The following is a 55,224-nucleotide window of genomic DNA, read 5'->3' on the forward strand; positions in this document are numbered from 1 at the left end:
ACAGGAACGCGGCGAAGGCGCCGCCCGCCACCAGGGCGCCGAGCAGATCGCCGCCCAGTCCGCCGATCACGCGGTCGGGCAGCAGCAGGACGGCGGCGTCCGCGTCGCCGGTGAGGGTCAGCTCGGGCGCGTAGAGGCGGCCGAGGGCGCCGTAGACGGGCGGCAGCAGGTAGAACGCGCCGATCAGACCGAGCACGGCGACGGTGGTGCGGCGGGCGGCGACGCCGTGCGGGCTGGTGTAGAAGCGGACGACGACGTGCGGCAGGCCCATGGTGCCGAGGAACGTGGCGAGGATCAGTCCGTACGTGGCGTACAGGGGGCGTTCGGTGCGGCTCTCGGCCCGGGACGGCGACAGCGCGTCGTCGGCGCCGCGGCGGGTCTCGGGTACGGGGGCGCCCTTGGCGAAGGTCAGCCGGGTGCCGCCGTCGATGCTGTGGGTGCCGGCGGGCAGACGGACCCGGGTGCCGTCGTGGGTGCGGCCGTCGACCGTGCCGGTGACGGTGACGGTGAGCGGCTTGTCGAGCTTCATCTCCAGGCTGTCCCCGACGCGGACGACGCGCTGTTCGCGGAAGGCCGCCGGTTCGTCGAAGGCGTCGCGGGGGGCGCCGTCGGCCTGCCAGGCGAGGATGAGGAAGAGGGCGGGGACGAGCAGGGCGGTGAGTTTGAGCCAGTACTGGAAGGCCTGCACGAAGGTGATGCTGCGCATGCCGCCGGCGGCGACCGTGGCGGTCACGACGACGGCGACGATCACTCCGCCGAGCGAGTCCGGTGCCCCGGTCAGCACCGTCAGGGTCAGCCCGGCGCCCTGGAGCTGCGGCAGCAGGTAGAGCCAGCCGACGCCGACGACGAAGCCGCCCGCGAGCCGCCGCACGGCCTGGGAGGCGAGCCTGGCCTCGGCGAAGTCGGGGAGCGTGTAGGCGCCGGAGCGGCGCAGCGGGGCGGCGACGAACAGGAGCAGCAGGAGGTATCCGGCGGTGTAGCCGACCGGGTACCAGAGCATGTCGGGGCCCTGGACGAGGACCAGTCCGGCGATGCCGAGGAAGGAGGCGGCGGACAGGTACTCGCCGCTGATGGCGGCGGCGTTGAGGCGGGGTCCGACGGTGCGGGAGGCGACGTAGAAGTCCGAGGTGGTGCGGGAGATGCGCAGACCGAAGGCGCCGACGAGGACGGTGGCGACGACGACGAGGGCGACGGCGGGGACGGCGTAGCCGGAGTTCATGGGACGCGCGCTCAGCGGTCCTCGACCAGGCGGACGAGGTCGCGTTCGTTGCGTTCGGCGCGCCGGACGTACCAGCGGGCGAGCAGGACGAGGGGGGCGTAGAGGCCGAAGCCGAGGATCAGCCACTCCAGGCGGCGTTCGCCCGGGACCGCCGCGAACACCACCGGCAGCGGGCCGACGAGGAGGACGAGGACCGCGAAGACGCCGAGGGCGGCGCGCAGCTGGGTGCGCATCAGGGAGCGCACGTAGGTGTGGCCCAGGGTGGTCTGTTCGTCGATCTCGGTGCGCGGCCGGTAGTAGCCGGAGGTGCGGCGCACGCGCCGGGGCGGGCCGGTGACGACGACGCGGCGTTCGGTGGGGTCCTGGGGCACGGTGCTTGTCCTAGCTCGTGGTGCGGCGCATCAGCAGGTCCCGCAGTTCCCGCGCGTGCCGCCGGCTGACCTGGAGTTCCTCGGCGCCGACGATGACGCTGACGGTGCCCGCGTCGAGGCGGAGCTCGCCGATGTGGCGCAGGGCGACGAGGTGGCGGCGGTGGATGCGGACGAAGCCGCGCGAGCGCCAGCGTTCCTCCAGGGTGGACAGCGGGATGCGGACGAGGTGGCTGCCCTTGTCGGTGTAGAGGCGGGCGTAGTCGCCCTGGGCCTCGACGTGGGTGATCTCGTCGACGGGGACGAAGCGGGTGACGCCGCCGAGTTCGACGGGCATGTGGTCGGGGTCGGGTTCGTGGACGGGGATGCGGGGGGCGGCGCCGCGTCGTTCGGCGGCCCGGCGCACGGCCTCGGCGAGGCGTTCCTTGCGGACGGGTTTGAGCACGTAGTCGACGGCCTTGAGGTCGAAGGCCTGTACGGCGAAGTCCTCGTGCGCGGTGACGAACACGACGAGCGGCGGCTGGGCGAAGCCGCTCAGCAGCCGGGCCAGGTCGAGGCCGTCGAGGCCGGGCATCTGGATGTCGAGGAAGACGACATCGATCGCCTCGGGGCCGTCGGGCCCGGACTCCAGGGCGCGGTTGATGCGGCGCAGCGCCTCGGTCGCGTCGCCGGCGCCCTCCGCGCTGCCGATGCGCGGATCGGAGTTGAGCAGGTACAGCAGCTCCTCCAGCGAGGGGCGTTCGTCGTCGACAGCGAGGGCGCGCAGCATGAACGTGGAGTGTAGGTGTTATTGGTACGTCTGGACACGGTCCGGCATGGGCGTTTTCGCTGGATACGGCGTCCGGGACGGTGCTCGATACAGTGCGGCCATGAACAGTGGACCCACGCCGTTCGACGAGCTCGACCGGAAGATCATCACCGCTCTGATGGCGAACGCCAGGACGAGCTTCGCCGAGATCGGCGCGTCCGTCGGACTGTCCTCGACGGCGGTGAAGCGCCGGGTGGACCGGTTGCGCGACACGGGTGTGATCACCGGGTTTACGGCCACGGTGGAGCCGTCGGCGCTGGGCTGGCGCACGGAGGCGTACGTCGAGGTGTACTGCGAGGGTGCGGCGCCGCCGCGGCGGCTGGCGGAGGTGGTGCGCAACCATCCGGAGATCACCGCGGCGATGACGGTGACGGGGGGCGCGGACGCGCTGCTGCACGTGCGGGCGCGGGACGTGGAGCACTTCGAGGAGGTGCTGGAGCGGATCCGCGCGGAGCCGTTCATCCGCAAGACGATCAGTGTGATGGTGCTGTCCCACCTCATTCCGGAGAGCCCGGAGGCGGGTGCCAGCCACCCGGCACCGGGCGAGTCGTCAGGCCACGCAGGAACCGTGCGCTGAGCGCAGAAATTGCGCAGCAATGCTGCGCGAACGCGCAGCCTTCCTTTCTTGTCGCCCGTCGGCCCCACTTTCTAGCGTGGTGGCCACCCTCACTCGACACCCCAGGAAGCGGAGGAACCCCTCTGTGCCCGAAACCCGTGTGCCGCGCCGGCGGCGCTTCCTCGTCTGCGAACCCAGACACTTCGCCGTGCAGTACGCGATCAACCCCTGGATGCATCCCGACGCCCCCGTGGACGTGGGCCGGGCCCAGGCCCAGTGGCGGACGCTGACCGACGTCTACCGCGACCACGGACACACCGTCGAGACCGTGGCGCCCGTCCCCGGACTCCCCGACATGGTCTTCGCCGCGAACGCCGCGGTCGTCGTCGGCGGCCGTGTCTTCGGCTCCCTCTTCCACGCGCCCGAGCGCCGCCCCGAGTCCGTGCCCTACGAGGCGTGGTTCAAGGCGGCGGGCTTCGACGTCTACCACCCCGAGTCCGTCTGCGAGGGCGAGGGCGACCTCGTCCCGGCCGGCCGCTGGATCCTGGCCGGCACGGGCTTCCGCACCACGCGCGAGGCCCATCGCGAGGTGCAGGAGTTCTTCGGGGTCCCGGTGATCGGCCTGACGCTGGTGGACCCGTACTTCTACCACCTGGACACCGCGCTGTTCGTCCTCGACGAGGGCGGCGACGGGTCGGACGGCAACATCGCGTACTACCCGGAGGCGTTCTCCCCGGGCAGCCGCGAGGTGCTCGCCCGGCTCTACCCGGACGCGGTGATCGCCACCCGCGAGGACGCGATGGCGTTCGGCCTCAACTCCGTGTCCGACGGGCGTCACGTCTTCGTCTCACCGGGGGCGACCGCCCTCATCGCCGAGCTCGCCGAGCGCGGTTACGTTCCCGTCCCCGTCGACCTGTCCGAGTTCCAGAAGGCAGGCGGCGGCATCAAGTGCTGCACCCAGGAGATCCGCTCATGACCGCTCCCGTCCGTACGCGTTCGTCCGCCGACCTGATCCGGGCCGAGGAGCCGGTCCTGGCGAACAACTACCACCCGCTGCCCGTGGTGGTGGCCAGCGCCGAGGGCGCCTGGGTGGAGGACGTCGAGGGCCGCCGCTACCTCGACATGCTGGCCGGCTACTCGGCGCTCAACTTCGGCCACCGCCACCCGGCGCTGGTCGGGGCCGCGCACCGCCAGCTCGACCGGCTGACGCTCACCTCGCGGGCGTTCCACAACGACCAGCTGGCCGGGTTCGCCGAGCGGCTCACGGCGCTGACCGGCACGGACATGGTGCTGCCCATGAACACCGGCGCCGAGGCCGTGGAGAGCGGCATCAAGGTGGCCCGCAAGTGGGCCTACGAGGTGAAGGGCGTCCCGGCCGACCGGGCGACGATCGTGGTGGCGGCGGACAACTTCCACGGCCGGACGACGACGATCGTCAGCTTCTCCACGGACGAGACGGCGCGGGCGGGCTTCGGCCCGTTCACGCCGGGCTTCCGGATCGTGCCGTACAACGACCTGGCCGCTCTGGAGGCGGCGATCGACGAGACCACGGCGGCCGTGCTCATCGAGCCCATCCAGGGCGAGGCGGGCGTGCTGATCCCGGACGACGGCTATCTGGCCGGGGTGCGGGAGGTGACCCGCCGGGCGGGGTGCCTGTTCATCGCGGACGAGATCCAGTCGGGGCTCGGCCGCACCGGCCGCACGCTGGCCGTCGAGCACGAGTCGGTCGTCCCGGACGTCGTGCTGCTCGGCAAGGCGCTGGGCGGCGGGATCGTGCCGGTGTCGGCGGTGGCCGGGCGCCGGGACGTGCTCGGGGTGCTGCGGCCGGGCGAGCACGGCTCGACGTTCGGCGGCAATCCGCTGGCGGCGGCCGTGGGCACGGCGGTGGTGGAACTGCTGGAGACCGGGGAGTTCCAGCGCCGGGCGGACGAGCTGGGCGTGCTGCTGCGCGACGGCCTGTCCGACCTGACCGGCAAGGGCGTCGTCGGCTTCCGCGCCCGGGGCCTGTGGGCGGGCGTCGACGTCGACCCGGCCCTCGGCACGGGCCGCGAGGTCAGCGAAGCCCTGATGCGCGAGGGAATCCTGGTCAAGGACACCCACGGCTCCACGATCCGCCTGGCCCCGCCGCTGACCATCACGGCGGAGGAGCTGGAGGGAGCTCTGGCAACGCTGGGCAAGGTACTGGCCCGGGGCTGACGCCGACCCCCGCGGAGGCGGTCGGGCCGGTCCGCGAGGGCCGAGGGCCCGCCAGGTGCCCATGGGTCGAGCCCGGAGCGGTGAACGCCGCCGCGCCGGGCTCGGCCTGCCGCGGTTTCCGTGAGGGCCCGGACGGCCCTGTTGAGGGTGGGCTCGGGCCCGCCGTTCGCCCCGTCGTTCCCGGTGGGCCCGGCCCCGTGTTCCGGTGATCCCGTTCCTCGTCGGTGCGGCCGTCCGTCCGGGCATCTCCCCCGACCTGCCCTGTCCAGCCCGGCCCTCTGGGGAGGTATGGGTCAAGATGGGCACAGTGGTGGTAGACCACTCTCCGCGACAGAGAGGTCGGCCGTGAGCACCTACGAGGAGCGCGACGTGGCCCGGCAGCGGTTCGACGTGGCCGATGCCGCTCCCCTGATGCTCGACGCCCAGGGCGTGGTGACGAGCTGGACCAGGAACGCCGAGGCGCTGCTGGCGTACCCCGCGTCCGAGGCGGTCGGCACCGGCCTGGCCGGCCTGCTGGCGGAGCCCGACGCCCGGCGGGTGCCGGACCTCGTCGAGCACTGCCGCAGGGACGGCGGCTGGGCCGGCCTGCTGACCGCGCGCCGCAAGGACGGCCGCCCGGTGAGGATCATGGCCCGGATCAGCTCGGCCCTGGGCGGCGGCGGCCGCTCGCGCTGGCTGGTGCTGATGTCGGAGCTGGCGGACGCCCCCGGCTGGGACATGAGCCGGACGATGCTGGAGCAGATGGTCACCGGTTCCCCGGTGGGGATCGCCATCGTCGACACGGATCTGCGCTTCGTGTGGTCCAACGCCGCCCTGGAGCAGTTCGGCGGCGGCCCGGCCAACAGCCGTCTCGGGCTGCGGCTCGCCGACATCCAGCCCGGCCTGGACTCCGAGTCGATCGAGGCGCAGATGCGGCGTGTGCTGACCACCGGTGAGCCGCTGGTGGGCTACGAGCACATCGGCCGGGTCAGGTCCGCCCCGTACCGCGAGACCGCGCACATGATGTCGTTCATCCGTCTGGAGGACGACGAGGGCCACCCGATGGGCGTGTACTACACGGTCGTCGACGTCACCGAACGACACCGCGCCCGCCAGCGGCTCGCCCTCCTCGACCGTGCCGGCCGGCGCATCGGCCGCAGCCTGGACATCAACCGGACCGCGCAGGAACTGGCCGACGTGGCCGTGCCGGAGCTCGCCGACTTCGTGGCCGTGGATCTGCTGGAGTCGGTGCTGCGCGGCGCCGAACTCGCGTCGGTGCCGGTCGCGGGCCCCGACGCCGTGCGGCTGCGGCGCGCGGGGCTGCGGCAGTCGGCGAACAGCGACGGCCCGTGGGCGGGCATCGGGACCGGCGCGGTGGCGTCCTACCCCGCGGGATCACCGCCGGCGCGCTGCCTGACCACGGGACTGTCCTGGCGCGAGGAACGCGTCGACCCGCTCACCGGCGACTGGACCGCGAGCGCCCCGGACGGCAGGCGGGCCGCGTTGCTGGAGCTGGGCCCGCTCAGCGTGATGATCGTGCCGCTGAGCGCCCGCGGCACGACCCTCGGCATCACGACCTTCTTCCGGTGCCGCCGCCAGGAACCCTTCGACCGGGAGGACCTGCAACTGGCCGAGGACCTCGTCTCGCGCGCCGCCGTCTGCGTCGACAACGCCCGCCGCTACAGCCGTGAGCGGGACGCCGCCCTCGTCCTGCAGCGCAGCCTGCTCCCGCACCGGCTGCCCGACCAGGACGCCGTCGAGGTCTCCGCCTACTACCGCCCGGCGGACGAGCTGACCGGCCTCGGCGGCGACTGGTACGACCTGGTCCCGCTGTCCGGCGCGCGCGTCGCCCTCGTCGTGGGCGAGGTGCCCGGGCACGGCATCGGCGCCGCCGCCGCGATGGGCCGGCTGCGGACCGCCGTGCGGACGCTCGCCGCGCTGGACCTGCCGCCCGAGGAGGTCCTCGCCCACCTGGACGACCTGGTGGCCCGGTCGGCGCACGAGGAGGGCATCGAGGTGTACTCCGCGGGCGGTGACAGCACCGCGGGCATCGGTTCCGGGTGTGTGTACGTCGTCTACGACCCGGTCGACGGACGGTGCGCGATGGCCGCCGCCGGACATCCCCCGCCGGTGCTCGTCGCGCCCGACGGCACGGTCACGCTGGTCGAGCTGCCGCAGGGGCCGCCGCTCGGCGCGGGCGGCCCGCCGTTCGAGTCGGTCGAGGTGGCCATCGAGGCGGGCAGCGCTCTCATCCTCTACACCGACGGGCTGCTGGCCCGCGGGGGCGCCTGGGCGGTCGACGCCGACCGGGCCCGGCTGCGCGAGGCCGTGGAGCGGTCGGACATCCCGCTCGAACTGTGCTGTCGGTCCCTGGTCGACGCGCTGGTGCCGACCCGCCCGCACGACGACGTGGCGCTGATGATGGCCCGCACCCGGCGGCTGGGCGACGGCCAGGTCGCGGCGTGGGAGCTGCCCGCGGACCCGGCGGTCGTGGCCGACGCCCGCCGCAGGGCCGCCCGGCAGCTCGCCCAATGGGACCTGGAGGAGCTGGTGTTCACGACGGAACTGGTCGTGAGCGAACTGGTCACCAACGCGATCCGGTACTCCGCGGGCCCCATCCGGCTGCGGCTGATCCGCGAACGCGCCCTGGTCTGCGAGGTCTTCGACGGCGGCGCCACCGCGCCCCATCTGCGGCACCCGCGCACCACCGACGAGGGCGGGCGCGGGCTGCTGCTGGTCTCGCAGGTCACCCAGCGCTGGGGCACCCGGTTCGTGCCCGACGGGAAGATCATCTGGGCGGAGCAGCCGCTGACGGACCCGCTGTCCTGACGCCGTGCCGAGTCACGCGGTCGGCCGGGCCCGGCCGGGTGCCTGCGCACGGGCCACGTTCAGCCGGTCCACGGCCCTGTCCGGCCCCGCCCGCGCACCGGCTTCGTCCATGGCGGCGGAAACGGAGATCCGCATCCGGGCGAGCCCTCTCAGATCGGCCCGAACGCGGCACGCGCGCGGCGGGCCGTTGCGCGGACCGGTTCCGGGCGACCGTGCCCGCGCCTAGACTGACCCACCAGGTTGTGCCGGTTGACCAGCCAGAACGCGGCGGTTGAGCCGATCGCCAAGTGAGGAGCGACCCCTTGTTCTACTACCTGCTCAAGTACGTGCTGCTGGGCCCGCTGCTGCGCCTGGTCTTCCGGCCGCGTATCGAGGGCCTGGAGAACGTGCCGGCGTCGGGGCCGGCGATCGTCGCGGGCAACCACCTGTCGTTCTCGGACCACTTCCTGATGCCGGCGATCCTCAAGCGGCGCATCACCTTCCTGGCCAAGGCCGAGTACTTCACCGGTCCCGGGATCAAGGGCAGGCTGACGGCAGCGTTCTTCCGCAGCGCGGGGCAGATTCCGGTGGACCGGTCGGGCAAGGACGCGGGGCAGGCCGCCATCCGCGAGGGCCTCGGGGTGCTGGGCAAGGACGAGTTGCTGGGCATCTACCCCGAGGGCACGCGCTCGCACGACGGCCGGCTCTACAAGGGCAAGGTGGGTGTCGCCGTGATGGCGCTGAAGGCCCGGGTGCCGGTGATTCCGTGCGCGATGATCGGCACGTTCGAGGCGCAGCCGCCCGGCAAGGTGGTGCCGCGCATCCACCCGGTGGTCATCCGCTTCGGCAAACCCCTGGACTTCTCCCGCTACGAGGGCATGGAGAGCGAGAAGGCCATCCTGCGCGCCGTCACCGACGAGATCATGTACGCCATCCTGTCGCTGTCCGAGCAGGAGTACGTCGACGAGTACGCGGCCGTCGTGAAGGAGCAGGAGGCCGCCGCGGAGAAGGCCGCGCAGGCCGAGAAGGGACGCAGGTTCCCGCGCATGCCGCTGAAGTGACCGCGACGGGCAGGGCAAAGGGGCGGCGGGGTGTGGTTCTCCCCGCCGCCCCTTCCCGTGCCGAAGGCGTCGGCTACGGCTTGGGCGTGGCGTGCGGCGCGCAGGTCACGTCGGCGCCGTCCACCTTGCCGGTGAGCAGATAGGTGTCCACCCGCTCGTTGACGCAGGGGTTGGTCAGGCTGGTGACGCCGTGGGAGCCCGCGTCCTTCTCGGTGATGAGGCGGGAGCCCTTGAAGCGCTTGTGCAGTTCGACGGCGCCCCCGTACGGGGTGGCGGCGTCGCGTTCGGCCTGCACGATGAGGACCGGCGGAAGTCCCTTGCCGGTCTTCACGTCCAGCGGGGTCTGCTGCCTGACCGGCCAGGTGGCGCACGGCAGGTTCATCCAGGCGTTGGCCCACGTCATGAACGGGTGGTCCTCGTGCAGCCGCGTGTTGTCACGGTCCCACCGCTGCCAGCTGGTGGGCCACTTGGCGTCGGCGCACTCGACGGCCGTGTAGACGGCGTTGCCGTTCTCCGCGGAGGCGTTGCCCGCGGTGTCGGACATGTCGGGGGCGGCGGCGTCGACGAGCGCCTGGGTGTCTCCGGCGACGTACTTGCTGAAGACGGTGGCGACCGGCACCCACGAGGAGTCGTAGTACGGGGCGCTCTGGAAGAAGGAGATGAGCTCGGCCGGGCCGACGACCCCGCCGATGGGGTTCTTCTTCGCGGTGGCCCGCAGTGCGAGCCACTTCTCCTGGACCTCGGCTCGGGTGTCGCCGAGGTGGAAGGCGGCGTCGTTGGCGGCGACCCAGTCCTGCCAGTCCTTCCAGCGGCCCTCGAACGCGACGTCCTGGTCGAGGTTGGCCTGGTACCAGATCTTCTCGCGGGACGGGTTGACGACGCTGTCGACGACCATGCGGCGCACGTGGCCCGGGAACAGGGTGCCGTAGACGGCGCCCAGGTAGGTGCCGTAGGAGACGCCCAGGAAGTTGAGCTTCTGCTCGCCGAGCGCGGCGCGGATGACGTCGAGGTCGCGCGCGGTGTTCGGCGTGGTCATGTGCGGCAGCATCTCGCCGCTGCGCTCGTAGCAGCCCTCGGCGTACTCGCGGGCCAGCTTGCGCTGGGCGAGCTTGTCGGCCTCGCTGTCGGGCACCGGGTCGGCCTTGGGCGCCTTGACGAACTCCTGCGGGTCGACGCAGGAGATGGGCGCCGACTTGCCGACGCCGCGCGGGTCGAAGCCGACGAAGTCGTAGGCCTTCGCCGTGTTGGCCCACACCGGGCTCTTGGTGGTGACCCGGCGCGGGAAGCGCAGGCCGGAGCCGCCGGGGCCGCCCGGGTTGTAGATGAGCGCGCCCTGGCGCTCCGCCTTGGTGCCGGTGTTGCCGATGCGGTCGACGGCGAGCTTGATCTGCTTGCCGTTCGGCTTGGCGTAGTCGAGCGGGACGGTGACCCAGCCGCACTGGATGGGCTTCTCCAGGCCCCAGTCGGCGGGGCAGTCCTGCCAGTCGATGCCGGTCTGCGCCGCGCGTGCCGCCGCGAGGGCGGCGCCGCGGGCCTCGCGGTCCTGGCCGTGGCCGGCGCCGGCCGGGCTCGCGCTCGCCGTGGGCGCCGTGACGGCGCCGGCCAGCAGTGTGGCGGTCACGAGCACACCGGCCGAACCGAGGGCGGTCGTCCGCCGGTTCAGTCTTCTCTTCCTCAAGTGGGTCCTCCCCGTACATTCTTTCGGTCAGTACGGGGGATCCTCGCGGTTGCGCGATCTCCGGGAACAGAGGTGGCGGGAGTTCTTTGCCAACCCGATAAACGGATCGAAAGGTCCGGTTGCCGGAAATCCCGAAGGTGAAGGCCCGTCAGTCCAGGGAATCCAGGGCCTCGTCCAGCAGCCGGCGCAGCAGCAGCGCGTCGGGCGCCACGGCCGTCACCAGCGCGGCGGGCCCGGCGAGCGGCACCACGGCGGCGCCCTCCCCGAGCACCCGGGCCGTGACCGGCCGCTCCGCGAACTCGGGCCGGGCCACGAGGAGTTGTCCGACGGCCCGGTGCCCGGCGAGCACGGCGGGACCGTCCCAGCCGCCCGGCGCGCCGGGTCCGCAGGCGAGTTCCTGGTCGAGCACGCACGTCCCGGCCACCCGGAGAACAAGACGGCTGCTGAGCCGTCCGGGTTCCTCCCGGGCCCGCCCCAGTACCTGTTCCTCGCGCAGCACCAGCCGGGCCGTCGCGGCCAGGTCGACACGGGTGGTGACGACGAGGTCACTGCCCTGCGCGGAAATCAGCGGCTCGGGCAGCCAGTGCAGTTCCCCCCGGTCGCCTACGGTGAGCCGGACGTCGTAGCGCGCCTCGCCCTTGGCCTGTCCCGGCAGCGCGATGGTGGCGGCGGCCGATCCCACCCGCAGCCGGGCCCGCTCGCCCACCTCGGCCCGCACGGCGAAGCGGTCACCGCCGAGCGGCCCGCTCATGGCGCCGACCAGCACGACCCGTGCCTCGTCGGCGTGCCCGCGAGTCCGCCGCGGCGCGAGGGGCCCGTCGCCCTCCAGCACCGGCAGGCAGGTGCCGCCCCGGCCGTCGTCCCGGGCGGCGATCCGTGCGACGGCACGCACCCCGGTCACGGTCACGCCCGCCACGCGGCGAGCCGTTCCCGGACCCAGGCGGCGACGTCCCGCACGCCCGTCCCGCCGCGCAGCGACTGGAAGACGACGGGCAGTCCGGCCCGCTGCGCCTTGGCGTCGGCGGCCATCCGCGCGAGGTCGGAGCCGACGTACGGCGCGAGGTCGGTCTTGTTGACGACGAGCAGGTCGGCGGTCGTCACGCCGGGCCCGCCCTTGCGCGGGATGTCGTCCCCGCCGGCGACGTCGATCACGAAGATCTGGGCGTCCACGAGCCCTTTGGAGAACGTCGCGGTGAGGTTGTCCCCGCCGGACTCCACGAGGATCAGGTCCAGCGGCCCGGCCTCGTCCTCCAGGTCCTCCACGGCTTCGAGGTTGGCGGAGATGTCGTCGCGGATGGCGGTGTGGGGGCAGGCGCCGGTCTCCACGGCGGTGATCCGCTCGGGCGGCAGCACGGCCTCGCGCAGCAGAAACTCGGCGTCCTCGCGCGTGTAGATGTCGTTGGTGACGACGGCGAGCGACAGTTCGTCCCGCAGCGCCCGGCACAACGCGGCGACGGTGGCGGTCTTCCCGGACCCGACGGGCCCTCCGAGGCCGACGCGGAGGGCACGCCGCGTCCCGTCGGGCCGACGGGCGTCGGCGCTCAGGGCGGCGGGGGCGTGGTGGGTGTGGTCGAGATGCATGAGTGACAACTCCATCCTTTTCAGCCCGTCCGGCACCGGCGGACCGGGCCGTCAGGCCGAAGGGGGCCGGGGGCAAGGGCCCCGGGGTCGGGTACGGGAAGGGGCGGCGGGGGCGACGTGGCGGGCGAGAAAGTCCTAGGACGCGAACAGCCTCACGGCCCACCCCGCATGGATCTCGGCCCCGATCTCCAGCAACGGGGCGGAAGCCGAGGGCAACGCGTCGACCCCCGCCGAGGCCGCTTCCCGGGCCGCCCGCACCGCCCGGTCGGCGACGAGATCCATCTCCGGCGCGAGCCGCGCCAGCACCCCCGTCGCGTCGAAGGGGTCAAGACTCAGCAGCCACACCGTCGCGGCGGCCGGCCCGCTCACACTCTCGTACGCCGCGCAGTACGCCGCGTCGACGGCCTCCAGCCCGGCCGCCCGCGCGGCGAGCCCGAGCACCACCGGCTGGTGCGCCCCCTTCGGGAACTCCCGCGCGAGGGCGTCGAGTTCGGCGGACGGCCAGGTCGCGCGAGCGGCCCGCGCGAGCTGCCGCCCGAGCCGGCGCGCGGCCCCCCGCCGCGCGGGCGCCGGCGTCCGTGCGGCCGCGGCCGCGTCCAGCGCCCCGGGGTCACCGCCGAGCGCCGCCGCGGCGGCCCGCGAGGCCGACACCAGCCCGGCCGTGTGCAGCCGCCCCCGGCAGAAGTCCGCCAGGCTCGCGGCCCCGGTCACCCGGCCGGCCTCGACGGCCGCCTCGGCGCCGCCCGAGTGCGCGTGCCCTCCGGCGGGGAAACGGCCGTCGGCCAGGACGAGAAGTGCTGCGCGTGACATGGGACCGCCGTCAGAAGAGGAAGTAGCGCTGGGCCATGGGCAGTTCGGCGGCCGGTGTCGCCTCGACGAGTTCCCCGTCGATGTGCACGGCGAAGCTGTCGGGGTCGACGCGCACGTCGGGCCGGGCGTCGTTCTCCCGCATGTCCGCCTTGGTGACCCGGCGCGTCGACTCGATGGCGACGAACCGCTTGCCGAGCCCGAGCCGTTCCGGAAGCCCGTCCTCGATCGCGAGCGGGGCGACGAAGTTGACCGAGTTGGCCGCCGGGGACCGCCCGATCGCCCCGTACATCGGCCGGGGCAGGATCGGCTGCGGCGTCGGGATGGACGCGTTGGCGTCGCCCATCTGCGCGTACGCGATCTGCCCGCCCTTGATGACGAGGTGCGGCTTGACGCCGAAGAACGCCGGTTCCCACAGCACGAGGTCGGCGAGCTTGCCGCTCTCGACGGAACCGATCTCGCGGGCGAGGCCCTGCGCGAGGGCCGGGTTGATCGTGTACTTGGCGACGTAGCGGCGTACGCGGTGGTTGTCCGCCCGGCCGTCGCCCGGCAGCGCGCCGCGCCGCCGCTTCATCACGTGGGCCGTCTGCCAGGTCCGCAGGACGACCTCGCCGACCCGGCCCATGGCCTGGGAGTCGGAGGAGATGATCGAGATGGCGCCGAGGTCGTGCAGGATGTCCTCGGCTCCGATGGTGGACGGCCGGATCCGGGACTCGGCGAAGGCCAGGTCCTCCGGGACGGCCGGGTTGAGGTGGTGGCACACCATCAGCATGTCGAGGTGTTCCTCGGCGGTGTTGACGGTGAACGGCCGCGTCGGGTTCGTGGAACTCGGCAGCACGTGCGGCTCGGAGACCACGGTCATGATGTCGGGGGCGTGCCCGCCGCCCGCGCCCTCCGTGTGGTAGGCGTGGATGCCGCGCCCGGCGATCGCGGCGAGCGTGTCGCCCACGAACCCGGCCTCGTTGAGGGTGTCCGTGTGGATGGCCACCTGGATGCCGGTCCGCTCGGCGACGGTGAGCGAGGCGTCGATGACGGCCGGGGTGGAGCCCCAGTCCTCGTGCAGCTTCAGGCCGAGCGCGCCGCCCCGGATCTGCGACAGCATCGCCTCGTGGGAGACGGTGTTGCCCTTGCCGAGGAGGCCGATGTTGAGCGGGTGGGCCTCCATCGCCTCCAGCATCCGCGCCAGGTGCCAGGGTCCGGGCGTGACGGTGGTGGCCTTCGAGCCCTCGGCCGGTCCGGTGCCGCCGCCGACGAGGGTGGTGATCCCCGCGGACAGCGCCTCGTCGGCGATCTGCGGGCAGATGAAGTGGACGTGCGCGTCGATGGCTCCGGCGGTCAGGATCCGCCCGTTCCCGGCGATGATCTCGGTCTCGGGGCCGATGACCAGGTCGGGGTGGACGCCGTCCATGGTGTCGGGGTTGCCGGCCTTGCCGATGCCGGTGATCCGGCCGTCGCGGATGCCGATGTCGGCCTTGACGACGCCCCAGTGGTCGATGACGACGGCGCCCGTGACGACGGTGTCCGGGGTGCCCTCCGCGCGCGTGGCACGGGACTGCCCCATGGACTCGCGGATGACCTTGCCGCCGCCGAACACCGCCTCGTCCCCGGCGAGTCCGGGCCCGCCGCAGCGGTCCTCCTCGATCTCGATCAGCAGGTCGGTGTCGGCGAGCCGGATGCGGTCGCCGGTGGTCGGGCCGAACAGGTCGGCGTAGGCGGCGCGGGAGATCTCACGCATCGAGGGCACCTCCGGTCTGGCCGCGCAGGCCGGGCACGACGCGGGCGCCGGTGAGCGGGACGAGGGCGACGTCGACGGGGATGCCGGGCTCGAAGCGCACGGCGGTGCCGGCGGGGATGTCGAGCCGCTTGCCGCGTGCGGCGGCGCGGTCGAAGTCCAGGCCGGGGTTGGCCTCGGCGAAGTGGTAGTGGGAGCCGACCTGGACGGGCCGGTCGGCGGCGTTCAGGACGGTCAGCCGGGTGACCTCACGGCCGGTGTTGCAGGCGATCGGCCCGTCGGCGAACAGGATCTCTCCTGGGATCATGTGCGGCCTCCCGTCAGACGATCGGGTCGTGGACGGTGACGAGCTTGGTGCCGTCCGGGAAGGTCGCCTCGACCTGGACGTCGTGGATCATCTCGGGGATGCCCTCCATGACGTCGTCCCGCGTGAGCAACCGGCGCCCGGACGCCATGAGTTCGGCGACCGTACGTCCGTCGCGGGCGCCTTCGAGGATGTGCGAGGTGATGAGGGCGACCGCCTCCGGGTGATTGAGTCTGAGCCCGCGGGCCCGGCGCTTCTCGGCGACGTCGGCCGCGACGTGGATCAGCAGCCTCTCTTGCTCGTGCGGGGTCAGTTGCACGTCCCACCTCACAGTCCTCGCTCCGGACCGTGCGGGGCCCGGGTGCCGCGGCCACCGCGCAAAGTGCCTGGTGGCGTGGAGGGGCAGGCTAGTTGGACGGCGTTTCGGGCACGTTAACCGAGCTGTGGTCCGTTCGGGCCGCCGGGTCCGGCCGGCGGTGGCTCATCAGGCCGCGCAGCCGTTCCGCAGCACCTCCACCGGCGTGGCGCCGAACAGCGACTGCTGGGCGAGGAACCCCTGGACGACGGCGACCATGGTGCGCGCCACGTCCTGCGCGGGCACGTCCGCCGCCATCGCCCCGGCCTCCTGGTGGCCCTCGACGCTCCGGGTCCACGCGTCGCGCACGGCGCCGTAGCCCTCTCGAAGGGCGGCGGCCGGCTCGGGGTTGCGCAGGGTCTCCGCCCAGACCTGGAGGATCAGGCGCGGAAAGGCGGGCTCCCCGTCCACGGTGAGCGAGGCGCGGGCCTGCAGACGCGGCCGAGCGCACACGCACGCCCCTTCGTCGCGGCCGTCGTCCTCGTGCCGCTGCTCGCGGCACTGGCCCCGTGGGCCTTCGCCTGGCCCACCGCCCGCACCGCACCGCGCGAGGCTGCCCGTCGGGGTGGCGGGACCGGCCGCCGCCGCGGAGCAGGTGGCGCAAGGGCTCACTCGAAAGGAGGGCGCGTTGGAGATTCACCGGTGTCCGGACGAGGCCGCCGCCCGGGGTGCGGTCGAGGACCGGGAGGTGTACGGCGCGATCGTCGTCGCCGACCGGGGCCCCAGGCTGCTGATGGCGTCGGCGGCGGGACCGGTCGTGGCGCGACTGCTCCAGCAGGCGGTGACCGAACGGGCCGCGGCGCAGGGGGTGCGGGCGCGGCCGGTGGACGTGGTGCCGGCGCCTGGGCAGGACCCGCGCGGGGCGGCCCTCGGCGCGAGCGTGCTGCCGTCGGCGCTGGCCGGGATCGCGGCGGGCTCGGTGGTGACCCTGCTGGGGCTGCGCGGTCTGCGGGCGGTGGCCGCGCAGGCCGGTTCCGCGGCGCTCGTCGGCGCGGCCGGGGCGGGCATCGCGCACAGCTGGCTCGGGGTTCTCGCGGGCGACTGGTGGGCGGAGGCAGGTGCGCTCGGTCTGTCGACGCCGGCGGTGAGCGGGGCGGTGGCCGGGCTCGGGGCGCTCGCCGGACCGGCCGGGGCCGGGGTCACGGCGGCGGTGGTGATGCTGTTCGGCAACCCGTTCTCGGGGGCGTCCTCGGCGCCGGAGACGCTGCCCGCGCCGGCCGGGGCGATCGGCCAGTGGCTGCCGCCCGGGGCGGGGACGACGCCGCTGCGCCCGGTGTCCTCCTTCGACGGCGCGCGGCGACGAAACCGGCCCTGACGCTGACCTGGTGGGCCGCGCTCGGCCTGGGCGCGGTACTGCTGGGCGGCGCGCTCAAGGCCCGGACGAGGAGCCACGCGGGCGGGCACGGGTCAGGCTGCGTGCGTCCGGCCGCCGGTGCCGGTCGGAGGCACGCGGTCAGGAGGCGCCGGGTCCCCGGTGTTCCGCCGCGATGCCGAAGCGCTGGGGCCCGCGGGGAGCGGACGCGACCTCGCGGACGGCGGAGACGGCGCTGATCACCTGGTCCTCGGCGGGCTCCCGGAGTTCTTCGAGTCGTTCGAGGTCGGCGGCGGAGACGAGGGCGACGAGTGGCTTTCCGTGCCGCGTGACGACGACACGCTCACCGCCGTACACGACGCGGTTGATCAGGTCGGCGAGCTCAGCCCTGGCTTGCGTCACCGGAATCTCGTAGGCCATGACCCCATCATAACGTCACGTACGTCCTGTACATTTTTTACAGAAGCGACGGAGTCGGCTCCGTCGCGGACGGCGCTGTCGCCAGGAGGGGTGTGCCATGAACCGACCATCCGCCCGCTACGTCCTGCCCGAGTTCACCGAGCGCACGAGCGCGGGGACCCGCACGCTCGATCCGTACGCGAAGCTGCTGGAGGAGCGGATCGTCTTCCTCGGGACGCAGATCGACGACACGTCGGCGAACGACGTGTTGGCGCAGGTCATGTACCTGGAGCACCGCGACCCGGACCGGGACGTCTCGCTCTACATCAACTCCCCCGGCGGCTCGTTCAGCGCGATGTCGGCGATCTACGACACCCTGCGGTTCGTCACCTGCGACGTGGAGACGATCTGCCTGGGCCAGGCCGGTTCGGCCGCGTCGGTGCTGCTGGCCGCCGGCACTCCCGGCAAGCGGTACGTGCTGCCGGGCGCCCGCATGGTGCTCCGTCAGCCCGCGCTGCCCGAACCGGTGGAAGGCCAGGCGAGCGACATCGCCGTCCAGGCGGACGAGCTGACGCGCGTCCGGGCCCGCATGGAGGAGATGCTCGCGCGGCACACGGGCCGCACCCCCGAACAGGTGCGGCAGGACATCGAGCGGGAGAAGATCCTGGACGCGCGGCAGGCACTGGAGTACGGCCTGGCGGACCGGATCGTCCCGAACCGCAGGGCCACGCAGTCCGCTCCCGGCGCGAGGTGAGCCGCCGGTGCTGCCGCCCGAACTGCCTCCCCTGCCCGCCCTGACGCGCGTCGAGGCCGAGTTGATCGACCGTTACCTCGACGTCGTGGACCTGCTGGGCCGCATCAACCCCGCGCAGGACGGCGACACCTATCGCGGGCTGCGTGCCGCGCAGGCACTGGTCGGCAAGGCCGTCGCCCTGCGCGACGCGCTGACGCTGATGCACCAGCGGGGCGAGGCCGAACTGCACGCCGCCACGCTGGCCCGGGCGCTGCGGGTCCTGGACGGCGAGCGGCGCACGGCCCGCGTCACGCTGCCTCCGGAGCCGGACAGTTGACGCTCCCCCAGAAGTCCGGACCGCCGTCAGGACGGCGCGTCCGGACCGGAGTCGAAACGGTCCGAACGACGTACCCCCTGTCGGAGTAGGGACACCTCCCTTTTCACGCCCTCCGGAGTTGCGCAACGTGCCGGGCGCCAGGGCGGAATGGGGCCTTCCGTCGCTGGTCCGGGGCCCCTTGGCGGTGTCGACAGGCGCTCGAACACAGGGCTGTCCACCCGAACGGGTGATTGGCGAGTAACAACACAAATACCTCGTTCCGTTGGGATATTCGGCCATCCATCAGTCAAGATCCCTGACTGACGACAAGCCCCCGCCGCCGCGGCGGGGCGATCGGGGCGGACGCCGAGTCCTGCCGCCGCCCGGATGTCAGGTCGACAGGAGTGGATCGGCAGGAGTGGAGGACCCGAGCACGACGGGTCGCCGGACCGGCGCGACAGCCGTTCCGAGCAGCCCTTGGGGTGAAGCCGCAGCCGCGGCCGGGCAACTTCGCCAGCCCGAATCCGACAGGTCATCCTTCACAGGCGGCTGACGAAGGGTTGCGCATGTCCGCGCTCAATCGTGTCCCGTCCCTCATGGCCCGGGCCGGTACCGCCTCGGCCCTCACCCTCGCCGCCGTGGGCGGCTCCATCGTGATCCCGGGCGCCGGCTCCGAGGCGGTCGCCGCCACACCGGCCAGGACAGCGCTCCTGGTCGCGGCCTCCAAGAAGGGCGCCCCCTACAGCTGGGGCGCCACGGGGCCCCGCAGATTCGACTGCTCAGGACTGACCCAGTACTCGTACAGGAAGGCCGGCAAGAAGCTGCCGCGCACGGCGGCCCAGCAGTACAACCGGACCCGGCACATCTCCGCCGGCAGCCGCAGGGCCGGGGACCTGGTGTTCTTCCACTCGGGCGGCTACGTGTACCACGTCGGCATCTACGCCGGGAAGAACAAGATGTGGCACGCCCCGAAGACCGGTGAAGTGGTGAAGCTCCAGAAGATCTGGACGCGGAGCGTCACGTACGGGCGAGTGCGCTGACCTCGGCGAGTGCGCTGACCTCGCGGGGGCGACGCGCCTGACAGGCCGCCGCCCCCGAGGCCTTTACGGCTCCTGCTGCCCCGCCGCCGTCACCGCCTCGGCCGGGGCCTTGCCGCTCCACGGCAACTCGATGAGGACCGTCTTGCCGCCCTCGCGCGTGGGCCGTACGCGCAGCCTGCCGCCGCACTCCGCGGTCAGCCACCGGATGATCACCATGCCGCGTCCGTTGTCCTGCTGGACGGCGGCGGGCAACCGCTTCGGGAAGCGCGGGTGACTGTCGGTCACCCCGACACGCAGGCGTTCGTCGCGGTGCAGTGCGACGTCCACCGTGAAGGTGGGTGACTGGCCGAAGGTGTGCTGTACCGCGTTGGTGGCGAGCTCGGAGACGATGAGCCGGACGGTCTCGGACACCTCCGCCTCCGCCGACAAGCCCCATTCCGCCAGCGTGTCCACCACAAAGGAGCGGGACGCGGACACCGAGGCGGGTTCGCTCGGCAGAGTGACGGATGCTTCCAAATGGTCTGCCATGGCGATGTCGCCCCTTTCTCACGGGACCGAGTCCGACACGGAGCGGATGGTTGGAGTACGGTCCCGGACTGGTGCTTCATCGCCAGACTGCCATCACCACACCGGCGAGGACGGCGATCCACCAAGATCTGCATATATCTGTCGCTCGAAGCGGTGAACTCTGCGACGCGAGAACGTATTTGGGCGGCTCGGAAGGAGTAAGGAGAAGCCCATGCAGCACGGTCCCGCGGTACGCCGCCGCAAACTGGGCGCCGAACTGCGCGCGCTGCGCACTTCGGCGGGCCTCACCAGTGGGGAGGCGGCCGGGCTGGTGGGCTGGCACCAGTCGAAGGTGAGCCGGATCGAGACCGGCACGAGCGGGGCGAAACCGGCCGACGTGAGACTGCTCCTGGACGCCTACGGAGTGGCGGACGACCAGCTGCGGGAGCTGCTGCTCGTCCTGGCGGGCTCGCACGACGGCGCCGGACGGAACCACTGGTGGCACGCCTATCGCGGGGAACTCCCGCCCACGTACCGGGACTTCATCAGCCTGGAGTCGCAGGCGAGCGCGATGCGCACGCTGGAGACCACCGTGGTGCCGGGGCTGCTGCAGACCCCGGAGTACGCCAGGGCGGTGACCGCCGCGGCGGTCGAAGGGCTGTCCGAGGAACGGCTGGACGCGCTGGTCGAGGTGCGGCTGGCCCGGCAGGACGTGCTGCACGCGGACCCCCCGCTGGTGCTGAGCGCCGTACTGGACGAGGCCGTGCTGCGCCGGGAAGTGGGCGGGCCCGGGGTCATGTCGCGGCAGTTGGAGAAGCTGACGGCGGCGGCGGATCTGCCGCACGTGCGACTGCAAGTACTGCCGTTTGCGGCCGGAGCCCACATCGGCGTCACGGGATCTTTCGTTATTTTCTCATTTGCGCGCACGTCCGATCTCGACGTGGTTGTTCTCGACCACTTGACGAGTAGCCTTCATCTCGAACGGAAAGAAGACCTGGAGGCCTACACAGAGGCCTTCAACTCTCTCGCAAGTCATGCTCTTTCACCCGAGGAATCATTGGAATTCATCGCCGGTATGACCGGCGGTACGTAAAGGAGGCACCATGTCCGCACTGCCTCGGAACGTCCCTTCAAGCAACGCTCTGCACAACGTGCGCTGGCTGCGCAGCAGTTACAGCACGGGAGCGAACAACTGCGTCGAAACGGCCCGTCCGCGCTCCGGTCCCGGGACCGGGCTGCTGGCCGTCCGCGACTCCAAGGCCCCGGCCGGACCCGCGCTGCTCTTCTCCCCCGAGAGCTGGGCGGCGTTCACGGTCGCGTTCCGGTGAGCCGCGGGACACCCCGGCACGACTGACCGGGTCGCCCCGGACGACGCACGGCCGTGCAACGCCGACTCATGGCCGCGTTTCGCCGATGACCCGTACAGCGTGTTCGAGCTGCTCCCCGGAGAGGTCCGCGCGGGCGGTCAGCCTGAGCCGTGAGATGCCGTCGGGCACGGAAGGAGGACGGAAACAGCCCACGGCCAGGCCCGCCGCGCGGCAGTGCGCCGCCCATCGCACGGCCCCCTCCGGGGACGGCGCGCGCACGGAGACGACCGCGGCGTCCGGACGTACCGCTTCCAGACCCGCGGCCGTCAGCCGGGCGTGCAGGTCCGCCGCGACCTCGCGGGCCCGCGCGGCCCGCTCCGGCTCGCGGCGCAACAGCCGCAGGGCCGCCAGGGCCGCGCCCGCCGCCGCGGGCGCGAGGCCGGTGTCGAAGATGAACGTCCGGGCCGCGTTGACCAGATGGTCGATCACCCGGGCGGGACCGAGGACCGCGCCGCCCTGGCTGCCCAGCGACTTGGACAGCGTGACCGTCACGACGACGTCGTCGGCGCCCGCGAGCCCCGCCGCCCGAGCGGCGCCGCTCCCGCCGGCACCGAGGACGCCCAGTCCGTGGGCGTCGTCGGCGACCAGGCCCGCCCCGTGCTCCCGGCCCGCCGCGGCGAGCGCGGCCAGCGGGGCGGCGTCGCCGTCCACCGAGAACACCGTGTCGGACACGACGACGGCGGGCCCCTCGTGCGTGCCGAGCGCCTTGCGGACCGCCTCGGGATCGGCGTGTCCGACCACCTGGGTCGTGCCGCGCGCCAGCCGGCAGCCGTCGATGAGCGAGGCGTGGTTGCCCGCGTCGGAGACGATCAGCGAACCGTGCGGCGCCAGCGCGGTCACCGCGGCCAGGTTCGCGGCGTATCCCGAGGAGAAGACGAGCGCCGCCTCGAAGCCGCAGAAATCGGCCAGTTCGCGTTCGAGTTCGGCGTGCAGTTCGGTGCTGCCGGTGACGAGCCGGGAGCCGGTCGCCCCGCCGCCCCAGGTCCGCGCGGCCCGCGCCGCGCCCTCGGTGACCTCGGGGTGCCGGGCCAGGCCCAGGTAGTCGTTGCTCGCCAGGTCCAGCAGCGGCGACTCGGCGGGCCGGGGACGCAGGGTCCGTACGAGTCCGGCGCGCCGGCGCTGTTCCGCCCGCTCGTCGATCCAGCCGAACCCCATGGCCCCTCCGGTGCTGTGGTGGACAGTGCCTTCGCGGTCCTCCCCGCGCGGCACCGCCCTTTGTAGGCAGTGCACAGACACTAGCCGGACGACCAGCCACCCACGGTGTGGCAATCCACACACGCCGAACGGGGAGGGTTGTACGAACTCTCCTTGGCCCGGAACGCTTCCGTACGTAAGGATCGTCTCTCATGGACCTGCTGAACACGCTGGTGGACAAGGGGCTTCGGCGCGAGCTGCCGACCCGCGAGGAGGCCCTGGCCGTTCTCGCCACGACCGACGACGACCTGCTGGATGTGGTGGCCGCGGCCGGAAAGGTACGCCGGCACTGGTTCGGCCGACGAGTGAAACTCAACTATCTCGTCAACCTCAAGTCCGGTCTGTGCCCGGAGGACTGCTCCTACTGTTCGCAGCGACTCGGCTCGAAGGCCGACATCCTGAAGTACACCTGGCTCAAGCCCGACGAGGCCTCGCAGGCCGCGGCGGCCGGGGTGGCCGGCGGTGCCAAGCGGGTCTGCCTGGTGGCCAGCGGCCGGGGTCCGACGGACCGTGACGTGGACCGGGTCTCCGAGACCATCAAGACGATCAAGGAGCAGAACGAGGGCGTCGAGGTGTGCGCCTGCCTCGGTCTGCTCTCCGACGGACAGGCGGACCGGCTGCGCGACGCGGGCGCCGACGCCTACAACCACAACCTCAACACCTCCGAGTCCACCTACGGCGAGATCACCAGCACGCACACCTACGCCGACCGGGTCGACACCGTGCGGAAGGCGCACGCGGCCGGGCTGTCCGCCTGCTCCGGCCTCATCGCGGGCATGGGCGAGAGCGACGAGGACCTCGTCGACGTGGTGTTCTCGCTGCGCGACCTGGACCCGGACTCGGTGCCGGTCAACTTCCTCATCCCGTTCGAGGGCACGCCGCTCGCCAAGGAGTGGAACCTCACCCCGCAGCGCTGCCTCAGGATCCTGGCGATGGTGCGGTTCGTGTGCCCGGACGTCGAGGTGCGCATCGCGGGCGGGCGCGAGGTCCATCTGCGGTCGATGCAGCCGCTCGCGCTGCACCTGGCCAACTCGATCTTCCTCGGCGACTACCTGACCAGCGAGGGCCAGGCCGGCAAGGCCGACCTCGACATGATCGCGGACGCCGGGTTCGAGGTGGAGGGCGCCGGCGAGGTGACGCTGCCGCGGCACCGCGCGGGCGGCTGCCACGAGGGCGGCGAGGCCGACGCGGCCGGATGCCACGACAGCGGCGCGGGCGGCTGCCACGAGGGCGGCGGTGTCTGCGGTTCCGCCCCCGCGCCCGCCGCCGCCACGGCCGAGGAGCCCCGTACCGATCTCGTCGCCGTGCGCCGCCGGGGCGCCGGGACCGACCTCGCGCCCAATGCCTGACCTGGACGTGCCCGAGCTGCTCGACCTCGACCGGCGGCACGTGTGGCACCCGTACGGCCCGATGCCCGGGCGGCAGGAGCCGCTCGTGGTGGAGTCGGCCAGCGGGGTGCGGCTGCGTCTCGCCGACGGCTCCGGGGAACTGGTCGACGGCATGTCGTCGTGGTGGTCGGCCATTCACGGCTACAACCACCCGGTGCTGAACGAGGCCGCGCGCGAGCAGCTGGGGCGGATGAGTCATGTGATGTTCGGCGGGCTCACCCACGAGCCCGCCGTACGGCTCGCGAAGCTCCTTGTCGACATGTCGCCCGACGGTCTGGAGCATGTGTTCCTGGCCGACTCCGGGTCGGTGTCGGTCGAGGTCGCGGTCAAGATGTGCCTGCAGTACTGGCGTTCGCTGGGCCGCCCCGCCAAGCGGCGGCTGCTGACCTGGCGCGGCGGCTACCACGGGGACACCTGGCAGCCGATGTCGGTCTGCGACCCCGAGGGCGGCATGCACGACCTGTGGTCCGGGGTCCTGCCCCGCCAGGTGTTCGCCGGTCCCCCGCCCGCCGGGTACGAGGAGTCGTACGCGGACGAGCTGCGGTCGCTGATCGAGCGGCACGCCGACGAGCTGGCCGCGGTGATCGTGGAGCCGGTGGTGCAGGGCGCGGGCGGGATGCGGTTCCACTCCCCCGCGTATCTGCGGGTGCTGCGCGAGGCGTGCGACGCGCACGACGTACTGCTGGTCTTCGACGAGATCGCGACCGGGTTCGGCCGCACGGGCGCGCTGTTCGCGGCGGAGCACGCCGCGGTGACGCCGGACGTGATGTGCGTCGGCAAGGCGCTGACCGGCGGCTATCTGACCATGGCGGCGACGCTGTGCACGTCGCGGGTGGCCGACGGGATCTCGCGCGGCGAGGTTCCGGTGCTCGCCCACGGTCCCACCTTCATGGGCAATCCCCTCGCCGCCGCCGTGGCCTGCGCCTCGGTCGAGCTGCTGCTCGGGCAGGACTGGCGGGCCGAGGTGAAGCGGATCGAGGCAGGGCTGCGCGAAGGGCTGGCCCCGGCGGCGGAACTACCGGGCGTCAAGGACGTGCGGGTCCTCGGCGCGATCGGCGTCGTCCAGCTGGACCACGCCGTCGACATGCGGGCGGCCACGGAGGCGGCGGTGCGCGAGGGCGTGTGGTTGCGGCCGTTCCGCGACCTGGTGTACACGATGCCCCCGTATGTCACGGGCGACGCGGACGTGGCACGAATCGCCCGCGCGGTGTGCGCGGCGGCACGGGAGGGATGAGATGCCGGTACTGGTGATCACGGGGACGGGCACGGAGGTCGGCAAGACGGTCGCGACGGCCGCCGTCGCGGCGGCGGCGCTCGCGGCGGGCCGGTCGGTGGCCGTGCTCAAGGCCGCGCAGACGGGCGTACGGGAGGACGAGCGCGGGGACGCCGCGGAGGTGGCGCGGCTCGCGGGCGACGTCACGACGGCCGAAGTCGCGCGCTACCCCGATCCGTTGGCGCCGGCGACGGCGGCGCGGCGGGCCGGGCGGGCGCCCGTGCATCCGCGGGACGTCGCCGAGGCCGCGGCCAAGCTGGCCACCGAGCACGAGCTGGTGCTGGTGGAGGGGGCGGGCGGGCTGCTGGTGCGGTTCGACGCGGCGGGCGGGACGCTCGCGGACGTGGCGCGGCTGTTGTCGGCGCCGGTCCTGGTCGTGGCCGGCGCCGGGCTCGGCACGCTGAACACGACGGAGCTGACGGCGCGTGAGCTGCGGGCGCGTCAGCTGGAGCTGCTGGGTGTGGTGATCGGCAGCTGGCCGGCCGCTCCGGACCTCGCGTGCCGCTGCAACCTCGCGGACCTCCCGGATACGGCGGGCGCGCCCCTGCTGGGCGCCCTGCCGGAGAACGCGGCGGCCCTCTCCCCGGCGACGTTCCGGGCCACGGCCCCGGACTGGCTGGCGCCCCGGCTGTACGGGACGTGGGACGCGGAGGCGTTCCGGGTACGGGAGGCCCCGGGGAGGACGTGACGCGGGTGGCGCTCGGGGGGTGCGGAGGCGGAAGCGGCGGCTTCGCTGTTCGGACGCCTGGAGCGCCACCGACGCGGGGGCGGCCCGAGGCGCCACCGACCGTGCAAGGGTCGGTGCCCGTAGCGCCGGCGGCGTTGGGGCGCCGGAAGCAGCCCGTCGGCGTTGCGGGCCGGAAGCAGCCCGTCGGCGTGGGGCACCGAAAGCAGTCCCTCGGCGTTGCGGGCCGGAAGCAGTCCCTCGGCGTTGCGGGCCGGAAGCAGCCCTTCGGCGTTGGGCGCCGGAAGCACCCGTCGTTCGGATGCTGACGCGGCCCCGCCGTACAGCCGCCCTCGGGGCCGGCGCCGCGTCCCACGCCCCGTGAGCCCGGTGCGCACCGGTGGGGGTGGCTCGGCCGGGTTCGGGGGGGACAATCGCTCCGAGGCCAGTCGCCAGTGCTGCTAGGGAGGTCCCCATGGCGTTGCGGTCAGGCGGTTCCGGCAGGGGGGCGCGCGATGCCGTCCATCATCCGCTGTTCGCCCGGTACTACGCGCGGGTCAGCGTCACCGCCGAGGCCCGGATGGGGATGGCCGGGGTGCGGCGCAGGCTGCTCGCCGGGCTCTCCGGCCGGGTGATCGAGATCGGCGCGGGCAACGGCCTGAACTTCGCGCACTATCCGGGCACCGTCTCCGAGGTCGTCGCCATCGAACCGGATCGCGTGCTGCGGCAGTTGGCGGTCGAGGCGGCCCTGCGTGCCGAGGTGCCCGTCGACGTGGCGCCGGGCGCGGCGGAGGCGCTGCCCGTCAAGAGCGAGGCGTTCGACGCGGCGGTCGTCTCGCTGGTGCTGTGCAGTGTGCGCGACGTGCCGCGTGCCCTCGCGGAGGTGCGGCGGGTGCTGCGTCCGGGTGGTGTCGTGCGGTTCTTCGAGCACGGCGCGGGCGGCGGCCGGGCGATGACGTTCACGCAGCGCGCGCTGGACCGGACGCTGTGGCCCCGGCTGAACGGCGGCTGCCATCTCTCCCGGGACCCGGTGGGGGCGCTGCGGGAGGCCGGGTTCGAGCTGGGCCCCTACCGGCGGACGATGATGCCGGAGAAGGGCCCGACACTGCCCACGTCGTACTGCGTGCTGGGCACGGCCCGGCGTCCGGGGCCCGACGAGTAGGCGCGCGGACCGGTCAGGTCAGGTCAGGTCCGGCCAGGTCGGGTCAGGTCAGGTCCGGCCAGGTCGGGTCAGGTCAGGTCAGGTCAGGTCAGGTCAGGTCAGGTCACAGGCTCCACTGGCGCAGTTCCTCGGCGATGTCCTGGACGGACGCCTCGCCGCTCTTGACCAGCCGGGCCAGCTCCCGCACCTGCACGGGCGAGGTGACGACCTTCGCGCCGCCGGCGACGAGGTAGGCGTAGGCGACGGCGGAGGCGAACAGCGCGTTGGAACGCTCCAGCGCGGGGACGTGCATCAGCAGTTGGAGCAGCGCGGCGGCACGCGCGTGCGGGGTGTCGTAGACGGGGACGTCGAATATCTCGGCCTCGTGGCGTGCGACGGCGGCGACGAGGGCTCCCCAGTCGGTGATCTGCGGGTCCCCCGGTGTCTTCTGTTCGGCGAGCATCAGCAGCCAGGCGAGGTCGATTCTCAGATTGCTCAACGGTTCAGTGGCGACCTTCGCGCGTGCCTTCACGGTCCGGGCCGAACTCCTCGGCGAACACGGACTCGTACTGCTTCATGAAGTCGGCGGCGGCCTCCACGAAGGTGTGGCCGACCTCGCCGGTGTCCTGTCTGACCAGCTCCTCGATGTAGCGGTTGACGCTCATCCCGCGGGCCAGGGCGCGTTCGCGGGCGGCGCGGGCGGTGCCCTCGTCCACTCGTACGTTCAGCTGGGTCTTCGCCATACCTCGAAGCTAGCGCCAAATCGCTAGCACGGGCAAGGGCTCCCGGCGCCCGCGTGCCCCGCGGACGATTATCAGCCGTGTCTTGGGTCACACTGGGCTCGGGGCCCCGGCACGGCGCCGGTCGCCCGGGCACGAGGAGCCACCGAGGAGGCAGCCTTGTCCACACCCGCCGCACAGCACGCGCCCGGCCGCGCGTCGCCCGACGGGACCGCCGCCCGCGCCCGCGGCCTGACCAAGGCGTACGGCTCGGGCGAGACGACGGTGCTCGCCCTGGACGCGGTCGACGTGGACATCACGCGCGGCCGGTTCACCGCCGTGATGGGTCCGTCGGGCTCCGGGAAGTCCACGCTGATGCACTGTCTGGCGGGGCTCGACACGGTCTCGGCCGGTCAGGTGTGGCTCGGCGACACGGAGATCACCGGTCTGAAGGAGCGGGAGCTGACGCGGCTGCGCCGGGACCGGATCGGCTTCATGTTCCAGTCGTTCAACCTCATTCCGACGCTGAACGCGCTGGAGAACATCACGCTGCCCATGGACATCGCGGGCCGGAAGCCCGACGAGAAGTGGCTCGACCAGGTCATCGACACGCTCGGGCTGCGCGACCGGCTGCGGCACCGGCCCGCCCAGCTGTCCGGCGGTCAGCAGCAGCGTGTGGCCTGCGCGCGGGCGCTGGCCTCCCGGCCCGAGCTGATCTTCGCGGACGAGCCGACCGGCAACCTCGACTCGCGGGCCGGCCTTGAGGTGCTCGGTTTCCTGCGGAACGCCGTCGACGATCTCGGCCAGACGGTCGTGATGGTCACCCACGACCCCGGGGCCGCCGCCCACTCCGACCTGGTGCTCTTCCTGGGGGACGGCCGGATCGTGGACGAGATGGCCCGGCCGACGGCGGAGGCCGTGCTGGAGCGGATGAAGCGGTTCGACGTGGTCCGCGGCCGGGTCGAGGGCGGTGGTCCGGCCGACGCCGTCTCCCGGGGGGACTGACGACGTGCTGAAGGCGACGCTCCGGAGTTTCCTCGCGCACAAGGGGCGGCTGCTGCTGTCCGCGCTGGCCGTCGTGCTGTCCGTGGCGTTCGTCGCGGGCAGCCTGATCTTCTCCGACACCGTCACGCGTACCTTCGACCGGCTGTTCGCGTCCACGTCCGCCGACGTGACGGTGGAGCCGAAGGAAGGGCTGAAGGCCTCCCGGTCGGCCGGCGCCGTACAGACCCTGCCCGCCTCGCTCGCCGGACGGATCGCCCGGGTCGACGGGGCCGGGGCGACCCATCTGGACGTGGACGTCGAGTACGTGACGGTCGTCGACGAGCGCAACGATCCGGTGGGGTCGACCACCGGCGCCCCCACCATCGCCACGAACTGGTACGTCACCGACCGCAGCCCGGTCGCACTGACCTCGGGCCGTGCCCCGCGCGGCGACGGCGAGGCCCTGCTCGACGCCGACACCGCCGCGAAGAAGCACCTGGAGATCGGCGACCCCCTGACCGTGCTGGCCCCACCGGGGTCCTTCAGGGTGCGGATCGTCGGCATCGCCACGTTCACCACCACGAACCCCGGCGCCTCCCTCGTCTTCCTCGACCGGCGGACCGCGCAGACCCGGCTGCTCGGGTCCGCCGACCGGGCCACGGGCGTCTCCGTGGACGCGGCCCCCGGCGTGAGCGACGCCGAACTCGCGCGCCGGATCACGGCGGAGCTGGGCGCGGGCCGCTACGAGGTGCGCACCGCGGACGAACAGGCCGAGTCGGCCACGGACGAGCTCGGCACGTTCCTCGACGTGATCAAGTACGTGATGGTGGGCTTCGCCGGGATCGCCGTGCTGGTCGGCGTCTTCCTGATCGTCAACACGTTCTCGATGCTGATCGCCCAGCGGACCCGGGAGCTGGGGCTGCTCAGGGCGCTCGGCGCCGACCGGCGGCAGGTGCGGCGGTCGGTGCTCACCGAGGCTGTGCTGCTGGGCCTGGTCGGCTCCACGCTGGGCCTGGCGGCCGGCATCGGGCTCGCGGCGGGGCTGATCCGGCTGATGAGTGCGTTCGGCATGAACCTGAAGACCACGGAGATGGTCGTCGGCTGGGTCACCCCGGTGACGGCGTACGTCGTCGGGGTCGGTGTGACCTTCGTGGCGGCGTACCTTCCGGCGCGGCGGGCGGCCGGGGTGTCGCCGATGGCGGCGCTGGCGGACGCCGAGGTCGCCGGGGTGGGCCGGCCGCTCAGGGCGCGCGCGGTGGTGGGCGGCGTCGTCGGGGTGCTCGGCGCGGTGGCTCTCGTGGGCTGCGTGGCGGCGACGCGGACGGCTTCGGCGGCCTGGCTGCTGGGGCTCGGTGTCGTCCTCACGCTGGTCGCGACCGTGATCGCGGGGCCGTTGCTGGTGCGGCCGGTGATCCGCGTGCTGGGCGGTGCCTTCCCGGCCGTGTTCGGGCCGGTGGGCCGGATGAGCCAGCGCAACGCGCTGCGCAACCCGCGCCGCACGGGCGCCACGGCGGCGGCCCTGATGGTGGGTCTGGCGCTGGTCGGCGGGATGTCGGTGGCGAGTGCCTCGATGTCGGAGTCCTTCGACCAGCAGATCGACAAGACGCTGGGCGCCGACTTCGTCGTCCAGAACAGCAACTTCAGGCCGTTCTCGCCGGAGATCACCGCCGAGGTCCGCGCCACGGAGGGCGTCGGCCAGGTCGTCAGACAGCGCTTCGCGCCGCTGGCGGTACGGCTGCCGGACGGCGAGCGGATCGAGACCACCGCCGCGGGCTACGACGACGGTGTCGACGACGTGGCCCACGTGGCGTACGCGAGCGGGGACACGGCGGCGGCGCTGGCGGACGGGGCGCTCGCCATGGACGTCGGCTTCGCGCGGGAGCACGGCGTGCGGGTGGGCAGCGTGCTACCGGTCGAGTTCCCGGCAGGGCGGCGCACCGAGCTGACCGTGCGGGCCCTCACCGACCAGGACGCCGCCGAGGGCTTCGGCGTGCGGGGCGGGCTGTTCTTCGGCATCGCGACCGCCGAGACGTACGTGCCGGGCGGGCAGGAGGCGGCGCTGTACGTCAACGCGGCCCCCGGCACCGGCGCGGACGCGCTGCGCGACCGGCTGGAGCGGACGCTCGCCCCGTATCCGCAGGTGCAGGTCCGGGACCAGGCCGACTACAAGGAGCTGGTGCACGACCAGATCTCCGTCCTGCTGTACCTCGTGTACGCGCTGCTCGGGCTGGCGATCGGCATCGCGGTGCTCGGCGTGGTGAACACCCTGGCGCTGTCGGTGGTGGAGCGCACCCGCGAGATCGGGCTGCTGCGGGCCATCGGGCTGGCCCGGCGTCAGTTGCGCCGGATGATCCGCCTGGAGTCGGTGGTGATCGCGGTGTTCGGCGCGGTCCTGGGGCTCGGTCTGGGTCTGGTGTGGGGCGTGTGCACACAGCAGGTGCTGGCGCTGCAGGGCATGCGGGCGCTGGCGATCCCCTGGGGCACGATCGTGGCGGTCGTGATCGGCTCGGCGGTGGTGGGCGTCGTGGCGGCGCTGCTGCCCGCGCTGCGGGCCTCCCGCATGAACGTGCTGGCGGCCATCGCGCACGAGTGATCCACCCGCGACGGCCTCAGGTGACCGACTGCCAGGGGGATCTCGCGCCGACCGTTTCGGAGCCGGGCGCGAGGCGTTCGCGCCGGTGACCGGGCGACCGCGGGTGCCTGGGCGTCCGGATGCCGGAATGCCCGGTCGCGGCGGGACGTGCGTGGTGTGATCGCCGCATGACCGCACCGCGTATCCGGGCCGCCGGGCCCGAGGACCTCGACACCGTGCTGGCCTTCTGGAAGACGGCCGCCGAGGGCACGAGCATCAGCGACGACCGGGACGGCGTGGAACGCCTGGTCGCCCGCGACCCGCAGGCGCTGATCCTGGCGGAGCTCGACGGCGACCTGGTGGGCACGGTGATCGCCGGCTTCGACGGCTGGCGCTGCCATCTGTACCGGCTGGCGGTGCACCCCGGCCGCCGGCGGCAGGGCATCGCGTCGGCCCTGCTGGCCGCCGCCGAGGAACGCTTCGTTCGGCTCGGCGGTCGCCGCGCGGACGCGATGGTCCTCACCCGCAACGAGACCGCGCACCATGCCTGGCGGGCGGCCGGGTACACGCCCGAGGAGAAGTGGCGGCGCTGGGTGAAGCCCCTCACCGAGTAGGCGACGGTCGGCCCGCCCGCCGGACTTTGCCCGTCCTTTACCCTTGGACGGCCACGACGACCACTCGGTCCTCCATGAAAGGTGTGAGCGTCCGCCCATGGGCGAGCCTCCCAGTACGCGACATCGCGCGAACCACCCCCGCCTGCCCGATCATGGGACGGAGGTGACCCGATGACCGAAGTGCTCCTGCTCCTGGTGGCGATCCTGCTGTCGCTGGCCTGCGGCGCGTTCGTCGCGGCCGAGTTCTCGCTCACCACCGTCGAGCGCGGCGACCTGGAAGCGGCGGCCGAGCGCGGCGAACGCGGCGCCCCGGGCGCCCTGAAGGCCGTACGGAACCTGACCTTCCAGCTCTCCGGCGCGCAGCTCGGCATCACGGTCACCAATCTGGTGGTCGGCATGCTCGCCGAGCCGTCCATCGCCGCGCTCATCGCCGGCCCGCTGGAGGATCTGGGCGTCTCGCGGTCCACGGCGTCCTCGCTGGCGCTGGTCATCGGTACGGCCCTGTCGACGGTGTTCCTGATGGTCGTCGGCGAGCTGGTGCCGAAGAACTGGGCGATCTCCTCGCCGCTGGTCGTCGCCAAGCGGGTGGGCAGCGCGCAGCGCTGGTTCAGCGCCGCCTTCCGGCCCTTCATCACGCACCTCAACAACACCGCGAACCGCGTGGTGCGCCGCCTGGGCGTGGAGCCCGCCGAGGAACTGGCCTCCGCGCGCTCACCGCAGGAACTCGCGGCGCTCGCCCGGCACTCCGCCAGGAAGGGCGCCCTGGAGGCCGACACCGCCGAGCTGTTCGTGCGGACCCTGAACCTCGCCGACCTGACCGCGGAGAACGTCATGACCCCGCGCGTGCAGGTCGTCGCCCTGGAGGCGCAGGCCTCCTGCGAGGACGTGGCGAACGCGACGCGGGCCACCGGCCTGTCCCGGTTCCCGGTCTACCGCGGCAGCCTCGACGCGGTCGTGGGCACCGCCCACATCAAGGACGTCCTGACGGTGCCCGCGGAACGCCGCCCGCGCGTGCCGGTCTCCGACCTGATGCGCGAACCGCTCCTGGTGCCCGAGTCGCTGACCGTCGACCGGCTCCTGGACCGGCTGTCGGGCAGGCGCACGATGGCCGTCGTCATCGACGAGTACGGCGGCACGGCCGGCGTGGCCACGCTGGAGGACATCGTCGAGGAGGTCGTCGGCGAGGTGCGGGACGAGCACGACCCGCACGAGACCCCCGACATCGCCGCGGCCGGCACCGACGAGGACGGGCACGCCCTGTACTCGGCGGACGGCGCGGCCCGCGTCGACCACCTGGTCCAGGTCGGCATGCGCCCGCCGGAGGGCCCGTACGAGACCCTGGCCGGTCTGGTCGCGACCGAGCTCGGCCGCATCCCCGCCGTGGGCGACACCCTGGACGTCGCCCGCTGGCGGCTGACGGTCCTGGACGCCACGGGACGCCGGGCGGCCCGCGTGCTGATGCGCGCGCCGCTCGCCGACGAGACGGGTCCGCCTCACCGGGCGCGCCGGACACGCGTGACGCACGAGAAGGGGGCGGACGGACGATGACCGTCGTACAGCTGCTGATCGGTCTCGCGACCCTGGTCCTGAACGCCTTCTTCGTCGGCGCCGAGTTCGCCCTGATCTCCGTGCGCCGCAGCCAGATCGAGCCGTACGCCGAGGAGGGCGACCGGCGCGCGAAGAGCGTGCTGTGGGGGCTGGAGCACGTGTCCGCGCTGATGGCCGCCGCCCAGCTCGGCATCACGCTGTGCACCCTGGTCCTCGGTATCGTCGCGGAGCCGGCCATCGAGCACCTGCTGGAACCGGTGTTCCACGCGACGGGCGTGCCGTCCGGCGCGGGCCACGCGGCGTCCTTCGTGATCGCGCTGGCCCTGGCGACGTACCTGCACATGCTGCTGGGCGAGATGGTGCCGAAGAACATCGCGCTCGCGGAGCCGGTGCACAGCGCGCTGCTGCTCGGTCCGCCGCTGGTGGCGCTGTCCCGGGCGCTGCGGCCGGTGATCTTCACCATCAACGCGTTCGCCAACGCGCTGCTCACGCTGCTGCGGGTGGACGTCAAGGAGGAGGTCGCGGCGACGTTCTCGGACGACGAGCTGGCCCGGATCGTGCGGGACTCCGGCGAGGCGGGCCTCATCGACGACCGCGCCCGGGAGCGGCTGCACGACGCCCTGGAGCTGGGCCGCCGTCCGGTCCGGGACGTGGTGCTGCCACTGGAACGCGTCGTCTACGCGCGCGTGGGCGTCACGCCCGAGCAGTTGGAGGCGCTGTCGGCGCAGTCGGGCTTCTCCCGCTTCCCGATCGTGGACGAGGGGCGCCGGATCGTCGGCTACCTGCACGTGAAGGACGCGCTGGACGCCTCGCCGCGGGACGTGCCGTTCGGGCTGCGGGACATGCGGCCCATCGCGCGCGTACGGGAGAGCACGCCGCTGGACGACGTGCTGACGGCGATGCGCCGCAGCCGTACGCATCTGGCGGCCGTGCTCGGCGCCGACCGGCGGCTGGCGGGTCTGGTGACCATGGAGGACGTGCTGCAGGAGCTGTTCGGGCAGCGGACCTGAGAGGGCCGGGGCAGCGAGCCTCGTTGCCGCGCCCCGCCCAGCCCAGCCCCGCGCATGCGGGCTCGCGGGGCGGGCACGGGCGGGTGGCGCCGCGCCCCGTGCGGACGCGGGGACCCGTGCGGACGGGGGGACCCTGCCAACGAGGGGGGACCCCTGCGGACGCGGGGACCCGTTGCGGACAGGGGGACCCGTGCGGACAGGGGGACCGACCGCTGGGTATGTGCACGCGCTACGCTTTCTGTCGCCATGCAGACGAACCCCACCCACACCAGCCTGGTCGCGGTCGGCGACTCCTTCACCGAGGGTATGTCGGACCTCCTGCCGGACGGCTCCTACCGGGGCTGGGCCGATCTCCTCGCCGCCCGGATGGCCGCCCGCACGCCCGGCTTCCGGTACGCCAACCTCGCCGTGCGCGGCAAGCTCATCCAGCAGATCGTCGACGAGCAGGTCAAGGTGGCGGCGGCCATGCGGGCCGACGTGGTCACGCTGGTCGGCGGGCTGAACGACACGCTGCGCCCCAAGTGCGACATGGGCCGGGTGCGCGATCTGCTGACCGAGGCGGTGGAGCGGCTGGCGCCGAACTGCAAGCAGCTGGTGCTGATGCGCAGCCCGGGCCGGCAGGGTCCCGTCCTGGAGCGGTTCCGGCCGCGCATGGAGGCGCTGTTCGCCTGCGTCGACGACCTCGCCGCCCGGCACGGAGCGCTGGTCGTCGACCTGTACGGGGCGCCCTCGCTGGCCGACCCGCGACTGTGGGACGTGGACCGGCTGCACCTGACGGCGGAGGGCCACCGCCGGGTCGCCGAGGCCGTGTGGCAGAGCCTCGGGTACGAGCCGGAGGACCCCGAGTGGCACGCGCCGATGGCGCTGACGCCGCCGCCGGGCTGGGCCGCACGGCGCGTCGCGGACGTCCGGTTCGCCCGCCGGCACCTGCTGCCATGGATCGGCCGCCGCCTGACGGGCCGCTCCTCCGGCGACGGCCGCCCGCCCAAGCGCCCCGCACTGCTGCCGCTGGAGGGGCCCGAACTGCTGCGGTTCGACGGGCCGTCGGCGTAGGCACGCGCGTGCCCACGGGTCCGGCGGGCGCGGCGGCCGGCTCTCGTAGGTTTCCACGAACCGACCCGTGGCGCCGACCTGCACGAATCGCCAGTAGAATCCGTACACGTGACTTCTGCTCCCGCCAAGCCCCGCATCCCGAACGTCCTCGCCGGACGCTACGCCTCGGCCGAGCTCGCCACGCTCTGGTCGCCCGAGCAGAAGGTGAAGCTGGAGCGCCGGCTCTGGCTCGCCGTGCTGCGTGCCCAGCAGGACCTCGGCATCGACGTGCCGGACGAGGCGCTCGCCGCCTACGAACGGGTCCTCGACCAGGTCGACCTGGCCTCCATCGCGGAGCGCGAGAAGGTCACGCGGCACGACGTGAAGGCGCGCATCGAGGAGTTCAACGCCCTCGCCGGGCACGAGCACGTGCACAAGGGCATGACCTCCCGCGACCTGACGGAGAACGTCGAGCAACTCCAGGTCCGCCTGTCGCTGGAGCTGATGCGCGACCGGACCGTGGCCGTGCTGGCCCGGCTGGGCAAGCTGGCCGGCGAGTACGGCGAGCTGGTCATGGCCGGCCGCTCGCACAACGTCGCCGCGCAGGCCACCACCCTCGGCAAGCGTTTCGCCACCGCCGCCGACGAGCTGCTCGTGGCGTACGGCCGCGTCGAGGAACTGCTCGGCCGCTACCCGCTGCGCGGCATCAAGGGCCCGGTCGGCACCGCCCAGGACATGCTCGACCTGCTCGGCGGCGACGCGGGCAAGCTCGCCGAGCTGGAGCAGCGCATCGCCGGTCACCTGGGCTTCTCGCAGGCGTTCACCTCGGTCGGCCAGGTCTACCCGCGCTCGCTGGACTACGAGGTGGTGACCGCGCTGGTGCAGCTGGCGGCGGCCCCCTCGTCGCTGGCGAAGACGATCCGGCTGATGGCCGGGCACGAGCTGGTCACCGAGGGCTTCAAGCCGGGCCAGGTCGGCTCCTCGGCGATGCCGCACAAGATGAACACCCGCTCCTGCGAGCGCGTCAACGGCCTGATGGTGATCCTGCGCGGCTACGCGTCGATGACCGGCGAGCTGGCGGGCGACCAGTGGAACGAGGGCGACGTGTCCTGTTCGGTGGTGCGCCGGGTCGCGCTGCCGGACGCGTTCTTCGCGTTGGACGGTCTGCTGGAGACGTTCCTGACGGTGCTCGACGAGTTCGGCGCGTTCCCGGCGGTCGTGGCCCGGGAGCTGGACCGCTACCTGCCGTTCCTCGCCACCACCAAGGTGCTGATGGGCGCGGTGCGCGCGGGCGTCGGCCGTGAGGTCGCGCACGAGGCGATCAAGGAGAACGCGGTCGCGACCGCCCTCGCCATGCGCGAACGGGGCGCCGAGCGCAACGACCTGCTCGACAAGCTCGCCGCCGACGAGCGCATCCCGCTGGACCGGGTCGGCCTGGAGGCGCTGATGGCCGACAAGCTGTCCTTCACGGGCGCCGCGGGCGACCAGGTGGCCGCCGTCGTCGGCCGCGTCGAGGAGATCGTCAAGCAGCACCCGGAGGCCGCCGGCTACACGCCCGGCGCGATCCTCTGACCCGTCACCCGGCATGCCGCGCTTCACCGCCGCCGAGCTGGAGGCCGCCCGCGACCGTCTCGTACCGGACGTCGTCGCGGACGGCCTGCGCGTGCTGTTCTGCGGCATCAACCCGGGCCTGATGACCGCGGCGACGGGTCACCACTTCGCCCGGCCCGGCAACCGGTTCTGGCCGGTGCTGCACCTGTCCGGGTTCACCCCGCGGCTGCTGAAGCCCTCGGAGCAGGGCGAGTTGCTGTCGTACGGGCTCGGCATCACGAACGTCGTCGCGCGGGCCACCGCGCGGGCGGACGAGCTGACCGCCGAGGAGTACCGGGAGGGCGGGCGGCTGCTGGCCCTGAAGGTGGCGCGGCTGCGGCCGCGGTGGCTGGCGGTGGTCGGTGTGACGGCCTACCGGGCGGCGTTCGACGACCGGAAGGCGCAGGTCGGGCCGCAGGAGCGGACCATCGGGGACACGCGTGTGTGGGTGCTGCCCAACCCCAGTGGGCTGAACGCGCACTGGACGGCCGCGACGATGGCCGAGGAGTTCGCGAGGCTCAGGGCCGCCGCCGAGGCGTAGCGGGTCAGGGCGGGTCGACGTCCGTGACGACGGCCAGGAGCTGGAACGGCAGTTCCCTGTCCCACTGGGAGACGCCGAGGGCCATCCAGCGGTCCCGGTCCGGTATGCGCCACAGGTGCAGGTCCGGCACATGGCAGCTCAGGGTGCCCCAGGGCTCGGGTATGTCCTCGCCGCTCTGGGAGCGCTCGAACACGCCGGCCAGGCCGACGAGGTGGGGCGCGCCCCAGCGCGCGGTCAGCCGCTCGCTCAGGCCGTCCCGGTAGGCGTCGAACTGCTCCTCGGTCCGCTCCCACTCGGCCGGGCCGCGCTCCCAGAAGTCGCCGCTCGTCGTCAACTCGGCCACGGTGTAGCCGGGTCCGCGGGATGCGCATCCCGGTCCGCCGTGCTCCGCGGGGAGGTCCCCGGAGCACAGCAGCTCGATCCTGGCGAGGGCCCGCGCGATGTCCATGTGATCCAGTAAACCCGCCGCCACTGACAATTGGCGTCCCGTCAGGCGCCGCCCTGTCAGGCGTCCCGGCGGCGCACGCTCCACGCCCCGGCCAGCAGCGCCCCGGTCGTCCACAGCGCGGTCACCGCGAGCCCCGTCCACGGGCCGAGGGCGGCGTCGTACGTCTCCCGCATGACGACCTGTCCGGCCCGGTCGGGCAGGAAGTCGGCGGCCGTGCCCGCCGCGTCGCCGATCACGAACGACACGACGACGACCAGCGGGATCAGCAGGGACAGCGCGGCCAGGCCGCTGCGCAGCAGCGCGGTGAGGCCGGCGGCGAACAGGGCCATCAGCATCAGGTAGACGCCGCAGCCGACGACCCCGCGCGCCTGTTCGCCCGGGGTGAGACCGTCGGCGGCGGAGCCGAGCCCGGCGCGGCCCACGAGGAGCGCGGCGAGGGCGGTGACCAGCCCCACGGCGAGTGCGGGGAGGGCGACGGCCACCGCCTTGGCCGCGAACCACCGGCCACGGCGCGGCACGGCGGAGAGCGACAGCCTCAGCCCGCCGGGGAACTCCGAGGACACCGCCATGGCGCCGAAGGCGATCGCGGCGATCTGGCCGGGCAGCACCCCGGACAGCGCCGTGAACAGCGGGTCGGAGTCCGGTTCGGAGGAGTCCGAGGACGCGGCGAGCGCGGAGAACGTCGTGGTCGCGGCGAACAGTGCCAGCAAAGTGCCCGGCAGCGCGCGCAGGGTACGGATCTTCAGCCACTCGGCGTGGAGCACGGGCGCGAACGCCATGGTCAGGCCTCCTGCGGCGGTGCGGTGAACTCGGTCTCGGTCGCGGTCAGACCGAGATAGGCCTGCTCCAACGTGGCCTCCTCGGAGGCCAGTTCCAGGACGGGCACGCCCGCGGCGGAGACGAGCCGGCCGATGTCGTCCACGCGCGCGTCGTGCACGGTCCAGTGCCCGTCCTCGTGCCGCACGGCGTCGTGCCCGTGTTCGGTGAGGAGGCCGCTCAGCGCGGTGGTGTCCGTCGTGCGGATGCGGACGCGGGGCCGCACGCGCGCGTGGATGAACTCCCGCATCGGGGTGTCGGCCAGCAGGCGGCCCCGGCCCAGGACGACGAGGTGGTCGGCGAAGGACGCGGTCTCGTTCATCAGATGGCTGGAGACCAGTACGGTGCGGCCCTCCCCCGCGAGGCGGCGCAGCAACCCGCGGATCCAGACGATGCCTTCGGGATCGAGTCCGTTGGACGGCTCGTCGAGCATGACCACTTCGGGGTCGCCCAGCAGGGCGGCGGCGATGCCCAGCCGCTGCCGCATGCCCAGGGAGTAGGTCTTGACCCGGCGGTGCGCCACCGGGGCGATACCGGTCTCCTCCAGCACCTCCTCGACCCGCCGACGCGGGATGCGGTTGCTCGCGGCGAGCACGCGCAGGTGGTCGCGGCCGGTGCGGGAGCCGTGGGCGGCCTGTGCGTCGAGCAACGCGCCGACGTGGCGCAGGGGTTCGCCGAGCGCGGGGTAGGGGCGCCCGCCGATCGTGGCGGTTCCCGAGGTCGGCCGGTCGAGGCCGAGGACGAGCCGCATGGTGGTGGACTTTCCGGCGCCGTTGGGGCCGAGGAAGCCGGTGACGCGGCCGGGCGGGACGCGGAAGGTGAGGTGGTCCACGGCCCGGCGGGTGCCGTACTCCTTGGTGAGGTCCTGGACGTCGATGCTGGTCATGGCCTCAGCCTGGCCGCCGGGGCGGGTCCTGGGCCTCCCCCGCCGGTGGGGATCGCCTCCCCCGCGCGGGGGAGGTCCGGTGTCGGTGCCGGCTGGCACGATGACGGAATGGTCCGCCTGCTGCGGCCCCTGCTCCGGGGGGCCACCTACACACGCCTGCTGCACCTGTGGGTGCCGGTGCTGGCGGTCTCCGTGTGGATGTTCATCGACATGTCGACCCCGTGGGTGCCCGCGCTCGTGCTGGTCCCGGTCGGGCTGATCCCGGCCGTGCGGCTCGGCGAGGGCGTGCAGGCGCGGCTGCTGCTGACGCCCGGCGCGTCCGACCCGGGTATCGCGGCGGCAGCGGCGGCGACCTGGCGGGACCGCGCCCGGACCGTGCTGTGGCTGGAGACCCGGATGGCGCTCGGCGCCGTGACGGCCCTGGTGACGGTCTGGCTGCCCTCCCTGTCCTACGAGTTGGCCGTCGCCGCCGCCGGGAGCGCCGGGCGGGACATCCCCGTGCTGCGCGACCTCGCCCCGCACTGGGCGTACGCGCTGCTGGTGCCGCTGCCGCTCGTCCTGCTGTACGCGGCGGTCGTCGCGCTGGGCGAACTCGTCACGTTTCTGGCACGCGTGCTGCTCGGCCCCTCGGCGGCGGAGCGGCTGGCCGCCCTGGAGGAGCGCACCGACCAGCTCCTCGAACGCACCCGCATCGCCCGTGAGCTGCACGATTCCATCGGGCACGCCCTGACGGTGGCCGTCGTGCAGGCGGGGGCCGCGCGGGCGGCCGGCAGCGCGGAGTTCACGGAGCGTGCGCTGACCGCGATCGAGGAGACCGGCCGGACCGCGCTGGAGGACCTGGAGCGGGTGCTCGGCGTGCTGCGCGAGGCGGACCGGCCGGTGAGCGCGCGGCCCACGCTGACGGACGCCGACCGGCTGCTGGAGTCCGCGCGCCGCTCCGGGGCGAAGGTGGACGCGGAGGTGACCGGCCCGCTCGACCGGGTGCCCGGCCCGGTCTCCCGCGAGGGCTACCGCATCCTCCAGGAGGCCCTGACGAACGTGCTGCGGCACTCCGGGGCGGTCCCCGCGCGGGTACGGATCGGCGTCGCGGACGAGCTGCTCGCGCTGGAGGTCCGCAATGCCCTCGGCGCCGCCGATGCCCCGAACGCGGGCCGTGGCAGCGGGCTGCGCGGCATCCACGAGCGCGCGGCGCTGCTCGGCGGGCACGCGTGGACCGGTCCTGACGCCGGCGACTGGCAGGTCCGGGTGGAACTGCCACTGCGTTGATCTACGCTGACCGGATGCCGGTCACCGTCCTCCTCGTCGACGACGAACCCCTCGTCCGCGCGGGCCTGCGGGCCGTGCTGGAGGCGCAGTCCGACATCGAGGTCGTCGGGGAGGCGGCCGACGGGGCTGCGGTCGTCCCGCTGGTGCGCCAACTGCGGCCCGACGTGGTCGCGATGGACGTCCGTATGCCGCTCATGGACGGCATCGAGGCCACCCGGGCGCTGCTGCGGACGGTGGACGCGCCGCCGCGGATCCTGGTGGTGACGACGTTCGAGAACGACGAGTACGTGTACGAGGCGCTGCGGGCGGGCGCGGACGGGTTCCTGCTGAAGCGGGCGCGGCCCGCCGAGATCGTGCACGCGGTGCGGCTGATCGCCGAGGGCGATTCGCTGCTGTTCCCCGCCTCGGTGCGGCGACTCGCCGCCGAGTACGGCGACGGCGGCGGGAACCGGGCCGCCCGGGCGGTCCTGGCACGGGCCCGGCTGACCGAGCGGGAGGCCGAGGTGCTGCGGCTGATGGCACGCGGCCTGTCGAACGCGGAGATCGCGGCGCGCCTGGTCGTCGGGACGGAGACGGTGAAGTCGCACGTGAGCGCGGTGCTGGCGAAGCTGGCGGCGCGGGACCGCACCCAGGCGGTGATCACGGCGTACGAGTCGGGGTTCGTGGCCCCCGGCTGACTCGGGCGCGGGGCGGGGCGGCGGGGTGCCCCCGGTCGCCGGGGTGCCCGGTGCCGAGTACGATCCGGCCAACATGCGCACGAGCTGGGAGGACGGACGGTGGGGCGGCTGACCGGCGGGGATCCCTCGCTGTTGCGGAGGATCAATTCCGCGGTGGTGCTGCACGCGCTGCGTGCCACGGACTGCGCGACACTGACCGAGATCACCCGGGTGACGGGTCTGTCCCGGCCGACCGTCGAGGGCGTCGTCGAAGGGCTGATCGAGGCCGGGCTCGTCGTGGAGAAGGCGGCCGAGGAGGGCGCCGCCCGCAAGCAGGGGCGGCCGGCCCGCCGGTTCAGGTTCCGGGCCGAGGCCGGGCACCTGCTGGGGCTGGAGATCGGCCCGCACCGGGTCGCCGCGCTCCTCGCCGACCTGGACGGGCGCGTCATCGGCGCCCAGGCCAAGACCGTCGGCGAGACCGATTCCGCCGACGAGCGCCTGGAACGGCTGCGCACCGCCGTCGCCGAACTGCTGCGCCGGGCCGGTGTGGCACGCGGGTCGCTGCGGGCCGTGGGGGTGGCGACGCCGGGGATCGTGGAGGCGGACGGCACGGTGCGGCTGAGTACGGCGCTGCCCGAGTGGACGGGGCTGCGGCTGGGCGAGCGGCTGAGCCGGTCGTTCAAGTGCCCGGTGCTGGTGGAGAACGACGCCAACGCCGCCGCGGTCGCCGAGCACTGGAAGGGGTCGGCGACCGAGTCCGACGACGTGGTGTTCGTGCTGGCCGGGCTGAGCCCGGGCGCCGGTTCACTGATCGGCGGGCGGCTGCACCGGGGGTACGGCGGGGCCGCCGGTGAGATCGGCGCGCTGCACCTGCTGGGGCGCGAGGCGACGCCGGAGACGCTGCTGTCGACCACGGACGAGCCGCTGCACCCGCTGGACGAGCAGGCCGTCGCCGAGGTGTTCACGCAGGCCCGGCAGGGCGACCAGCGGGCCCGTGCGGCGGTCGACCGTTTCCTCCAGCGTCTCGTGCACGACGTGGCGGCGCTGGTGCTGGCGCTCGACCCCGAACTGGTCGTCGTCGGCGGCTGGGCGGCCGGCCTGGACGGTGTGCTGGAGCCGTTGCGGCGGGAGTTGGCGCGGTATTGCCTGCGGCCGCCGAAGGTGGCGTTGTCCCTGCTCGGGGAGGCCGCGGTGGCCACGGGGGCGTTGCGGCTCGCGCTGGATCACGTGGAGGAGCAGTTGTTCGCGGTGGAGGGGACCGTCACGGGGCGGTGACCTGTGAGGGCGGGGTGAGGGGGCGTCGGCGTGTCCGGGACTGCGGGACGCCCGGCGCTGCGCCGGCGGCGGGGTGGGTCGCGCGGCCCGGCGCCACCGGGTTGCCGCCCGCGCCCCCTCCCCAGGCTCTCGACTGCCCCCATCGCCCCGGCGGCCCGCGAATCGCGCTGTCGCGCCGCTCCCGGCCGCACCGGCGACTGTCCGCGGACGCGTCCCGCCCTCAGGACGCCCGGCGCTGCGGGCCCTCGTGGATCTGCACTCCGCCCGTCTCGCCGAACGTGAGGCGGCAGGTGTCGGCGCGGTACGTCGCGACGGACACGGCGGCGACGCGGTCCGCCGTGAAGTAGCGCGTCGTGACGACGAGGACCGGGGCGCCGGGGAGCCGGTCGAGTTCCTTGGCGTCGTCCGCGCGGGCCGAGCCGAGCTCGACGGCGTTCTCCTGGCGCTCCAGGTCCAGCCGCTGCAGTTCGCGCAGGACGGCACGCGCGCGTGCGGGACCGGACGGTGCGTCGATGGCGGTCAGGTCGGGCACGGACGCCGCCGGGATGTACAGCAGTTCGGCGGCGACCGGCTGGCCGTGCGACGTGCGGGAGCGGCGCACGGTGTGCACGGCCTCGCCCCGGCCGGTGCCGAGGATGCCGGCGACGACGGCGGGCGGCGCGCTCAGGTCGGAGTCGACGGGCTGCCAGGCGTCGCCGGCCGCGCCGGGCCAGGCGTGCTGCTCGGTGCCGACCGACACGCCCACGCGGGGCGGCGCCACGGTCGTACCGACGCCGCGGCGGCGCTGGAGGCGGCCTTCCAGTTCGAGTTGCTCCAAAGCCTGGCGGAGTGTGGCGCGGGCGACGCCGAAGCGGGCGGCGAGGTCGCGCTCGTTCGGCAGGATCTCACCCACCGTGAACTCCGAGTCCAGCGCCTCACTGAGCACGGTCTTGAGGTGCCAGTACTTCGGCTCCGGCACCGATTCCAGCTGCGTGGTCCCCACCCTGTCCTCCGCGATCGCCCTGGCTCGGCGGCGTTTCAGCGCCCTTGTTTATTAAAGGTTGTTTCACTTATCTGCGACCATAGGGCGGCCCTCACCCTTGGTCAAGACCAATCGGCCCATCGCCGGGCTCGCGTGGGAACGCGGGGCGGGGCGTGCGCTAGGCGGTCAGGGAGCGCAGTTTGTCCGGGTTGCGGATGACGTAGACGGTCTGGACGCGCCCGTCGGCGACCTCCACCTGGAAGACGGCGTCGGGTTCGCCGCCGGACAGGATGAGGACCGCGGGGCCGCCGTTGAGCTCCAGGAAGCGGTAGGTCAGGTCGGGTTGGGCCTTGCGGGCCGCCCCGGCGAGGAAGCGGCCGACCTTGTCCGCGCTCTCCACGACGCGCAGCGGCGCCCTGGCCTTGCCGCCGCTGTCGCCGACGAGGCGGGCGTCGGGCGCGAGCATCGACATGAGGCCTTCGAGGTCGCCGTCGGCCGCCGCGGCGAGGAACCGCTCGGTGAGGTCGCGGCGCTGTTCGGGGTCGACCTCGTAGCGCGGCCGGCGTTCCTCGACGTGTCTGCGGGCCCGCCCGGCGAGCTGGCGCACGGCCGCCTCACCGCGGTCGAGCATGGCGGCGATCTCGCTGTGCGGGTAGCCGAACGCCTCCCTGAGGACGAACACGGCGCGCTCCAGCGGTGACAGCGACTCCAGGACGACGAGCAGGGCGAGGGAGACGGAGTCGGCGAGCACGGCCCGTTCCTCGGCGTCCGGGACGGTGTCGGCGTAGCGGGTGGCGTAGGGCTCGGGCAGCCAGGGGCCGACGTAGGTCTCGCCGCTCGCCTTGATCCGGCGGAGCCGGTCGACGGCCAGGTGCGTGGTGACGCGCACCAGGTAGCCGCGCGGCTCGCGCACCGCGGAACGGTCCGTGCCCGACCAGCGCAGCCAGGCCTCCTGGACGACGTCCTCGGCGTCGGCCACGCGCCCCAGCATGCGGTAGGCGACGCCCATGAGGACGGGGCGGTGCTCTTCGAAGACGTCGGTCGCGATGTCCGTGCTCACCGCCCCATCCCAGCCCACGCGCGGGACGGAGTCCAGGACGTCCCGCCGCGCGCCGCGAGCCGGTCGACTCCGGGGACTACCCGCCGGTAACAGTTGCTGACAGTCTGTCCCACAACGTTCGCACCGTCGAGTCCGACGAGGAGCAGCATGTCCGCAACCGTCTCCGTCACGATCCCCACGCCTCGCGGCCCGGAGCCCCTGACCGTCTCCTACCGGCGGGTGGGAACCGGTGAGCCGCTGCTCCTGCTGCACGGCATAGGTCACCACCGGCAGGCGTGGGACCCGGTCATACCCGTGCTCGCGGCCGAGCGCGACGTGATCGCCGTGGACCTGCCGGGCTGCGGAGGGTCGTCGGCGCTGCCGGCCAGCCTGGCCCACGACCTGCCGACGATGAGCGCCGTGCTGGGCGCCCTGTGCGAGGCGCTGGAGATCGAACGGCCGCACGTGGCCGGCAATTCGCTGGGCGGCCTGCTGGCCCTGGAACTCGCCCGCGCCGAGCGCGTGCGGTCCGTCACGGCACTGTCCCCGGCCGGCTTCTGGACGGGGGCCGAGCGCCGTTACGCCTTCGGGGTCCTGAAGGCGATGCGGCACAGCGCGCGCCGGACACCCCTGCCGGTGGTCCGGCGACTGGCGCGTTCGGCGGCCGGCCGCGCGGTGCTGACGAGCACGATCTACGCCCGTCCGGGCCGCCGTTCACCCGAGGCGGTGGTCGCCGAGACGCTCGCGCTGGCCCGCGCCGAGGGGTTCGACGAGATCCTGCGCAGCGGTCGGGAGGTGCGGTTCACCGAGGACGTGACCGGTGTCCCGGTCACCGTGGCGTGGGGCAGCAGGGACCGCCTCCTGGTGCCCCGGCAGGGCGTGCGGGCCAAGTACGTGATGCCGCGGGCGCGGCTCGTGCGGCTGCCCGGCTGCGGTCACGTCCCCATGAACGACGATCCGGCCCTGGTCGCACGGGTCGTCCTCGACGGCAGCCGCTCACCGAAACCGTGAGCCGCGCGGGGTGAGGCGGGACAGGTCGACGGCGTACGGTGCGCCGACTCGGCGTCGGTGCGCTGGACAGGTTCTTGGCGTCCACGGGCGCTCCAGGACCGCGTACGGTCGCTGTGGTCTTCCCATCGTGGTGACGGATTCACGGGTGGGGCCCCTAAGGGGCGGTGGGTCGCCTTCATGACGTCGGCGCCGAACGAGCCGGGCGGCCCTGGCCGTTCCGGTTCCTGGACGGCCGCGTGGGAGCCGCTGCCGCCGCCGCGTCGGCACCGGCACGCGCGCGTGGCCGTGCCTTTCGGGCTCGGTCAGCAAGTCGCCGGCACCGGGGCTGCGGCTCGGCCGACTGCTGGTGCCCGAGCCGCCGGCCGACGAGGTGGTGGCGCGCGAGCGGACGACGGATCTCGGCCATCCGACGCTCGACCAGGCGCTGTTCGCCCGGTTCGTGGAGCACGGGGCCACGACCGTCAGCTGCGCCGCTGCGGGCGTGCCTACCGCGCGCGGTGCGACGCGCTCGTGGCGGCGCTGGAGGAGCACTTCCCCGGTGCGGAGGTGTCCGGGATCGCGGCAGGCCTGCACCTGCCGTGACGCTGCCGCGGCGGTACGGGCCCGAGGGACGGCTCCTCACGCGCGTGACCGGGGCCGGGGTGGCCGTACGGTCGCTGTCGCACTCCACGCACGCGCGTGCCGGCGACGAGGAGCCGGCCGGTGTCCGCCCGGTCCGCGGGTACGCGCATGGGCCCCCGGAGCGGTTCCGGGCGGGCGTGCGGCTGATGGCGCGGGCCGCGACGCGGTGGCCCGGGGGCGGCCGGCGTGGGCTCGTCGCGTGCGCGGCGGTGTCCGTTCCGTACCGGTTCCCTTCCGGGTGCGGCCGGTTGTTCACTTGGGGTTTGCGTGTGCGCTGCGGCGCACCAGTAGGTGTGGCACTGCACACTGGCCGGATCACGTCCCTGGAGGCGCAGCCATGTCAGACCGTCCGCTCCCCGCCCGCCGCAGCGTGCTGCGCGGCTCCCTCGCCGCGTCGGCGGCCCTCACTCTGCCCACCGCGCTGGGCGCGGCCCCGGCGTTCGCCCGGTCCGGCCGCCCCGCGGCGGGCTGGGGTGTGCAGACGGGGGACGTGACCGCCAACTCGGGGCTCGTCTGGGTGCGTTCCGACCGCCCGGCCCGCATGATCGTCGAGACGTCCGCGACCGAGTCGTTCCGCAACCCGCGCAGATGGCAGGGCCCGCTGCTGGACGCCGGCACCGACTTCACCGGCACGACCCGGCTCCGCGGGCTGCCGGCCGGCGAGCAGATCCACTACCGCGTGCTGCTCGCCGACCCGGACGACCCGCGCCGTACCGGCGAGCCGGTCACCGGCACGTTCCGCACCGCGCCGGTCCGCCGCCGCGACGGGGTGCGCTTCCTGTGGTCCGGCGACCTGGCCGGGCAGGGCTGGGGCATCAACCCGGAGTTCGGCGGCTACCGCATCTACGACGCGATGGCCCGGCTCGACCCGGACTTCTTCCTGCTCAGCGGCGACTCCATCTACGCCGACGGCCCCATCGCGGCGACGGCGGCCCTGCCGGACGGCAGCACCTGGCGGAACGTCACCACCGAGGAGAAGTCCAAGGTCGCCGAGACCCTCGCCGAGTTCCGCGGCAACTTCCGCTACAACCTGCTCGACGAGAACCTCCGGCGGTTCAACGCCCAGGTTCCGACGATCGTCCAGTGGGACGACCACGAGGTGCGCAACAACTGGTACCCGGGCCAGACGGTCCCGGACTCCGACACCCGCTACACCGAGCGGAGCGTCGACGTGCTGACCTCGCGGGCCCTGCGGGCGTTCAGCGAGTACTACCCGGTGTCCACGCTGCGGCCCGGCGCCGACGAGGGCCGTCTGTACCGGGTGCTGCGGCAGGGCCCGCTGCTGGACGTGTTCGTGGTGGACATGCGGACGTACCGCAACGCCAACTCGACCGACGACCAGACCGTGGACCCGCAGGGCATCCTCGGCCGGGAGCAGCTGGAGTGGCTGAAGCGGGAGCTGTCGCGGTCGCGCGCGGTGTGGAAGGTGATCGCCGCCGACATGCCGATCGGTCTCGTGGTGCCGGACGGCGGGGAGGGCAAGCGGCACTTCGAGGCGATCGCGCAGGGCGACCCGGGCGCGCCGCTCGGCCGTGAGCTGCAGATCGCCGAGCTGCTGCGGTTCGTCAAGCACCGGCGGATCACCGGCACGGTGTGGCTGACGGCCGACGTGCACCACACCTCGGCGCAGCACTACCAGCCGTCGCGGGCCGCCTTCGCCGACTTCGAGCCGTTCTGGGAGTTCGTGTCGGGGCCGCTGAACGCCGGTGCCTTCCCGGCGAGCGCGCTGGACGGCACGTTCGGTCCGGAGCGCGTGTTCGTGAAGGCGCCGACCGCCTCGAACGTCTCGCCCGCGGGCGGCTACCAGTTCTTCGGCGAGGTCGACATCGACGGCGACAGCGGCGAGATGACGGTGCGTCTGCGCGAGCAGGACGGCACGGTGCTGTTCACCAAGGTGCTCCAGCCGGGCCTGGTCGGCCAGTGATCACCGGCCCGTTCACTCCCGTAGCCTGAGAGGCGTGCCGCGCATCGGCGTCATCCCCCGGTGCGCGGCTGCCGCCGCCCACCTGTCCAAAGTTTTACAAAAGGGACAGAAGCAGGCTTTACCCGTCAGTCACAGAGCGTTCGTGATCGCGCAACACCATTCCTTCACAGTGGCTGCATGAGTCGAGACGTAGCTGATGTGACGCGCGCGAGGCACGGACGCCCCGTGCACCACTGGCGGCGGGACCTGATCGAACTCGCCGCCCTGTTCACGGCGGTGGCGGTCGCGGACGCCGTGGCCAACCTCGTCGGGCACGGCCCCGACGGACCCGAACTGCTGCTGGTGTCGGCGGTCCTGCTGATCGCCACGGCCGCGTTCCACACCTGGTGGGCACGCCGCCACGGGCACGCACCGCCGGCGGACGATACCGGCGCCCGGCCGCTGCCCTCGGACCAGCAGGCCGGGCCGTCCGAGGAGCCGCGGCGGGAGCCGGGCCCCACCGGCGGGGAGACCACGCTGTGGCGGATGCGGACGACGGTGAAGGACGAGCCGGGATCGCTCGCCGCGCTGTGCACGGTCCTCGCCGGGCACCGCGTCGACATCCTCAGCCTCCAGACGCACCCGCTGGCCGACGGCACCGTGGACGAGTTCCTGCTGCGCGCCCCGGCCGGGCTCGCGGCGGGCGACATGACGCGGGCGGTGTCCTCGGCGGGCGGCGCGGACACCTGGGTCGAGCGCGCCGACGCCCACGACCTGGTGGACGCCCCGACCCGGATCCTGGGGCTCGCCACCCGCACGGCGCTGGACGCCGCCGAACTGCCCCTCGCGCTGCGGCAGTTGCTCGGCCGCTGCACCATCCGCTCGCTGCCGGCCGCGCCGGTCGCCGGTGGCCGGACGCCGGAGAACGTGCCGGTGGAGGGCGCCCTGGAGGACACCGTGATGCGGCTGCGCGCACCGGAGGGCGGAGTGATCGCCGTGGAGCGGCCGTACCTGCCGTTCACGCCCACCGAGTTCGCCCGGGCGCGTGCCCTGGTGGAGCTGGACTCCCGGCTCGGGCCGCGGGTGCCGGGCAGCCAGGACGTGCTGACGCTGCCCGAGGGCAACGACATCACGGTGCGCCGCGCCGACCAGGGTGACCTGGAGGCCGCCAGGGAGATGCACGAGCGGTGCTCCGCGCGGACGCTCGCGATGCGGTACCACGGGCCGGTCGGTGACGCCGACCGCTACCTCAACCACCTGCTCAGCCCGCGCTTCGGCCGCACGCTCGCCGTGCAGACCGCCTCGGGGCGCGTCGTCGGTCTCGGGCATCTGCTGTGGGACGGCGACGAGACGGAGGTCGCCCTGCTCGTCGAGGACGGCTGGCAGCGGCGCGGCATCGGCGGCGAACTGCTCGGCAGGCTGGTGGCGATGGCCGCCGAGGCGGGCTGCGAGAGCGTGTACGCCGTGACCCAGTCGTCCAACACCGGCATGGTCGCCGCGATGCGCGGCCTGGGCCTGCCGCTGGACTACCAGATCGAGGAGGGCACCCTCGTCATCACGGCCCGCCTGGACGGCGCACGGCTCGCCTCCCGGCCGCCGCGGGAGGAGCGCGGGCAGCGGATCGCCACCCCCCGCGACTGAAGGCACGCGCCCGGCCGCAGACGACGGACACGGCGGAAGGGGCCTGCGGGACCGGTCCGGCGGGCACGGCGGTACGGGCGTGCGGGACCGGTCCGGTGGGCATGGCGGAAGCGGCCCGTACGACCGACGGCCGCAAACAGCCAGAGCAACCCGTACGACGGAAGCGGCCCTTACGCCCGGACCCAACCGCCGCACACGGCGGAGGCCGCCCGCACGACCGAACCGCCGCGTACAGCCAGAGCGACTCGCACGGCCAAGGTCACGCACGGCCCGGTGAACGGGCGGTCCGGTGAACGAGCGGCCCGGCGGGGTCCCCCGCCGGGCCGGTCGACGTTCCGGGGCGGTCCGTGCCGCCCCGTCCCCCGGCTCAGTCCCTGGCCAGCGCCGCGTGCAGCGTGGTCGGAGCGGCGGGCTCCCCGAGCGCCGCGTCCAGGTCGTTCCACAGGTCGTCGACGTCCTCCAGGCCCACCGACATCCGCAGCAGCCGGTCGCTCACCCCGGCGCCGCGGCGGTCGTCGGCGTCCACGATGCGGTGGCTGATGGACGCCGGGTGCTGGATCAGCGTGTCGACGCTGCCGAGGCTGACGGCCGGGGTGATCAGCCGGACGCCCGCGATGACGTCGTGCGGGTCGCCGTGCACCTCGAAGGAGACCATCGCGCCGCCGATCGACGGGTAGTGCACGCGGGCCACGCGCGGGTCGGCGGCGAGGCGGCCGGCGAGTTCGGCGGCGTTCGCGGACGCGGCCCGGACCCGGACCGGCAGCGTGGACAGGCCGCGCAGCAGCAGATAGCCGGCCAGCGGATGCAGCACGCCGCCGGTCGCGAACCGCACCTGCCGCAGCCGTCCGGCGAACTCCTCGTCGCAGGCGACCACACCGGCCATCACGTCACCGTGTCCGCCCAGGTACTTGGTGGCGCTGTGCAGCACCAGCCGCGCGCCCTGCTCGGCGGGCCGCTGGAGGACGGGCGTGGCGAACGTGTTGTCCACGAGCAGCGGCACCGAGCCGCAGGCGTGGGCGACGGCCCGCAGGTCGACCTCGGCGAGCGTCGGGTTGGCCGGCGACTCGACCAGCACCAGACCGGTGTCCGGGCGCAGCGCATCGGCGATGCCCGCCGGGTCGGTCCAGGTGACCTCGGAGCCGAGCAGCCCGGCGGTCAGCAGATGGTCGCTGCAGCCGTACAGGGGCCGTACGGCGACGACGTGCCGCAGCCCCATCGCGTTACGGACGAGGAGGACGGCGCTGAGCGCGGCCATGCCGCTGGCGAAGGCCACCGCGGCCTCGGTGCCCTCCAGCTTGGCGAGGGCGGTCTCGAAGCGGGCGACGGTCGGGTTGCCGAGCCGCGCGTAGACGGGCGGGCCGTCCGGGTCCGCGCCGGTCTCGGCGAACGCGTCGATGCGGGCGGCCTCGCCGCGGCTGTCGTACGAGGGGTAGGTGGTGGACAGGTCGATCGGCGGGGCGTGCAGTCCCTGCCGGGCGAGATCGTCGCGGCCGGCGTGCACGGCCTCGGTGGCCAGTGCTCTCGATACGGTGGGCGTGTCCATGCCCGAAGAGTGAACGACGGCCGGTACTCCGGGGGCGGACCCCGTGCTACGTTCGGCCGATGTCCGAATCTGTCGTACTGGATCCGGTCGATCTTCATCTGCTGCGGTTGCTGCAGAACGACGCCCGGACCACCTATCGCGATCTCGCCGCGCAGATCGGTGTCGCGCCGTCGACCTGTCTGGACCGCGTGACGCGGCTGCGGCGGGCCGGGGTGATCCTCGGCCACCGGCTGCGGCTGGACCCGGCGAAGCTCGGCCGGGGCCTGGAGGCGCTGCTGCTGGTGCAGGTCAGGCCGCACCGGCGGGAGTTGGTGGGTCCGTTCGTGGACCGGATCCGGGCGCTGCCGGAGTCGCGGACCGTGTACCACCTGACCGGCCCCGACGACTATCTCGTCCATGTCGCCGTCGCGGACATGGCCGATCTTCAGCGGCTGGTTCTGGACGGGTTCACCTCACGCCGGGAGGTGGCCCGGGTGGAGACGCGGCTGATCTTCCAGCAATGGGAGTGCGGGCCGCTGCTGCCGCCTTCGCCCTCGGCTCAATCCGAGTGACGTGCGGCGGTCCTCGTACGAGGATGGTCGGCATGTCTGACACCAAGAGCCCGCTGCCCCGCGAGGTCGCCGACCGTTATGTCGACGACCTCATCGCCCTCGACCCGATCACCGGTACCTACCTCGGCGTGAAGGAGAGTTCGAGCAGGCTGCCCGACTTGTCGCCCGCGGGTCAGGAGGCCGTCGCGGATCTGCTGCGGGCCACGCTGGCCCGGCTCGACGAGGCCGAGCGCCGGCCCGGTGCGGACAGCGACATCGAGCGCCGGTGCGCCCGGCTGCTGCGCGAGCGGCTGACCGCCGAACTCGCCGTGCACGAGGCCGACGAGGGGCTGCGTGCGGTCGGCAACCTGGGCACGGTGGCGCACTCGGTGCGCGAGGTGTTCTCGGTGACGCCGAACGAGACCGAGGAGGACTGGGCGGCGATCGCCGAGCGGCTGCGCGCGGTGCCCGCCGCGCTGGAGGGGTACCGCGCGTCCCTCGCGCTCGGTCTGGAACGCAAGCTGTACGCGGCTCCGCGTCCGACGGCCACGTTCGTCGGGCAGCTCGCCGAGTGGGCCGACACGGGCGCGGGCCGTGGCTGGTTCGAGGACTTCGCCGCCGACGGCCCCGAGGCGCTGCGGGCCGAGCTGGACAAGGCGGCCCGGGGCGCGACCGCGGCCGTGGTGGAGCTGCGGGACTGGATGCGGGACGTGTACGCGCCGGCCGTGGAGGGCGCGCCGAACACGGTGGGCCGCGAGCGGTACGCCCGCTGGTCGCGCTACTACAACGGCACGGACCTCGACCTGGACGAGGCGTACGCCTACGGCTGGTCGGAGTTCCACCGCATCCTCGGCGAGATGAAGCAGGAGGCCGAGAAGATCCTGCCGGGGGCCGCGACGCCGTGGGAGGCGCTGGCGCACCTGGACGAGCACGGCCGGCACATCGAGGGCGTCGAGGAGGTCCGCGGCTGGCTCCAGGGCCTGATGGACGAGGCGATCGAGAAGCTCGACGGCACGCACTTCGAACTCGCCGAGCCGGTACGGAAGGTGGAGTCGCGCATCGCCCCGCCCGGCAGCGCCGCCGCGCCGTACTACACGTCCCCGTCGGAGGACTTCTCCCGGCCGGGCCGCACCTGGCTGCCGACGATGGGCCAGACCCGGTTCCCCGTCTACGACCTGGTGTCGACGTGGTACCACGAGGGCGTGCCGGGTCACCACCTCCAGCTCGCGCAGTGGACGTACGTCGCCGGGAACCTGTCCCGCTACCAGGCCACGATCGGCCTGGTCAGCGCCAACGCGGAGGGCTGGGCGCTGTACGCGGAGCGCCTGATGGACGAGCTGGGCTTCCTCACGGACGCGGAGCAGCGGCTCGGCTACCTGGACGCGCAGATGATGCGGGCCGCGCGGGTCATCGTGGACATCGGCATGCACCTGGGGCTGGAGATCCCGGCGGACTCGCCGTTCCGCCCGGGTGAGCGCTGGACGCCGGAGCTGGCGCAGGAGTTCTTCGGCGCGCACAGCAGCCGTCCGGCGGACTTCGTGGAGAGCGAGCTGACCCGCTATCTGACCATTCCGGGCCAGGCGATCGGCTACAAGCTGGGTGAGCGGGCCTGGCTGCTGGGCCGGGAGAAGGCCCGCGAGCGGCACGGGAACGCCTTCGACCTCAAGGCCTGGCACATGGCGGCCCTGTCGCAGGGCTCGCTGGGCCTGGACGACCTGGTGGACGAGCTGTCCCGGCTGTGAGCGGTGCGGGGCGGCCGGCGTCCGGGGCCGGCCGCCCCGCGCGGCCCGTGTGCAGCGGCGGAATCCGCCCTCGGGGCAGGGAGTCCCGGAGCAGTTCCCGGGGCGAGGGATGCGGAAGCCTGGGCATGGACGCCCATGATGGGCGGCGCGGCCCGCGGCGCACGTGGATGTCCGGCGACGCCGCGTGGTCGCCGGGAGGACGGCAGGCTCCCCTTCCCGACGGGCGGCCGGGGCCTTTCGCGCACCCGTCGCTAGGTGAGCCGCCGCAGGTGTACGAGCCCCAGCCAGGTCTCGGGGCCCGGCTGCACGTGGGCCGCGCGGACCGCGTAGTGCCCGGGGTCGAGGGCGATCCGCACATGGCCGGTGCCCGCGTCGGCGGTGCCGGGCCAGGCCGCGTCGAACAGCCGCACCGGACCCGGCACGTTCCACCGCACCTCCGGTGACCAGTCCGCCACCCGCAGGGCCTCGGGCACACTGCCCAGCAGCTCCGCCTCGGAGTCGGCGGCGGACCAGCGGACGAAGGCGCCGTGGTCGGGCAGGAAGGCGGTCGAGGCGGGTTCGTCGCCGAAGACCAGGGCCGTGCAGTCACCGACCGGGAGCAGCCCCACGTGGCCGTCGACCTCGCAGGCCCGGTCGTAGTCCGAGGCGGTCTCCTCGCCGTCGGCCCCCGTCCAGAACGGCAGCACCGTCTCGGGTACCGCGACCAGGGGCCCGCCGCCCGAATCGACCCATTCCACCACGCCCGGTTCCGCGTAACGCACCATGCGCAAAACCTACCTGCACATGACCTCCCGCGGCGCCTCAACTCCCTCGTCAGCAACCGCAGTCGGCCCCGGCGGGCGCGGTCAGCGGGTCGGCGGCGCGACGCTCGCGGCCGTGCCGGGTCTCGAACTCGAAGCCCTCGCGCACCCAGTACTCGAAGCCGCCGAGCATCTCCTTGACGCGGTAGCCGAGTTCGGCGAGCGCGAGGGCGGCGCGGGTGGCACCGTTGCAGCCCGGCCCCCAGCAGTACGTGACGACCGGCACGGACCTGTCGAGGAGCCGTCCGGCCCGCTCGGGCACGAGCCCGGTGGGCAGGTGGACGGCGCCCGGGACGTGCCCCTGGTCCCAGGACTCGGTGGAGCGCGAGTCCAGGACGACGAACCCGGGGTCGCCGCCTGCCGCAAGCGCCGCGGCGACGTCGGACACGTCGGCGTGGAAGGCGAGGCTCGCGCGGAAGTGGGCGGCGGCCTCGGCGGGCGCCGCGGGCGGGACGCGCAGGACGGGGTTGGCGGAGCTCATGGCGGTGGCCTTTCCCTCAGGGAGCCGACGACCGGAAATCTACGGCCGTGAACCGCCGCTCTGAAGGGACGATCCCCGGCGCATCCCTTGCCACGCCGTGGATTGCCCTGCTATCCCTCGTTGATGACCACGTATTCCCCGGACGCCACCGACTGGCGCATCCTCGACGTCCTCCAGCGGGAGGGCCGGGCCAGTTTCGCCGAGCTGGC

Annotated in this window: 55 protein-coding genes, 2 pseudogenes and 1 riboswitch (2 of these 58 running past the window's edge); of the genes and pseudogenes, 33 read left to right on the top strand and 24 right to left on the bottom strand. The window is 73.5% G+C overall.

Translation table 11 applies throughout. The features are described 5' to 3' along the window. The 3 genes in view from QC282_RS03325 to QC282_RS03335 are tightly spaced (at most 11 nt apart) and all read right to left on the bottom strand, a layout consistent with a single transcriptional unit that may run on beyond the window. Window positions 1-1,219: the 5' portion of a cation acetate symporter gene (locus QC282_RS03325; protein WP_279547646.1), read on the bottom strand. The gene continues 509 nt to the left of window position 1, outside the view; the window shows 1,219 of its 1,728 coding nt (coding positions 1-1,219); it begins with the start codon at window positions 1,217-1,219; the stop codon falls past the left edge of the window. Between the two features lie 11 nt (window positions 1,220-1,230). Beyond that, window positions 1,231-1,590, bottom strand: a complete 360-nt coding sequence (locus QC282_RS03330) for a hypothetical protein (RefSeq protein ID WP_279547647.1) — start codon at window positions 1,588-1,590, stop codon at window positions 1,231-1,233. A gap of 10 nt (window positions 1,591-1,600) precedes the next feature. Further along, on the bottom strand, window positions 1,601-2,356 hold the full coding sequence (locus tag QC282_RS03335; protein WP_279547648.1) for a LytTR family DNA-binding domain-containing protein: 756 nt from the start codon (window positions 2,354-2,356) through the stop codon (window positions 1,601-1,603). Window positions 2,357-2,456: 100 nt separating this feature from the next. Here QC282_RS03335 and QC282_RS03340 point away from each other — a divergent pair, with 100 nt between their 5' ends. The 5 genes from QC282_RS03340 (at window position 2,457) to QC282_RS03360 (ending at window position 8,995) form a co-directional block, all read left to right on the top strand. Beyond that, window positions 2,457-2,972: an Lrp/AsnC family transcriptional regulator gene (locus tag QC282_RS03340; RefSeq protein ID WP_279547649.1), complete on the top strand. Its 516-nt coding sequence runs from the start codon at window positions 2,457-2,459 to the stop codon at window positions 2,970-2,972. 124 nt (window positions 2,973-3,096) lie between these two features. After that, entirely contained in the window at window positions 3,097-3,927 is an 831-nt protein-coding gene (gene ddaH / locus QC282_RS03345) for a dimethylargininase (protein WP_279547650.1), read from the top strand. Then, the gene (gene rocD / locus QC282_RS03350) at window positions 3,924-5,147 is read left to right on the top strand and encodes an ornithine--oxo-acid transaminase (protein WP_279547651.1); all 1,224 of its coding nucleotides are present in this window, start codon (window positions 3,924-3,926) and stop codon (window positions 5,145-5,147) included. Before ddaH ends, rocD begins: the two co-directional genes overlap by 4 nt. 345 nt (window positions 5,148-5,492) lie before the next feature. Next, the gene (locus QC282_RS03355; RefSeq protein WP_279547652.1) at window positions 5,493-7,955 is read left to right on the top strand and encodes a SpoIIE family protein phosphatase; all 2,463 of its coding nucleotides are present in this window, start codon (window positions 5,493-5,495) and stop codon (window positions 7,953-7,955) included. A 302-nt stretch (window positions 7,956-8,257) separates the two neighbouring features. Beyond that, window positions 8,258-8,995: a lysophospholipid acyltransferase family protein gene (locus QC282_RS03360; RefSeq protein WP_279547653.1), complete on the top strand. Its 738-nt coding sequence runs from the start codon at window positions 8,258-8,260 to the stop codon at window positions 8,993-8,995. Between the two features lie 73 nt (window positions 8,996-9,068). Here QC282_RS03360 and QC282_RS03365 read toward each other — a convergent pair whose 3' ends face one another. From QC282_RS03365 to QC282_RS03400, 8 genes are all read right to left on the bottom strand, one after another. Then, complete coding sequence (locus tag QC282_RS03365; protein WP_279547654.1) at window positions 9,069-10,673, bottom strand: alpha/beta hydrolase; 1,605 nt, start codon at window positions 10,671-10,673, stop codon at window positions 9,069-9,071. 148 nt (window positions 10,674-10,821) lie between these two features. Next, window positions 10,822-11,589: an urease accessory protein UreD gene (locus QC282_RS03370; protein WP_279547655.1), complete on the bottom strand. Its 768-nt coding sequence runs from the start codon at window positions 11,587-11,589 to the stop codon at window positions 10,822-10,824. Then, window positions 11,577-12,254 carry an urease accessory protein UreG gene (gene ureG / locus QC282_RS03375; protein WP_279547656.1) on the bottom strand — a complete coding sequence of 226 codons (678 nt, stop codon included), beginning with the start codon at window positions 12,252-12,254 and terminating at the stop codon, window positions 11,577-11,579. The genes QC282_RS03370 and ureG overlap by 13 nt, the downstream gene beginning before the upstream one ends. Window positions 12,255-12,389: 135 nt before the next feature. Next, entirely contained in the window at window positions 12,390-13,064 is a 675-nt protein-coding gene (locus QC282_RS03380) for an urease accessory protein UreF (RefSeq protein WP_279547657.1), read from the bottom strand. 10 nt (window positions 13,065-13,074) lie between these two features. Beyond that, window positions 13,075-14,796 (bottom strand): urease subunit alpha, encoded by a 1,722-nt coding sequence (locus QC282_RS03385; protein WP_279547658.1) that lies wholly within the window; start codon window positions 14,794-14,796, stop codon window positions 13,075-13,077. Next, window positions 14,789-15,100 carry an urease subunit beta gene (locus QC282_RS03390; protein ID WP_279547659.1) on the bottom strand — a complete coding sequence of 104 codons (312 nt, stop codon included), beginning with the start codon at window positions 15,098-15,100 and terminating at the stop codon, window positions 14,789-14,791. Before QC282_RS03390 ends, QC282_RS03385 begins: the two co-directional genes overlap by 8 nt. Before the next feature lie 13 nt (window positions 15,101-15,113). Continuing rightward, window positions 15,114-15,416, bottom strand: a complete 303-nt coding sequence (locus QC282_RS03395; protein ID WP_058928538.1) for an urease subunit gamma — start codon at window positions 15,414-15,416, stop codon at window positions 15,114-15,116. A gap of 165 nt (window positions 15,417-15,581) precedes the next feature. Then, window positions 15,582-15,905 carry a TetR family transcriptional regulator C-terminal domain-containing protein gene (locus QC282_RS03400; protein WP_336621057.1) on the bottom strand — a complete coding sequence of 108 codons (324 nt, stop codon included), beginning with the start codon at window positions 15,903-15,905 and terminating at the stop codon, window positions 15,582-15,584. On the opposite strand from QC282_RS03400, the pseudogene QC282_RS03405 reads away from it, so the two are divergent. After that, window positions 15,882-16,838: pseudogene (locus tag QC282_RS03405) on the top strand (ABC transporter permease); the annotation flags it as partial. The gene QC282_RS03400 and the pseudogene QC282_RS03405 overlap by 24 nt on opposite strands. Before the next feature lie 67 nt (window positions 16,839-16,905). Here the strand turns inward: QC282_RS03405 and QC282_RS03410 are convergent. Then, entirely contained in the window at window positions 16,906-17,184 is a 279-nt protein-coding gene (locus tag QC282_RS03410; RefSeq protein ID WP_279547660.1) for a type II toxin-antitoxin system Phd/YefM family antitoxin, read from the bottom strand. A gap of 97 nt (window positions 17,185-17,281) precedes the next feature. Here QC282_RS03410 and QC282_RS03415 point away from each other — a divergent pair, with 97 nt between their 5' ends. The 3 genes from QC282_RS03415 (at window position 17,282) to QC282_RS03425 (ending at window position 19,252) form a co-directional block, all read left to right on the top strand. Next, window positions 17,282-17,917 carry an ATP-dependent Clp protease proteolytic subunit gene (locus QC282_RS03415; protein WP_279547661.1) on the top strand — a complete coding sequence of 212 codons (636 nt, stop codon included), beginning with the start codon at window positions 17,282-17,284 and terminating at the stop codon, window positions 17,915-17,917. Window positions 17,918-17,924: 7 nt separating this feature from the next. Continuing rightward, window positions 17,925-18,233: a hypothetical protein gene (locus tag QC282_RS03420; RefSeq protein ID WP_279547662.1), complete on the top strand. Its 309-nt coding sequence runs from the start codon at window positions 17,925-17,927 to the stop codon at window positions 18,231-18,233. 333 nt (window positions 18,234-18,566) lie between these two features. Continuing rightward, window positions 18,567-18,775, top strand: a riboswitch (cyclic di-AMP (ydaO/yuaA leader). A gap of 3 nt (window positions 18,776-18,778) precedes the next feature. Beyond that, window positions 18,779-19,252, top strand: a complete 474-nt coding sequence (locus tag QC282_RS03425) for a C40 family peptidase (RefSeq protein WP_279547663.1) — start codon at window positions 18,779-18,781, stop codon at window positions 19,250-19,252. Window positions 19,253-19,315: 63 nt separating this feature from the next. On the opposite strand, the gene QC282_RS03430 is transcribed toward QC282_RS03425, so the two are convergent. Then, window positions 19,316-19,780 carry an ATP-binding protein gene (locus QC282_RS03430; protein ID WP_279547664.1) on the bottom strand — a complete coding sequence of 155 codons (465 nt, stop codon included), beginning with the start codon at window positions 19,778-19,780 and terminating at the stop codon, window positions 19,316-19,318. Between the two features lie 211 nt (window positions 19,781-19,991). Here QC282_RS03430 and QC282_RS03435 point away from each other — a divergent pair, with 211 nt between their 5' ends. Then, entirely contained in the window at window positions 19,992-20,852 is an 861-nt protein-coding gene (locus QC282_RS03435) for a helix-turn-helix transcriptional regulator (RefSeq protein WP_279547665.1), read from the top strand. A gap of 10 nt (window positions 20,853-20,862) precedes the next feature. Beyond that, window positions 20,863-21,087 (top strand): DUF397 domain-containing protein, encoded by a 225-nt coding sequence (locus QC282_RS03440; RefSeq protein WP_279547666.1) that lies wholly within the window; start codon window positions 20,863-20,865, stop codon window positions 21,085-21,087. 66 nt (window positions 21,088-21,153) lie between these two features. Here the strand turns inward: QC282_RS03440 and QC282_RS03445 are convergent, their stop codons facing one another. Then, window positions 21,154-22,281 carry an 8-amino-7-oxononanoate synthase gene (locus QC282_RS03445; RefSeq protein ID WP_279547667.1) on the bottom strand — a complete coding sequence of 376 codons (1,128 nt, stop codon included), beginning with the start codon at window positions 22,279-22,281 and terminating at the stop codon, window positions 21,154-21,156. A 191-nt stretch (window positions 22,282-22,472) separates the two neighbouring features. Here QC282_RS03445 and bioB point away from each other — a divergent pair, with 191 nt between their 5' ends. From bioB to QC282_RS03465, 4 genes are all read left to right on the top strand, one after another. Continuing rightward, window positions 22,473-23,669, top strand: a complete 1,197-nt coding sequence (gene bioB, locus QC282_RS03450; protein WP_279547668.1) for a biotin synthase BioB — start codon at window positions 22,473-22,475, stop codon at window positions 23,667-23,669. Then, entirely contained in the window at window positions 23,662-24,942 is a 1,281-nt protein-coding gene (locus tag QC282_RS03455; RefSeq protein ID WP_279547669.1) for an adenosylmethionine--8-amino-7-oxononanoate transaminase, read from the top strand. The genes bioB and QC282_RS03455 overlap by 8 nt, the downstream gene beginning before the upstream one ends. Window position 24,943: 1 nt before the next feature. After that, window positions 24,944-25,669 (top strand): dethiobiotin synthase, encoded by a 726-nt coding sequence (gene bioD / locus QC282_RS03460; RefSeq protein WP_279547670.1) that lies wholly within the window; start codon window positions 24,944-24,946, stop codon window positions 25,667-25,669. Window positions 25,670-26,120: 451 nt separating this feature from the next. Further along, a complete protein-coding gene (locus QC282_RS03465; protein WP_279547671.1) occupies window positions 26,121-26,807 on the top strand; it encodes a class I SAM-dependent methyltransferase in 687 nt (228 codons plus the stop codon). Between the two features lie 103 nt (window positions 26,808-26,910). Here the strand turns inward: QC282_RS03465 and QC282_RS03470 are convergent, their stop codons facing one another. After that, window positions 26,911-27,285, bottom strand: a complete 375-nt coding sequence (locus QC282_RS03470) for a fic family toxin-antitoxin system, toxin component (protein ID WP_279547672.1) — start codon at window positions 27,283-27,285, stop codon at window positions 26,911-26,913. A gap of 4 nt (window positions 27,286-27,289) precedes the next feature. Next, on the bottom strand, window positions 27,290-27,529 hold the full coding sequence (locus QC282_RS03475; protein ID WP_003988727.1) for a hypothetical protein: 240 nt from the start codon (window positions 27,527-27,529) through the stop codon (window positions 27,290-27,292). A 156-nt stretch (window positions 27,530-27,685) separates the two neighbouring features. Here QC282_RS03475 and QC282_RS03480 point away from each other — a divergent pair, with 156 nt between their 5' ends. The 8 genes from QC282_RS03480 (at window position 27,686) to mug (ending at window position 37,396) form a co-directional block, all read left to right on the top strand. Further along, complete coding sequence (locus QC282_RS03480) at window positions 27,686-28,510, top strand: ABC transporter ATP-binding protein (protein WP_279547673.1); 825 nt, start codon at window positions 27,686-27,688, stop codon at window positions 28,508-28,510. A gap of 4 nt (window positions 28,511-28,514) precedes the next feature. Then, complete coding sequence (locus QC282_RS03485) at window positions 28,515-31,082, top strand: ABC transporter permease (protein ID WP_279547674.1); 2,568 nt, start codon at window positions 28,515-28,517, stop codon at window positions 31,080-31,082. Window positions 31,083-31,249: 167 nt separating this feature from the next. Next, entirely contained in the window at window positions 31,250-31,675 is a 426-nt protein-coding gene (locus QC282_RS03490; RefSeq protein ID WP_279547675.1) for a GNAT family N-acetyltransferase, read from the top strand. A gap of 171 nt (window positions 31,676-31,846) precedes the next feature. Beyond that, on the top strand, window positions 31,847-33,223 hold the full coding sequence (locus QC282_RS03495) for a hemolysin family protein (protein ID WP_279547676.1): 1,377 nt from the start codon (window positions 31,847-31,849) through the stop codon (window positions 33,221-33,223). Continuing rightward, window positions 33,220-34,233, top strand: a complete 1,014-nt coding sequence (locus QC282_RS03500; RefSeq protein WP_279547677.1) for a hemolysin family protein — start codon at window positions 33,220-33,222, stop codon at window positions 34,231-34,233. Before QC282_RS03495 ends, QC282_RS03500 begins: the two co-directional genes overlap by 4 nt. Window positions 34,234-34,479: 246 nt before the next feature. Then, window positions 34,480-35,286 (top strand): SGNH/GDSL hydrolase family protein, encoded by an 807-nt coding sequence (locus QC282_RS03505; RefSeq protein WP_279547678.1) that lies wholly within the window; start codon window positions 34,480-34,482, stop codon window positions 35,284-35,286. 108 nt (window positions 35,287-35,394) lie between these two features. Then, on the top strand, window positions 35,395-36,837 hold the full coding sequence (gene purB, locus QC282_RS03510) for an adenylosuccinate lyase (protein WP_279547679.1): 1,443 nt from the start codon (window positions 35,395-35,397) through the stop codon (window positions 36,835-36,837). A gap of 13 nt (window positions 36,838-36,850) precedes the next feature. Next, window positions 36,851-37,396, top strand: coding sequence for a G/U mismatch-specific DNA glycosylase (gene mug, locus QC282_RS03515; protein ID WP_279547680.1), 546 nt, complete (start codon window positions 36,851-36,853; stop codon window positions 37,394-37,396). A gap of 4 nt (window positions 37,397-37,400) precedes the next feature. On the opposite strand, the gene QC282_RS03520 is transcribed toward mug, so the two are convergent. Genes QC282_RS03520 through QC282_RS03530 form a run of 3 tightly spaced genes read right to left on the bottom strand, consistent with a single transcriptional unit; the run spans window position 37,401 to window position 39,546 of the window. Continuing rightward, on the bottom strand, window positions 37,401-37,844 hold the full coding sequence (locus tag QC282_RS03520; protein WP_279547681.1) for a hypothetical protein: 444 nt from the start codon (window positions 37,842-37,844) through the stop codon (window positions 37,401-37,403). Between the two features lie 56 nt (window positions 37,845-37,900). Next, window positions 37,901-38,623, bottom strand: coding sequence for an ABC transporter permease (locus QC282_RS03525; protein WP_279547682.1), 723 nt, complete (start codon window positions 38,621-38,623; stop codon window positions 37,901-37,903). Window positions 38,624-38,625: 2 nt separating this feature from the next. Next, on the bottom strand, window positions 38,626-39,546 hold the full coding sequence (locus QC282_RS03530) for an ABC transporter ATP-binding protein (protein WP_279547683.1): 921 nt from the start codon (window positions 39,544-39,546) through the stop codon (window positions 38,626-38,628). A gap of 108 nt (window positions 39,547-39,654) precedes the next feature. On the opposite strand from QC282_RS03530, the gene QC282_RS03535 reads away from it, so the two are divergent. The 3 genes from QC282_RS03535 (at window position 39,655) to QC282_RS03545 (ending at window position 42,743) form a co-directional block, all read left to right on the top strand. Beyond that, window positions 39,655-40,812, top strand: a complete 1,158-nt coding sequence (locus QC282_RS03535; protein WP_279547684.1) for a sensor histidine kinase — start codon at window positions 39,655-39,657, stop codon at window positions 40,810-40,812. A gap of 14 nt (window positions 40,813-40,826) precedes the next feature. Continuing rightward, window positions 40,827-41,489: a response regulator transcription factor gene (locus tag QC282_RS03540; RefSeq protein WP_279547685.1), complete on the top strand. Its 663-nt coding sequence runs from the start codon at window positions 40,827-40,829 to the stop codon at window positions 41,487-41,489. Between the two features lie 99 nt (window positions 41,490-41,588). Then, window positions 41,589-42,743 carry an ROK family transcriptional regulator gene (locus QC282_RS03545; RefSeq protein WP_279547686.1) on the top strand — a complete coding sequence of 385 codons (1,155 nt, stop codon included), beginning with the start codon at window positions 41,589-41,591 and terminating at the stop codon, window positions 42,741-42,743. 220 nt (window positions 42,744-42,963) lie between these two features. On the opposite strand, the gene QC282_RS03550 is transcribed toward QC282_RS03545, so the two are convergent. Together QC282_RS03550 and QC282_RS03555 are read right to left on the bottom strand one after the other, a co-directional pair. Beyond that, window positions 42,964-43,725, bottom strand: a complete 762-nt coding sequence (locus QC282_RS03550; RefSeq protein ID WP_279547687.1) for a GntR family transcriptional regulator — start codon at window positions 43,723-43,725, stop codon at window positions 42,964-42,966. A gap of 157 nt (window positions 43,726-43,882) precedes the next feature. Next, window positions 43,883-44,764 carry an RNA polymerase sigma-70 factor gene (locus tag QC282_RS03555; RefSeq protein WP_279547688.1) on the bottom strand — a complete coding sequence of 294 codons (882 nt, stop codon included), beginning with the start codon at window positions 44,762-44,764 and terminating at the stop codon, window positions 43,883-43,885. Window positions 44,765-44,911: 147 nt separating this feature from the next. Here QC282_RS03555 and QC282_RS03560 point away from each other — a divergent pair, with 147 nt between their 5' ends. The 4 genes and pseudogenes from QC282_RS03560 to QC282_RS03575 all read left to right on the top strand — a co-directional run bounded on the left by QC282_RS03560 (window position 44,912) and on the right by QC282_RS03575 (window position 49,919). Next, entirely contained in the window at window positions 44,912-45,754 is an 843-nt protein-coding gene (locus QC282_RS03560; RefSeq protein ID WP_279547689.1) for an alpha/beta fold hydrolase, read from the top strand. A 292-nt stretch (window positions 45,755-46,046) separates the two neighbouring features. After that, window positions 46,047-46,533, top strand: a pseudogene (locus tag QC282_RS03565) (PLP-dependent aminotransferase family protein); the annotation flags it as partial. Between the two features lie 179 nt (window positions 46,534-46,712). Further along, on the top strand, window positions 46,713-48,299 hold the full coding sequence (locus QC282_RS03570) for an alkaline phosphatase (RefSeq protein ID WP_279547690.1): 1,587 nt from the start codon (window positions 46,713-46,715) through the stop codon (window positions 48,297-48,299). Window positions 48,300-48,476: 177 nt separating this feature from the next. Beyond that, entirely contained in the window at window positions 48,477-49,919 is a 1,443-nt protein-coding gene (locus tag QC282_RS03575) for a GNAT family N-acetyltransferase (protein ID WP_279547691.1), read from the top strand. 367 nt (window positions 49,920-50,286) lie between these two features. Here QC282_RS03575 and QC282_RS03580 read toward each other — a convergent pair whose 3' ends face one another. Further along, window positions 50,287-51,462 (bottom strand): PLP-dependent aspartate aminotransferase family protein, encoded by a 1,176-nt coding sequence (locus QC282_RS03580; RefSeq protein ID WP_279547692.1) that lies wholly within the window; start codon window positions 51,460-51,462, stop codon window positions 50,287-50,289. 59 nt (window positions 51,463-51,521) lie between these two features. Between QC282_RS03580 and QC282_RS03585 the strand changes: the two genes are divergently transcribed. Both QC282_RS03585 and QC282_RS03590 read left to right on the top strand, forming a co-directional pair. Continuing rightward, window positions 51,522-52,013, top strand: a complete 492-nt coding sequence (locus tag QC282_RS03585; RefSeq protein WP_279547693.1) for an Lrp/AsnC family transcriptional regulator — start codon at window positions 51,522-51,524, stop codon at window positions 52,011-52,013. Window positions 52,014-52,045: 32 nt separating this feature from the next. Further along, window positions 52,046-53,734 (top strand): DUF885 domain-containing protein, encoded by a 1,689-nt coding sequence (locus QC282_RS03590; protein WP_279547694.1) that lies wholly within the window; start codon window positions 52,046-52,048, stop codon window positions 53,732-53,734. Window positions 53,735-53,985: 251 nt separating this feature from the next. Here QC282_RS03590 and QC282_RS03595 read toward each other — a convergent pair whose 3' ends face one another. Together QC282_RS03595 and QC282_RS03600 are read right to left on the bottom strand one after the other, a co-directional pair. Next, complete coding sequence (locus QC282_RS03595) at window positions 53,986-54,498, bottom strand: immunity 21 family protein (RefSeq protein WP_279547695.1); 513 nt, start codon at window positions 54,496-54,498, stop codon at window positions 53,986-53,988. Window positions 54,499-54,547: 49 nt separating this feature from the next. After that, complete coding sequence (locus tag QC282_RS03600; RefSeq protein ID WP_279547696.1) at window positions 54,548-55,015, bottom strand: rhodanese-like domain-containing protein; 468 nt, start codon at window positions 55,013-55,015, stop codon at window positions 54,548-54,550. A 123-nt stretch (window positions 55,016-55,138) separates the two neighbouring features. Between QC282_RS03600 and QC282_RS03605 the strand changes: the two genes are divergently transcribed. Continuing rightward, window positions 55,139-55,224 carry the 5' portion of an Lrp/AsnC family transcriptional regulator gene (locus QC282_RS03605; protein WP_279547697.1) on the top strand. 361 nt of this gene lie beyond the right edge of the window, so the window shows 86 of its 447 coding nt (coding positions 1-86); the start codon lies at window positions 55,139-55,141; its stop codon lies off the right edge, out of view.

This window comes from Streptomyces sp. DH24, assembly GCF_029813775.1.
Classification (GTDB): Bacteria; Actinomycetota; Actinomycetes; order Streptomycetales; family Streptomycetaceae; genus Streptomyces.

What these genes read in the sequence shown, in the direction of transcription:
- rocD (WP_279547651.1), top strand. Translation starts at nt 3,924, where the DNA reads ATGACCGCTCCCGTCCGTACGCGTTCGTCCGCCGACCTGATCCGGGCC.
- QC282_RS03575 (WP_279547691.1), top strand. Translation starts at nt 48,477, where the DNA reads ATGAGTCGAGACGTAGCTGATGTGACGCGCGCGAGGCACGGACGCCCC.
- ureG (WP_279547656.1), bottom strand. Translation starts at nt 12,254, where the DNA reads ATGCATCTCGACCACACCCACCACGCCCCCGCCGCCCTGAGCGCCGAC.
- QC282_RS03600 (WP_279547696.1), bottom strand. Translation starts at nt 55,015, where the DNA reads ATGAGCTCCGCCAACCCCGTCCTGCGCGTCCCGCCCGCGGCGCCCGCC.
- QC282_RS03430 (WP_279547664.1), bottom strand. Translation starts at nt 19,780, where the DNA reads ATGGCAGACCATTTGGAAGCATCCGTCACTCTGCCGAGCGAACCCGCC.
- QC282_RS03595 (WP_279547695.1), bottom strand. Translation starts at nt 54,498, where the DNA reads ATGGTGCGTTACGCGGAACCGGGCGTGGTGGAATGGGTCGATTCGGGC.
- QC282_RS03585 (WP_279547693.1), top strand. Translation starts at nt 51,522, where the DNA reads ATGTCCGAATCTGTCGTACTGGATCCGGTCGATCTTCATCTGCTGCGG.
- QC282_RS03570 (WP_279547690.1), top strand. Translation starts at nt 46,713, where the DNA reads ATGTCAGACCGTCCGCTCCCCGCCCGCCGCAGCGTGCTGCGCGGCTCC.
- QC282_RS03410 (WP_279547660.1), bottom strand. Translation starts at nt 17,184, where the DNA reads ATGGCCTACGAGATTCCGGTGACGCAAGCCAGGGCTGAGCTCGCCGAC.
- QC282_RS03495 (WP_279547676.1), top strand. Translation starts at nt 31,847, where the DNA reads ATGACCGAAGTGCTCCTGCTCCTGGTGGCGATCCTGCTGTCGCTGGCC.
- QC282_RS03440 (WP_279547666.1), top strand. Translation starts at nt 20,863, where the DNA reads ATGTCCGCACTGCCTCGGAACGTCCCTTCAAGCAACGCTCTGCACAAC.
- QC282_RS03385 (WP_279547658.1), bottom strand. Translation starts at nt 14,796, where the DNA reads ATGCGTGAGATCTCCCGCGCCGCCTACGCCGACCTGTTCGGCCCGACC.
- QC282_RS03340 (WP_279547649.1), top strand. Translation starts at nt 2,457, where the DNA reads ATGAACAGTGGACCCACGCCGTTCGACGAGCTCGACCGGAAGATCATC.
- QC282_RS03500 (WP_279547677.1), top strand. Translation starts at nt 33,220, where the DNA reads ATGACCGTCGTACAGCTGCTGATCGGTCTCGCGACCCTGGTCCTGAAC.
- QC282_RS03590 (WP_279547694.1), top strand. Translation starts at nt 52,046, where the DNA reads ATGTCTGACACCAAGAGCCCGCTGCCCCGCGAGGTCGCCGACCGTTAT.
- QC282_RS03380 (WP_279547657.1), bottom strand. Translation starts at nt 13,064, where the DNA reads ATGTCACGCGCAGCACTTCTCGTCCTGGCCGACGGCCGTTTCCCCGCC.
- QC282_RS03390 (WP_279547659.1), bottom strand. Translation starts at nt 15,100, where the DNA reads ATGATCCCAGGAGAGATCCTGTTCGCCGACGGGCCGATCGCCTGCAAC.
- QC282_RS03520 (WP_279547681.1), bottom strand. Translation starts at nt 37,844, where the DNA reads ATGGACATCGCGCGGGCCCTCGCCAGGATCGAGCTGCTGTGCTCCGGG.
- QC282_RS03465 (WP_279547671.1), top strand. Translation starts at nt 26,121, where the DNA reads ATGGCGTTGCGGTCAGGCGGTTCCGGCAGGGGGGCGCGCGATGCCGTC.
- bioD (WP_279547670.1), top strand. Translation starts at nt 24,944, where the DNA reads ATGCCGGTACTGGTGATCACGGGGACGGGCACGGAGGTCGGCAAGACG.
- QC282_RS03455 (WP_279547669.1), top strand. Translation starts at nt 23,662, where the DNA reads ATGCCTGACCTGGACGTGCCCGAGCTGCTCGACCTCGACCGGCGGCAC.
- mug (WP_279547680.1), top strand. Translation starts at nt 36,851, where the DNA reads ATGCCGCGCTTCACCGCCGCCGAGCTGGAGGCCGCCCGCGACCGTCTC.
- QC282_RS03490 (WP_279547675.1), top strand. Translation starts at nt 31,250, where the DNA reads ATGACCGCACCGCGTATCCGGGCCGCCGGGCCCGAGGACCTCGACACC.
- QC282_RS03435 (WP_279547665.1), top strand. Translation starts at nt 19,992, where the DNA reads ATGCAGCACGGTCCCGCGGTACGCCGCCGCAAACTGGGCGCCGAACTG.
- QC282_RS03530 (WP_279547683.1), bottom strand. Translation starts at nt 39,546, where the DNA reads ATGACCAGCATCGACGTCCAGGACCTCACCAAGGAGTACGGCACCCGC.
- QC282_RS03525 (WP_279547682.1), bottom strand. Translation starts at nt 38,623, where the DNA reads ATGGCGTTCGCGCCCGTGCTCCACGCCGAGTGGCTGAAGATCCGTACC.
- QC282_RS03475 (WP_003988727.1), bottom strand. Translation starts at nt 27,529, where the DNA reads ATGGCGAAGACCCAGCTGAACGTACGAGTGGACGAGGGCACCGCCCGC.
- QC282_RS03445 (WP_279547667.1), bottom strand. Translation starts at nt 22,281, where the DNA reads ATGGGGTTCGGCTGGATCGACGAGCGGGCGGAACAGCGCCGGCGCGCC.
- bioB (WP_279547668.1), top strand. Translation starts at nt 22,473, where the DNA reads ATGGACCTGCTGAACACGCTGGTGGACAAGGGGCTTCGGCGCGAGCTG.
- QC282_RS03540 (WP_279547685.1), top strand. Translation starts at nt 40,827, where the DNA reads ATGCCGGTCACCGTCCTCCTCGTCGACGACGAACCCCTCGTCCGCGCG.
- QC282_RS03415 (WP_279547661.1), top strand. Translation starts at nt 17,282, where the DNA reads ATGAACCGACCATCCGCCCGCTACGTCCTGCCCGAGTTCACCGAGCGC.
- QC282_RS03580 (WP_279547692.1), bottom strand. Translation starts at nt 51,462, where the DNA reads ATGGACACGCCCACCGTATCGAGAGCACTGGCCACCGAGGCCGTGCAC.
- QC282_RS03535 (WP_279547684.1), top strand. Translation starts at nt 39,655, where the DNA reads ATGGTCCGCCTGCTGCGGCCCCTGCTCCGGGGGGCCACCTACACACGC.
- QC282_RS03505 (WP_279547678.1), top strand. Translation starts at nt 34,480, where the DNA reads ATGCAGACGAACCCCACCCACACCAGCCTGGTCGCGGTCGGCGACTCC.
- QC282_RS03560 (WP_279547689.1), top strand. Translation starts at nt 44,912, where the DNA reads ATGTCCGCAACCGTCTCCGTCACGATCCCCACGCCTCGCGGCCCGGAG.
- QC282_RS03335 (WP_279547648.1), bottom strand. Translation starts at nt 2,356, where the DNA reads ATGCTGCGCGCCCTCGCTGTCGACGACGAACGCCCCTCGCTGGAGGAG.
- QC282_RS03425 (WP_279547663.1), top strand. Translation starts at nt 18,779, where the DNA reads ATGTCCGCGCTCAATCGTGTCCCGTCCCTCATGGCCCGGGCCGGTACC.